The sequence below is a fragment of the Nocardia mexicana NBRC 108244 genome (genome assembly GCF_001613165.1).
Lineage (GTDB): Bacteria > Actinomycetota > Actinomycetes > Mycobacteriales > Mycobacteriaceae > Nocardia > Nocardia mexicana.
In genome coordinates, this window is sequence record NZ_BDBV01000105.1 from 1 (window position 1) to 54,817 (window position 54,817).

Genomic DNA, 54,817 nt, shown 5'->3' on the forward strand with positions numbered 1-54,817 from the left:
AGCCGCCGCCACCATCGTCGGCATGTTCGGCCCCTTCATCCCCGCCGCCGCCGTCGGCTGCCTCGGCGGCATCATCGCCATCGGCGCCCTCGGCACCCTGGCCGGGCAAATCCTGGTCACCGCACCCGTCGCCATCATCGCGGCCGTGCAGTACTTCACCACCATCAACCAGCCGATGCCCCCGGCACCGGCCAAGTAATTCGCGATCTCCGAACAGCGTGGGACCGACTCGACAGGTCCCACGCTGTTCGGCCGTTCAGCCTCGATACCCCATCCGGCGGCTGATGCCCGCCGCGCCGACGGCGACGAGCTGCGCCACCTCCGCGAACCGGTCCGGGCCCAGCCGATAGGACGGGCCCGAAACGCTCAGTGCCGCAACGACCGAACCGGTGTGGTCGCGGACCGGGGCGCCCACCGCGTTCAACCCGATCTCGAGTTCCTCGCGCACGCTCGCCCAGCCGTTCGCGCGGATCTCGTCGAGCTGGGCGGTGAGGTCGGCGACGCTGGCCAGCGTGTTGTCGGTGTAGGTCTCCAGCTTGCCGCCGAATCGCCTGCGCACCTCGGAACTTTCGAGCGCGGCCAGCAGCGCCTTGCCGCTGGAGGTGGCATGCGCCGGGCAACTGCGGCCGACCCAGGTGCGCAGGGCGACCGAGCCGGTGCCCATGGCCTCGACGATATTGATGATCCGATTGCCGTCCAGCACGGCCATGGTGGTCGTCTCGCCGGATTCGGCCGCCAGCATGTTGCAGGTGCCCTGGCTCTGGCCGACGAGGTCGAGCTGTGCGCTGGTGGAGCCGGCCAGCCGGACGATGGAGAAGCCGAGCCGGTACTTCCCGCGGTCGGACAGCTGCTCCACGTATCCGCGCGATTCCAGCACTGTGATCAACCGCGAGACGGTAGATTTGTGCACGCCGAGCTCGGCGGCGATCTCCGTGACACCGGCCTGGCCGAGCTTGGCGATGATCTCCATGACGAGCAGCGCGCGATCGACCGATTGCACCGCAGCAACCCGCCCGCCCTCACCCTCATCCTGTTTTGCCATGACACGGCCATTGTAGTCGGATACGGGCCCGTTGCCTGGGCGCCGCCGACCACGGCGCCGGATCCGGTCGTCCCGCTCGGACCGGAGCGCCTGTCCGGCATGGTTATCACGGAAGTCCGCGCCCGTCACTCCACGTCGCCGACGCGATGACGCACCCATTCGTGGAACTCCGCGATGTGGTGTTCGGCGGGAACGAGCACCCCGCCGCGCCGATAGGCCCGCGACGACATGGCCGGTTGGGTCCGCTCGCAGGCCGCGAAATCCTGCTCGTTCACCCGATGGAACAGCTCGACCGAGCGGGACGTATCGCGCCCCCGCCCCACCACGTCACCGGTGTAGAGCCAATCGCATTCCACGACCGTGCGATCCACCGCCACCGGGTACATGCGGTGCAAGATGATGTGGTCCGGGACCAGGTTGACGAAGACCGTCGGGCGGACGGTGACGGCGAAATACCGGCGGTCCTGCTCGGCGCCGATGCCGGGCAGCCGGTCGAAACCCGGCGAGCCGTCGACGGTGAATCCCGAGATCTCGCTGCCGAATTCGGCGCCGCGCCCGACGAACACCTGCGCGGCCATCCCGTCCGCGAACTCCGGCAGCACCTCGGTGAGCTCGGGGTGGATGGTCGCGCAGTGGTAGCACTCCATGAAGTTCTCCACGATGAGCTTCCAATTCGCGGCGACGTCGTAGACCACCCGGTGGCCCAGCTCGAGACCCTCGATTCCGTAGGCCTCGACGGCGGCCGGATCGCCGAGCCGCTCGGCGACCGCGCCCATCACCTCGTCCTCGAACGAGGGCGGCTCGTCGGCGAGGCACACCCACGCGTACCCGAGCCATTCGCGCAGCGCGACGGGGACCAGGCCGTAGGCGACCCGGTCGATGCCCGCACCGTCGTCGAACGACGACATGTTCGGCGCGGCGACCAGCTTGCCGTCCAGCCCGTAGGTCCAGGCGTGGTACGGGCACTGCAGATTCCGGCGCACCTGCCCCGCGTCCTCGGTGCACAGCATCGCGCCGCGATGGCGGCAGATATTGAGGAATGCGCGCAGCGCGCCGTCGCGGCCGCGCACCACCAGCACGCTCTCCCGGCCTACCTGCACGCGCCGGAACCCGCCCGGCGCGGCCAGATCCGCGGCGCGCACGGCGCAGAACCACAGGCGCTCGAGAATGCGTTCCTGTTCGGCCGCGAAGATCGCGTCCTCGGTGTACCAGCGACCGCCGAGCGTCGCGATCAGCGCCGGTGTGGTCGCGGGCGGCGTATCCATCGTCGTCATGCGGTCACCAATCTCTGCGGGTCGAACAGTGCGATCGGATGCCGGGTCTGCTCGCCGATGGCCAGGTCGGCCAGGATCTCACCGACGACCGGGACGAATTTGAAGCCGTGACCGGAGAACCCGCACGCGATCGTGACGCGAGTGCGGTCGGGATGGCGGGCGACGACGAAATGCTGGTCGGGGGTGTTGGCGTACATGCAGGTCGCGGTGTGCACGGCGGGGCCGTCGAGGCCGGGCAGCAGTTGCGTGACGCGCTCGCGCATCTCCCGGATCTCCCGCGGATGCACGATCCGGTCGATGGTGTCCGGTGTGCACGCGATGCCCTTGCGGAAGAAGGCCGTCTTGACCCCGCCGCTCGGTCCGTCGATGGCCGGGAAGCCGTATATCTGCATACCGGAGTCGTTCTCGGAGATGTAGACGGGTTGATCCTCGAAAGCCGCTGTCCCGCCGGTCGGTTCGAGCCAGTACTGCACCTGGCGCTCGACGGTGATCGGAATGCCGAACTCCGCCAGCAGTTCCGGGGCCCAGGCGCCGGGGCAGACGATCAGCTGTTCGGCCCGGTAGGTGGTACGGGCGGTGGTGACGGCAACACCGGAATCGGTTTCCGCCCAGTCGAGTACCGGTTCGCCGAACGACAGGGTCGCCCCCGAACGCAGTGCCAGCCCGATATGAGCCTGCACTGTCTCCTCGGGCCGGGCGAAGCCGCCGTTGGGCTCGTAGATCGCGATATCGGACGGGGCGGGGGTGAAGTTCGGGAACCGTCGCCGCACCGCGGCCACGTCCAGGAGTTCGTGCGGCAGCGACCATTCGAGCGCGGCACGGACGCTGCCCGCCACGGTCGGGCACTCGGGCGGGCCGAGGTACAGGCCGCCGGTGAGCCGGTAGACCTCCCGCCCGGAGTCGGCCGCCAACTGCTCCCAGAGCTCGTAGCCGCGCAGCAGCAGGGGCACATACGCGGGATCCTCGAAGTAGGACTGCCGGATAATCCGGGAGCCCCCGTGGCTGGATCCCTGCGCGTGGGCGGCCGTGTACTTCTCCAATCCGAGCACCCGCTGTCCGCGGGCGGCCAGATGATAGGCGGCGGCGCTGCCCATGCCGCCGAGCCCTATCACGATGACGTCGTATCCGCTTGCCGCCGTGGCCATCTCGCTACCTCCTGATCCGGGACATCTCGGGATCCACCACCGGTTCGCTGTGCACGATGGCGGACAGGCGCGCGCCGAGGTATTCGGCCTCGACGGTGTCGCCCGGGCCGACGGCCGCGGGCAGCCAGGCGTAGGCGATGCAGCGGCCGACGGTGGCCGAGTAGCCCGCGCTGGTGACGTATCCCGCGCACATCCCGCCCACATAGACCGGCTCCTTACCGAGCACGATCGCCGACGGGCTGTCGAAGACGATGCTGCGCAACAGCTTTGCCGGTGGTCCGGCGGCCTCCAGCGCACTCTTTCCGACGAAGTCACCCTTGCCCATGCGCACCGCGAAGCCGAGACCGGCGGCCTCCGGCGTGTGTTCGGTGGTCATATCGGTGCCCCAGCCGCGATAGCCCTTCTCGATGCGCAGGCTGTTGAACGCGATGCGGCCCGCCGCGATCACCTCGTGCTCGCGCCCCGCCTCCCACAGCAGATCCCAGAGCGCACCGCCGTATTCGGCGCTGGTGTAGATCTCCCAGCCGAGCTCGCCGACGTACGAGACGCGCAGCATCGTGACCGGAAGCGCGCCGAGGTGGGTCCGCAGCGCCCGGAAGAACTTGAACGCACCATGGGAGAGATCGTCGGAACACAAGGGCTGCACCAGGTCTCGCGCTCGAGGCCCCCAGACCCCGATACAGCAGGTGCCGCCGGTGATATCGCGGAGGGTCACCTGCCCGGCGGAATCGAGGCGCCTGGTGAACCAGTCGAAGTCCAGGGGCCCGTTGGCGCCCACCTGGAAGCGCTCCGGGCCCAGCCGGGCGACGGTGAGATCGCTGCGGATACCCCCGTTCTCGTCGAGCAGCAGGGTGTAGGTGACCGAGCCGACGCTCTTGTCCAGGTTGTTCGTGGTCAGCCGCTGCAACAGCGCCAGCGCACCGGGACCGGCGACCTCGTAGCGGGTCAGCGGCGTCATGTCGTACATCGCGACCCGCTGCCTGGTCCAGTACGCCTCCGCGATCGAGATCGGTGACCAGAACCGGCCCGACCAGTCGTCCCGCTCCGGGAACGGCACCCCCTGCTCGCGAAGCCGGTGTGCCAGACCGGCATTGGCGTCGAACCAGGCGGGGCGCTCCCACCCGCCCGCCTCGAAGAAGTAGGCGCCGAGATCGCGCTGGCGGGCATGGAAGGGACTGGTCCGCAGCCCGCGCAGCGCGGTGCGGAACTGATGCGGATGAATGATGTCGTAGACCTCGACGAACGCCTGCGTGCTCGTCTCGCGAATGAAGCGGTCGCTGCGGCCGACATCCTCGAAGCGGTACAGATCGCACTCGTGCATATCGATTCCCGGTGACCCGTGCACGATCCACTCCGCGGTCGCCTTCGCCACCCCCGCCGAGTGGGTCACCCACACGGCCTCGGCGACCCAGAATCCGGCCAGGTCCCGGTGCTCGCCGACGATCGAGAAACCGTCGGGGGTGAACGAGAAGATGCCGTTGAACCCCTCCTCCACCTTCGAATCTCCCAGCGCCGGAAGCAGAGCCGTGGATTCCTGCCAGGCGGGCGCGAAATCGTCGTCGGTGAACGGCAGCATCGACGGCATCGGCGCACCGGCGGTATCCGACGCCAGCGTCGACATGTCCACCGGCATCGGCGTGTGGCCGTAGTAGCCGATGCCGAGCCGGTCGACGTGTTCGCGGAAATACAGGTCCTGGTCCTGATGCCGCAGGATCGGCAACCCGGCCTCGTCGCGCTCGGTATTGCGGCCCGTCAGCGCCGCGAGGGGACCGGTCCGGGCGTACTGATGCGCCATCGGCAGCAGGGGCAGCACCAGACCGACCTGCTTCGCGACGGCCGCGCCCCAGAATCCGGCCGCGCACACGACGATATCCGCCGCGATGACGCCCCCGGTCGTCTCCACACCGACCACGTGACCGCCGTGTGCCACGATGCCGATCACCTCCGTGTGCGCGCGGAACCGCGCCCCGCGGGCCTCCGCGATCCGGGCCTGCGCCTCCGCGGCGCGTAGCGCCTTCGCCAATCCGTCTGCGGGAGTGTGGAATCCGCCGAGGATCCGGTCCGGATCGAGCAGCGGGTGCAGCGCGGCGCAGGCGGCCGGATCGAGCAGCCGGCCCTCGATCCCCCAGGACTGCGCCCACCCCGCCTTGCGGTGCAGATCCCGCCAGCGCTGCGGCGTGGTGGCGACCTCGAGCCCACCGACCGGGTTGAACACCCAGCCGTCCGGATGGTCCAGTGCCCGGAACTTCTCGGTGGTGTAGCGCGCGAACTCGGTCATGGTCTTCGACGGATTCGTCCGGAACACCAAACCCGGTGCGTGCGAAGTGGATCCGCCGGTGGCGAACAGCGGCCCGCGATCGAGCACGGTGACGTCGGTCCAGCCTCGGGCGGTGATCTCGTCGGCCAGCGAGGCGCCGACGATCCCGGCTCCGATGACGATGATTTTCGGATGAGCCACGGCATCCCTCCGATGTTGCTGTTGACGCAACCAAAGCGAACTACGCAACAGATCGTCCCGTTGTCAGAGGGCGCTGTCAACAGGCGAAAATCGGCCTACCACGGCGCGAATTCGGGGTTGACGGCGGCCCTTTCCGGCGGGCAGACTGTTGCGTTAACCGCGCTATGTTGCGTTCTGAGCAACACCTCTGGGAGGGCCGCATGGAAACCTTGGTGGAGCGACCGGAAACATCCGACACCCAGCTGCTCGTCGCACGCCTGGACGACCTGCCCCTCGGCGAGGTCGCGACGGTGCGCACGAGCGGCGGCGTGCCGATCTCGGTATTCCATACCGAGGAGGGACTTTTCGCGATCGATGACACCTGCACCCACCAGGACGCGTCGCTGTCCGACGGCTGGGTGGAGGACTGCACGGTCGAATGTCCGCTGCACGATTCGTGTTTCGATCTCCGCACCGGAAAAGTCTCGGGGCCACCGGCAAAGGTTCCGGTGCGCACCTACGAGGTCCTCGTCGTCGAGGGCGACGTCTTCGTGCTAGTGCCGTAAGCCGAACACGGCGCCCACCCGCCGCACACGCGGGGCCGTCCCCGATTCCCGGGCGCCATCGATGCAACCCAGGCAGGGGCCACCATGAATGACCCGGTAATCGTCGTCGGCGCCGCACTGGCCGGATTCTCGGTCGTGCACGAATTACGCGCACAGGGCCATACCGGGCCCATCACCGTGGTCGGCGAGGAGACTCACCCGCCCTACGACCGGCCGCCGCTGTCCAAGGAGTTCCTGCACGGCGACGTCGACATCGCACTGGGCGAGGGGTCGGACTACACCGACCCGCGCACCCACTGGCTACTCGGGCGGCGCGCCACCGGGATCACCAGGGGCACAACGGGTGTCACCCTGGACGACGGCACCGAACTCACGGGACGATCACTGGTCCTCGCCACCGGCGCACGAGCCCGCCGACTGCCCGGATCCGGGACGCTGCGCGGCGTGCACACCCTGCGCACCGTGGACGACGCCCGCGAGATCCGCGCGACGCTACGCACCGTGTCCACCCTGGTCGTGGTCGGCGCGGGCCTCATCGGCGCCGAGATAGCCGCCACCGCGGCAGGTTTCGGCATCGACGTCACCATCGTCGAGATCACCGCCGAACCGCTCGCGGCGGTGTTCGGCCCCACGATCGGGTCGTTGTGCGCGAACCTGCACGCCGCCAACGGGGTTCGGTTGCGCACGGGGGTCGCGGTCGCGCGGCTGCTGGGCAGCGACCGAGTCCGCGGGGTACGGCTGAGCGACGGCACCGAACTGCCTGCCGACGCCGTGGTGGCCGGGATCGGCGCGGTCCCCAACACCGAGTGGGCCCGCGACTCCGGCCTGCGGATCGACGGCGGCTTCCTCACCGACGCCCGATGCCGGACAACCGTTCCCGGCATCTACGCGATCGGCGACTGCGCCCGGGCCTACGACGAGAGGTCCGGCACCTACCACCGGCACGAGCACTGGGCGGGCGCGACGGTGCAGGCCCGCATCGCGGCCGCGGCCATCCTCGACATCCCGCGGCCCCGGACCCCCGCACCGTACTTCTGGTCCCGGCAATACGGTCGAATGATCCAGTTCGCCGGAGTCCGCAGGCCGACCGACGACGTCCGCTTCGTCGACGGCGACCGATCCACCCCCTCCTGCGCCGCGCTCTACGAACGCGACGGCGCCCCGGTGGCCATATTCGCCATGGACAATCCGCGAATCTTCACGCGCTACCGCAAGCAGATCGACCGCGCGGCGGCCCTCCCGGTGCACTGAGAATCAGGCCGCCGACCGGGCGAGCGTCTACACCTTTAGGGGAATTCCGGGTACCTACTGGCGAGAAACCTTGTTGCCGTGCGGTGTTGAGCCCCCGGTGTGAGTTACTGTTGGCGCGCCCGGGCGCCAGCGGCAACGACAGCCGCTGCGCCGGGCTGACCACGGACGGAGCCCGAAACGACGCTGACCATGGTTGACGCAAGGCATGAGCGCCCCTACGTTGCTTGGTGAACAGTGCTTACCACGCGGCGGTCGCGAAGCCTCGCGTCCCATCGGGCATTGTCGTTGTGCGGTCGCGCGCGCGAAACACAGTGCGCACGGGGGTAGCCGTCCAGCGCGAGAATTCGAGAGCAGACTAGCCACCCGACCGCTAGCGCTGTGGAGAGGAAGGGCTGCCGGAGTGTTCAGCCGTATCGCTATCGTCAACCGCGGAGAGGCCGCGATGCGGCTCATCCACGCCGTCCGGGATCTGGCCGCCCAGACCGGGACACCGATCGAGACCATCGCCCTGCATACCGACGTCGACCGCACCGCGACCTTCGTGCGCGAGGCCGATATCGCCTACGACCTGGGCCCCGCGTCCGCGCGCCCGTACCTCGACCTGAAGGTGCTGAAGCGCGCGCTGATCGAGACCGGCGCCGAGGCCGCGTGGGTCGGCTGGGGTTTCGTCGCGGAGGATCCCGCGTTCGCCGAACTGTGCGAGCAGATCGGGGTGACCTTCATCGGACCGAGCGCGGACGCCATGCGCAAGCTCGGCGACAAGATCGGCGCCAAGCTGCTCGCCGAGGAGGTCGGCGTGCCGGTCGCGCCGTGGAGCCGCGGCGCGGTCGAGACCCTGGACGCCGCGCTGGCCGCGGCCGAGGAGATCGGCTACCCGCTGATGCTGAAGGCGACCGCGGGCGGCGGTGGCCGCGGCATCCGCGTCGTCACCGACGAATCCGAGCTCACCGACGCCTACGAGCGCACCAGCCAGGAGGCCGCGCGCGCCTTCGGCAGCGGCATCGTCTTCCTCGAGCGCCTGGTCACCGGGGCCCGGCACGTAGAGGTCCAGGTCATCGCCGACGGCGAGGGCACCGCGTGGGCGCTCGGCGTCCGCGACTGCTCGGTGCAGCGGCGCAACCAGAAGATCATCGAGGAGTCGGCGTCGCCGGTGCTCGCGCCCGAACAGGCCGCCGAGCTGAAGGCCTCGGCCGAGCGGCTGGCCGTCTCGGTCGGCTACCGCGGCGCGGCCACCGTGGAGTTCCTCTACCACCCCGGCGAAAAGCTCTTCGCCTTCCTCGAGGTCAACACCCGCCTGCAGGTCGAGCACCCGATCACCGAGTCCACCACCGGATTCGACCTGGTCCGGGCGCAGCTGTGGGTCGCCTCCGGCAACCGGCTCGAGGGTGAGCCGCCGGTGGAGCGCGGGCATGCGATCGAGGCCCGGCTCAACGCCGAGGATCCCGACCGCGACTTCGCGCCCGCCCCGGGCCGCATCGCGCGTCTGGACCTGCCCGCCGGACCCGGCATCCGCGTGGACACCGGCGTCAGCGAGGGCGACACCATCCCCGCCGACTTCGATTCGATGATCGCGAAGATCATCGCCCACGGTCGCGACCGCGACGAGGCGCTGGCGCGGCTGCGCCGGGCCATGGCGGAGACCACGGTGATCATCGAGGGCGGCGCCACCAACAAGAGCTTCGTGCTGGACCTGCTCGACCAGCCCGAGGTGATCGACGGCAGCGCCGACACCGGCTGGATCGACCGCGTCCGCGGCGCGGGAAGGCTGGTCTCGCACCGGCATTCCGGGGTCGCGCTGGCGGCGGCCGCGATCGAGGCCTACGAGGAAGAGGAACGCGTCGAGGGGCAGCGCCTGCTGTCGACCGCGTTCGGCGGGCGCCCGCAGGTGCAGCACGAGAGCGGGCGGCCGCTCGACTTCGAACTGCGGGGCCGCAGCTACCGCGTCCGCGTGGCCCGCGTCGGGGCGCATCGGTTCCGGATCGGCATCGACGCGGGCGAGGGCCCGGAGACCGCGGATGTCGAACTCGACCGCTTCGACCGGCACAGCGGGCGGATCGTCGTCAACGGCTCCCGGTACCGCCTGGTCACCGGCACGCACGGCCCGATCCACCTGGTCGAGGTGGACGGCATCACGCATCGGATCAGCCGCGACGAGGGCGGCGTCGTCCGCTCCCCCGCGCCCGCGCTGGTCGTCGCCACGCCGCTCGAGGTCGGCGCCGAGGTCGCCGCCGGCGCACCGGTGCTGGTGCTGGAGAGCATGAAGATGGAGACGGTGCTGCGGGCGCCGTTCGACGCGCGGCTGAAGGAATGCACCGTCTCGGTCGGCAGCCAGGTGGAGACCGGGGCGCCGCTGCTGCGACTGGAGCCGCTGACCGACGAGGCCGAGTCCGAGGACGCCGCGGCCGCCGAACCCGTCGAACTGGATCTGCCCGCGCCCGGGGACATCTCGGCCCCCACCCGCCTCACCCGCGGCCAGGAGGATCTGCGCAGCCTGCTGCTGGGCTTCGACGTCGACCCGCACGACGAGGCTCGCGTCCTCGACGACTACCTCGCCGCCCGCCGCGACGCCGTCGCGGACGGCCGCCGCCCGCTGGCCGCCGAGGTCGAACTCGTCGACGTCTTCGCCGATCTCGCCGAACTCAGCCACAACCGGCCCGCGGGCGAGGACGGCGGCAACGGCTACGTCCAGAGCGCCCGCGAATACTTCCACACCTATCTGCAGAGCCTCGATGTCGAGCGGGCCGGGCTGCCGGAATCGTTCCAGGCCAAGCTGACCACCGCGCTCGGCCACTACGGCATCACCGAGGTGGACCGGAATCCCGAGCTCGAGGCCGCGGTGTTCCGGATCTTCCTCGCCCAGCAGCGCGCGTCCGCCGCCGCGACGGTCGTCACGACCCTGCTGCGGCTGTGGCTGCGCGAACCGCAGCCGGACGAGACGCTGCGCGAACCCACGGGCCTCGCGCTGGAACGGCTCATCGCCGCGACGCAGGTCCGCTTCCCCGTCATCGCCGACCTCGCGCGCGGGCTGGTGTTCGCCTGGTTCGGTCAGCCGCTGCTGCGCCGCACCCGCGCCCGCGTCTACGCCGACGTCCGCCGCCACCTGCGGCACCTGGACGCCCACCCGGACAGCCCGGACCGCGCCGAGCGCATCGCCGAAATGGTGCGCAGCACAGAGCCGCTGGTGCGACTGCTCGGCCAGCGGCTGGCGCGCGAGGGCGCCGACAACGCGATCATGCTGGAGGTGCTCACCCGGCGGTACTACGGCAACAAGGACCTCACCGACGTCCGCACAGCGGAGGCCGCCGGGACCGCCTTCGTCGTCGCCGAGCGCTCGGGCTCCCGGGTGGTCTCCGCCGCCGTGAGTTTCGACGAGCTGGGCGGCGCGCTGCGCGGGCTCGCCGAGTTGGCCGTCGACAAGGACGCCATCGACACCGACATCTACCTGGTGTGGGAGAACCAGCCGGACAGCTCCGACGCGATGGCGGCGGCGCTGCACGAGATCGTGCGCGCGCACCCGCTGCCGGACCGGGTCCGCCGGCTCACCGTCGCCGTCGCGGGCAGCCACGGCGCGGTCATGCACCAGCACTTCACCTTCCGGCCGTCGACCACCGGCATGGCCGAGGAGCGGCTGATCCGCGGGCTGCACCCCTACATCGCGCAGCGGATGCAGATGGAGCGGCTGAGCAAGTTCGACCTCACCCGCCTGCCGTCCTCGGACGAGGAGATCTACCTCTACCGGTGCGTGGCGCGGGAGAACCCGTCCGACGACCGCCTCGTCGCCTTCGCGCAGGTCCGCGACCTGACCGAACTGCGCGAGCACGACGGCCGCCTGGTCGCCCTGCCGACCGCCGAGGATACGATCGCCACCTGCCTCGATTCGATCCGCCGGGCCCAGGCCCAGCGCGCGTCGGCGAAGCGCTTCCACACCAACCGGATCGTGATCTACGTGTGGCCGCCCAGCGATATCACCTACCCGGAGCTGGAGACGATCGCCCAGCGCGTGCTGCCCACGACCGCGGGCGCCGGGCTCGAGGAGATCGAGATGATCGCGCGCCGCCGCGATCCGAAGACCGGTGAGCTGATCAAGATCGCCGTGCGCATCGGCTTCGACGCCACCGGCGGCACCACGCTGACCGTCGGCGAGCCGTCGGACGAGCCGGTGGAGCCGATCGACGACTACCGGCAGAAGGTGCTGCGCGCCAGCGCCCGCAACACCGTGTACCCCTACGAATTGACCGGTCTGCTCGGCGATTTCGTCGAGCACGACCTCGACGAGGACCATGTGCTGGTACCCGTCGACCGGCCGAAGGGGAAGAACCGGGCCGCGATGGTCGCGGGCGTGGTCACCACGCCGACCACCCGCCACCCGGAGGGCATCACCCGCGTCGTGCTGCTCGGCGATCCGACGAAATCCCTCGGCGCCCTGTCGGAGCCGGAATGCCGCCGCGTAATCGCCGCGCTCGACCTGGCCGAGCGGATGCAGGTGCCGCTCGAGTGGTTCGCGCTGTCGTCGGGCGCGCGGATCTCCATGGAGTCGGGCACCGAGAACATGGACTGGGTGGCCGCCGCGCTCAAGCGGATCGTCGAGTTCACCCAGGACGGCGGCGAGATCAACATCGTGGTCTCGGGCATCAACGTCGGCGCGCAGCCGTACTGGAACGCCGAGGCGACCATGCTCATGCACACCAAGGGCATCCTGGTGATGACGCCGGATTCGACGATGGTGCTCACCGGCAAGCAGGCGCTCGACTTCTCCGGCGGCGTCTCGGCCGAGGACAACTTCGGCATCGGCGGCTACGACCGGGTGATGGGCCCGAACGGGCAGGCGCAGTACTGGGCGCCGAACCTCGCGGGCGCGCGGAACGTGCTGATGTCGCACTACGACCACACCTACATCGCGCCCGGCGAATCCGCGCCGCGGCCGACGACCACCACCGACCCCGCCGACCGCGACGTCTCGGTGTTCCCGCACACGGTGGAGGGCAGCGAGTTCAGCACCGTCGGCGAGATCTTCTCCGCCGAGTCCAACCCGGATCGCAAGAAGCCGTTCGACATTCGCACCGTGATGCGGGCGCTGTCCGACCAGGACCACCCCGTGCTGGAACGGTGGGCGGGCATGGCCGACGCGGAGACCGCGGTGGTGCAGGACGCGCACCTCGGCGGCATGCCGGTCTGCCTGCTCGGCATCGAATCGCGGTCGGTGCCGCGGCGCGGATTCCCGCCCACCGACGGGCCCGACACCTACACCGCGGGCACGTTCTTCCCGCGGTCGTCGAAGAAGGCCGCGCGGGCGATCAACGCGGCCAGCGGCAACCGGCCGCTGGTGGTACTGGCGAACCTGTCGGGTTTCGACGGCTCGCCGGAGTCGATGCGCAAGCTGCAGCTGGAGTACGGCGCCGAGATCGGCCGCGCGATCGTGAACTTCCAGGGGCCGATCGTGTTCTGCGTGATCTCGCGGTACCACGGCGGTGCGTTCGTGGTGTTCTCCAAGGCGCTGAACCCGAACATGACCGTGCTCGCGCTGGAGGGCTCGTTCGCCTCGGTGCTCGGTGGCGCCCCCGCCGCCGCGGTGGTATTCACCGGTGATGTCAACGCCCGCACCGCATCCGACGAGCGCGTGCGCGATCTGGAGGCCCGCGCCGCGGCCGCCTCCGGCGCCGACCGCGCCGCGCTGACCGCCGAACTCGACGAGCTGCGCTCCTCGGTCCGCGCGGAGAAGCTCGGCGAGGTCGCCACGGAATTCGATCGCGTGCACAGCATCCAGCGCGCCGTAGAGGTAGGTTCCGTCGACGCCGTGATCAGCGCCGCCCAGATGCGCCCCCGCATCATCGAGGCGATCAAGTGCCCCTGACCCACCGCGCCGCCAGCCCGGCACGCTCGGGCCACCGCGCCCTCGTATTCCCGGCACGCTTTTAGCCGGGATGACCAGACGTGGCTTGAGCCGGGACCGACTCGTGGACATCGCCCACGAGTTCGTCTCGGCACACGGCCTGGACGCGTTGACGATGCGGCGTCTGGCCACGGCCGCGGAGGTGACCTCCGGCGCGCTGTACAAGCACGTGCGGGATCGCCGAGATCTGCAGCGCGCCATGGCCGATGCAATCTTCGGCGCGGTGGACATCGCGGATGTCGACCTCGGCAACCCGACCGCCGATCAGGTGGTCCACTGCTGCGAGCGAATGCGGCACGCCATGCTCGGTTTCCGGGATGGCGGCCGCATCGTCGCGGGCTCCTATTCCCCGTCCGCCGCGACGCTGCGGGTATCGGGCACGCTGCTGAGCCTGCTCGAGGCGGTCACGCTGCCGCAGTACGACGCCGGAGAGATCGCACTGGTATTGCGCTCGTACACAACCGGTTTCGTCATCGAGGAACAGGCCTATCTGGAACTGGTCCAGGCCGACGAATGGGAACCGCTGGTGCGCAGCATCTCGTCGAACGGCCACGGACGAACCGACAAGACCAGCGACCTCATCGCGCTCATGACCAGCGACCGAGGCAAGCGCTTTACCTCAGGCCTGGCATCGATACTCACGGGTCCGGTACTGCCAGCCACCTAGCAGGCAGCAATCCTGTTTCCGGCATGCCCACAACACTCACTTCCGGCATGCCCGCGACACTCATTTCCGGCGTGCCCGCGACACTCATTTCCGGCACGCCCGCGACACTCATTTCCGGCATGCCCACAACACTTATTTCCGGCACGCTTTTGGCCGGAATCCCTCTTCGCCACAGGTAGATTCCGGCCAGAAGCATGCCGGAAATAGGGGCGGGCATGCCGGAGGGCCAGATCAGCTCCAGCTGGGCAACCATAGGTGGTTGTGCCAGGTGCCGACGGTGATGGGCAGTCCCGTAAGGATCGGCCACAGCCAGATGAAGTTGGCCACGACCAGGCCCAGGTACAGGCAGACCGCGAGCAGGTTCAGGTTGCGCCGCTCGGTGGACAGCAGGAATCGGTAGCCGCCCGCGCGGTGGGCGAACGGTGCGGGGCCGAGGATTTCGCCCAGCATCAGCGCGAGACCCATGACCAGGAACGGTGCCATCGGGACCGCGTAGAAGTAGTACATCTGCCGATCCAGATTCAGGAACCAGGGCAGGAATCCGCCGAAATAGCCGACGAGCACGGCGGCATAGCGCCAGTCGCGGCGGGTCGCGCAGCGCCAGATCGCCCAGGCCAGCATCGGTATCGACAGCCACCACAGGGCCGGGGTGCCGATCAGCATCACGGCCTTCACGCACGACGATTCACCACAGCCGCCGACGGCGCTGTCGGAGTAGTGATACAGCATGGGACGCAGGCCCATCGGCCACGACCACGGCTTGGATTCCCAGTCGTGATGGTTGCCCGCCGAATTCGTCAGGCTCTCATGAAAACTCAGCGATTCGCCGTGGTTGTGCCACAGCGAACGCAGCGAGTCGGGAATCCAGGCCCAGAATCCGCCGCTGCCGATCGGATTCTTCCCGGCGCTCTGATTGCCCACCGAATAGCGGTCGTAGCCGTCCTCGCTGGCGAACCACGCCCCGTAACTGCCGAGATAGACCAGCACCGGAATCAGAACGAGAGCATAGAGCGCGGGGACGATATCGCGCACGGCCGTACCCACCCACGGCCGCGGCACACCGTAGGCCCGGCGGGCGGCGAGGTCGAAACACACCGACAGCAGACCGAAGGCGGCGATGAAGTAGAGCCCGGACCATTTCGTGCCGCAGGCCAGGCCGAGCAGCACCCCGGCACCGAACCGCCACCAGCGCACGCCCAGCCGAGGACCGAATTCGCGGAATCCGGCGGTCACGCTGCCGAGTCCGTTCGCGGCTCGGCCGACCGGACCCGTCGCCGGGATGCGCCCCTCGGCGGCGGCGCGGGCGAGCCGGGCCCGCACCTCATCACGGTCGACGATCAGGCAACCGAAGGCGGCGACAGCGAACACCGTCTGAAAGATGTCGAGCATCCCGATCCGCGACGAGACGAAGGTGGTGCCGTCGCAGATCAGCAGCAGACCGGCGACCGCGCCGAGCAGCGTGGACCGAGTCATCCGCCGCGTAATGCGAACCACCAGCAGCACCAGCACGATTCCGAAGACCGCCGCGGAGAACCGCCAGCCCCACGGCGTATAGCCGAAGACCAACTCCCCCAGCGCGATCATCTGCTTGCCCACCGGCGGATGCACCACCACCCCGTACGCCGGATTGTCCTCGACCCCGCCCCCGGTCACCATCTCCCACGCCTGATGCGCGTAGTACTTCTCGTCGAACGACGGCGTGCCACCATCGGTCGGATAGTTCAGATTCAGCAGCCGAGTCACCGCGGCCAGCGCGGTAAGCACGATGGTGACCACCCACCCGCGCACCCGATCGGTGGGCCCGAAATCGGCGGAAGGCCGCAGCGGCGCCGGACGAGACATGGCCCGGCCCACCCCGATCGGCGGCCGCGCGTCGGTCAGCTGGGTCACTTCACGATCGTATGCGGTCCGCGGCGACGCCCATGCAACGCCGCGGATTCGATAGCTTCCGAAGCGACCGCTAGCTGGCCAGCAGATCGAGCAGGGAGCCGAAGATGAACAGCCCCAAGGCGATCCACCGGAGAGGGTGCGCCGGACGTTCGCGATTCATCACCCAGACGATCGATCGGGTCATCGGCACCGGTAGGTAGCAGACGACCACCCAGAGCCACGCCAGAATGGCTCCGGCGCGGCGGCGCTTGCCGGGGTCGGTGACCACGGACGCCAAGACCGCGAGGATCACCACCGCGATCGGAACCGCCACCAGGAGCCCCGGCCGCTCCCATCCGGTCCGCCACTCGACGATGACCAGGGCCAGGCTCCCGAGGACGAGACCACCTAGCAGAATCGAGCCGATCGGCTCGACCCACCGGCTGACGTCCTCGGCATTACGCCAGGCTGTTCTGTCCTTTTCGGACAGTCCGTCGACAAAGGCCGATTCGACCTGACTCTCGAAGATATTCCGGCCGTGCACGCATTCCCATTTGGGGACGGGACGATCCGGGGAAGACACCGGGAGATCATCGACTACCGCGTATTGAGGCATGGCATATCTGCATGAGGCGCACGTGAATTCGCCGTCGAACGCTCCGGCCAGGGAGGCCAGCAGTGACTCGTACTCCGGCGTACCGGGTTCTCGCCGCGTCGCGGTGAGGTCCGACTTCACACGAGACTCCAGTGCGCGCAGACGCTCGAGTAACTGCGCCGCGCCGCGCGTGGCCGTGACCCTGGTTCTCGCCGCCCGGAGGCGTTCCGCATACCGCCGGCCGAAGTCGTCCAACGCGGCCGCACCGAGCAGATCGAACACCACGGGGAGCCCGGCTACGAGCTGAAGCCCCTTCCCGAGGCGCCCCCAGAACAACACCGACCGCCCCAGCAAGAGATCGGCCTCAGGTAACGGCCCCCGCGACCACCGCACCAACAACTCCCACCACCACCCACGAAAAACCACCCCCGCAACCAGCAGCAACGCCCCAACCACCCACCATGCGCGACGGCCAACCCGATGCCGTTCGCCCGCCACGTTCTCTCCACCCATACCCACGACAATCGCCCAATGCCCACACACCCGTCCAGCCGACATCAACTGTTCGGCCGTCATCGGGCCTGCACGAGGGCGCCCGAAAAGAGCCCGGGCCAAGCCGATCGGCGTCCGCACCCTAGGTTCGTGCGGCACCCTCCGGCCACACCACAACCACAGGCAGTCCCCGCCGCTGTGCCGACGCAACCACACTTCCAGTCCCGCTCGGTTGTCCGTCCTGCCCGTCCCACACAGCGACCAGGCGATCGCACCTGCCGAGCACGGCCTCGTTCGCCGCTTCATACGCCGCAGCACCTGCGTCATCGAAGTCCATCACCCGCACAGTTTCGGCGCGGTCGAGAAGGCTGTCGAACAGCTCCGCGTGATCCGGCTTCACCTTCCGTTCGCGGTAGTTCCGCGAAGGAATAACGACCTCCAACCGACCGCCGATATCGAGAACAGCTTGCGCGAACACTGAATCAGCACCCCGGGCAATACAACTCACCCCCACCAGGTCGGCCGCCGCACCGGAGTCGGCCAACCGACGAGTGATCTCGGCGTAGACCAGTGGCACCGTGTCTGCCGCGAGGTTCATATGCCCGGTCACACCGATGCGCACCATCAACAAACTCTCCCTCTATCCCGTCGTGATGACCATCGGCCGGATCGGTCGTCCCGCGAAAGTCGGCTGGTTCCCGATGAATACATGCCGGACCCGTGATCAAACCGGCCGGACCGCATAGAGCGGTGGTCGAAAGTGGCTCGGGCGGAATCGCCTGAGTAGTTCTCGCAACGCCTCGGTCGCCGACGGCTCGATAGCATGAACCATCTCGGCGACGCGGCGCACCGTCAGCGCATCGACGCGGTTCTGCGCTCGGTCGACGTATTGGTCGATGACGTCCAGCACCTCGGCGGTCGGCATCCGGATTTCGGCCTGCTCGCCCGCTGCGCGTCGGCGTTCCACGTCGAGTTCGCTTCGGCCGCTGCGCCGATCCCGGAGCAATTGCTCGGCCTCGTCAAGACTCGTCGTGGACACGAGGGGTGCGGCGAGCGACGCCTCGAACAATCTTTCGGCCTCCAACTCGTAGACGTAAGTGGCTGCGGCGGTGAGAGATACGACAGCGGACCGCTGTGTCTCGACGCGTCCGCGCCACCCATCAGCCGCCGCAGCGAGTAGAGCGTTGGCCTCGGAAGGATGCCACGACCAGATGTCGGCGAGCGGCGCGGCATCACGTGGCGTCAACTCGCTCACCTGGCGCGCTCCGAGCTTGTCCAGCCGAAGATCCAGCTCCGGGCCCGACAGTTCGCCATCCAATCCCATACCTGCCACGATCACCCGGGTGTGCATCCCGGATCGCACTGCCGCAGCGAGCGCGAGCGAGTCCGCCAGTGGTGTCCGCAACGATGCCTCGTGCCCCTCCGCGAGAATGTCGCCGCCCGCATCGACTACTATCACCTGAGTCGCGTCGAATGCGGTTGCGGCACAACGAATAAGCTCGGCGATTCCCACCGCGCCCGCTGCCGCCTCCAGCAAGAGCAGTGGCCTGTCGAGATAACCGGCCAGTCGCGGCAATGTCGATCGGCCCTTCTTCAGCGCGGCCGTTACCGGAATCTCCAGCACGCCGTGGCGGATCCGCAACCCCTCGAAGTCGTCTCGTGTGCGAGGACCAGGCGCCGGATCGATCATGAACCGGTCCCACGAATAGCTCATGACCGCCTTGATATCCAGGTCCGGCATAGCCGTCCCGAGCATCGCGGCAGTAACAGCATCGCCGCCACCACCGGCCGCAATCGCTATCGCAGCCCCCATCGCTGCACCACCGCCAATCTTCTCGATTCGTATAGTGGCCAGTGGCATACGGTAGTTCGCGGAGGTGGAACAGTTGCCCGAGATCGAAGAGGTACTTCCGAAGTACCTGCAAATCGCTGGATATCTGCGCGACCAGATCGTTCGGGGCGATCTACCACCGGGCGCCGAGGTGCCTTCCGAGCGTGAGCTGGCCGCAGCGTGGAACGTTGCCCGTCCGACCGCCACGAAGGCCCTGCAGGCGCTCCGCCAGCAGGGACTGGTCGAGTCTCGGCGCGGATCCGGCACGTATGTGCGTGAGCCCAACGCGGCACCGCGCACCCGCGAACGCATCGAGCGCGCCGCGAAGATGGGCACGATGTACTCCAATGCCGAGCGTGTCGAGTTCCCGTTCGTCGGCATGGTGGATGCACCCGAGCATGTCGCGTCATCGCTCGGAATCGCCAGCGGGAGTCTGGTTGTGCAGCGGCGCCGCATCATCCGGAGCGAGCACACCGGGCCGATCGAGCTGTCCACCTCATGGTTCCCTTCGGCTCTCGCAGATAGCGCGCCGCGCGTGCTCGTGGCCGAGCGCATCCGCGGCGGCACCCTTCCGTATATTGCGGAAGCGGCAGGCAGGCGAGTTGCGTACGCCCGAGATCAGGTGTGCGCTCGGCAGGCCGCAGATGACGAGCGGGCCGCGCTCGATCTTCCTGATCTGTCACCTGTCTTGGTGTATTGGCTGGTGGCCTACGACTCCCGCGACACGCCGATCCAGTTTGACGAAGCGATCTACCCGCCGAAACGCTGGGCGTTCCGCCAGGAGTATCCGATAACTATCTAGATCAAAGCACAGGGCAACCGGAAGATTTCCAGTTTTTCCAAAGTGGCATACTCCACTATCCAAAAAGTGGCATAGTCCACTTGTGGACGAAAACCACCGATGCCGAGCCGGTTCCCATCCCGACTCGAGGCCGCGCCGCCGAACCGGCCCGCCACCCACGGGGCTCGCTAGACGACACGACGGTTCCTCGGCATCGCGGAAACCCTGCCGTACTAGCCACCCGAGGTCCCGATGACGTTCCCGCTCGTCATGATCATCGCCGCACTCGTAATCCTGTCGGCCATCGTCTGGTTCGCACCAGACACCCTGCCGCCGGCACCCACCCTGACCCATCCAGCTCCAGAGGAACCCGCCATGGATACATCGGTGTGGCCTGTCGGATGGCCGCACGAAGCGCCGGACCGTCCGATGTCAGTCAGCGATGCGCGCCATTCGATGCAACGTCATCGTGACTGCTACCGCGAGGATTGCCCCCGCAAACGCGCTGCCTACCAGACCCTGGTCGACGCCGGGCATATCAAGCCGGACTCCGCGAGGGTGTCGTGATCCTGAACAGGCCACTGCCGCAACGCATCCCTACCGAACTGTTGTGGGCTCGGCCCGTCATACTCCCGTCCATCGACGTGATGCTGCGGGTCATCGCCGCGTTCGGTGAAGCGCCGAAAGTACACGACACCATCGCGATCATGCTGATTCGGCACTGGATGCGGGAGATCAGCAAAACAACCAATATCGATCAGGAGTCGCATCCCGATGAGCCCCGTCCCATCAGTCGATGAACTGCTGGCCGCGATGCAAGGAAACTATGACCCTCAGCATCCGCGAGCCGAAATCCTCCGTGCCGCATGGCTCTTGGCCAAGAACAGACACTGGTTCTGTCCAGGATCCGTCGTGGCAGTGCATCCCGTGAGCACGCACGGACCCGGCATTCACGTCGAGAACGGCACCGAAGCCCTCGCGGCCTTGGATGTGGACCTCGCCAACATCGTCGATGACGCGCTGTTGGGCCGGATCGCCGAGTCTGTCGACGGCAACCGGGAATACGCGCTGGCCCTCAGCGAACTTGCCCTGGGCTGGGCAGCTGTCGCCGACGCGCGAATCCAGTTCGGGCAGTGCTGCGACGCCGTCGCTGAGGAACGATTTGCCGAAGCTGCTGCTGACTACGTTCGGATCGCAGGCGGGCCGCCGATAGTGGCGGCCAATTCGCCGACAATGAACTGACCGCAGGGGGCACACATGAAGGTCGGCGTGAATCACTTTGCCAGCGAGTACAAGTCGGCTGCGCAGTACCTCGATGTCGCCGCAAATGACCACGGGGACGAGAAGGGAGTTCTCGTGCATCGTGCACTGCAGCGTGTCAGCAGCGGTATCCCGCACGTCGTCGAGATCGGCCCGGGCGGTGGCGCCGCGGTCCAGTTCCTGGCCACACGGCTGGCCGACGATAACCGGCAGGTCCGGCTGACCCTCCTCGAGGTGCCCGGCGTGACGTCGCAGTCGTTGACTGCGGCGATCGACGATTTCAACGAGGTCGGCTCGTGCGTCCTCGTACACGGGTGGGCACAAGACATCACCAGCCTGCTCGGCGAACCCGTCGACGTGATCTCCGCCTCCGCGCTGCTGCACGAGGTCTATTCCTACGGTGGTGCCTACTCGGGCCTGCACACGATGATGCGGATCCTTCCGACCGTTATCCGTGACTATGGGTACTTCGTGTACCGCGACGTGTACGCGGTCGACGCGCCCAGCCTGCATGAGCGGGTGGTGCAGTCCTACAGCACGCAAGCGTGGCTGCAATTCCTGAGGTTGTTCCTGCCCCACTACCTGCGCGAGGGCATCCACCCGTACCACCATCACGACGACGAGGTGGTAGCCCGGCAGAACTCGCGGATCGTGCCCGTCGCAGACCTCGACACCCGGGTATGCGCGGTCATCGAAGCACCCGTCGGTATCTTCCGGGAGGTGCAGCGTCACTACATCACTTTCCGCGACCATGTGTGGCGTTCCGGTGTTCTCAGGTTCCGACCAGTTCTCGACGGCCCACTGGCCGATGACTGGATCGACTTCCGTTCCGGACACAAGCGCGTGCACTATGCAGTCACCGAGTCGGATTGGATGCCGACCGCGCAGACGTCGAACCTGTTGGCGGTGAGTGAGTCGTTCGGCGACCATATGGTGGTCGACGGCGATATCTTCGATGCCGTCTCCGATGTCGCGCTGATGGCGTTCATGACCGCGGCTGAATACGACACAGACTGCGCGCGCACCTGGGAGAGCTGGCGGGCGCGAGAGGGTCGGGAAACCTACGCATACCTCACCATCGACGAGCTGTTGGCCGCGTTCGCCGTGAATTCGATCGAGGCATCGGCCCACCAGGACACGGTTCTGATGCCGGTCAGCACGGAGGACGTGTTCACCCGAGACCGTCGCTACTACAACCGGTTCCTGTCGAAACGACTACCGAACCCGCTCACCGATGCGAAGCAGTTCGTGTTGTTCCAGAACATCCCGGTCAACGACACCGATATCGTGCAGCGCGCGCTCGACTCGCTGCGACAGTTCTGCTCGAAACCCAGTCTCGCCCGCCTCCACACCGCCATCCACTGGAGAGGATGATCACCGTATGGACCTGATTGAGGTCGAACGCAAACGCGAATTGCCCGACAGCGCATCCCTCCGCCAACGGCTCATCGAACTCGGCTACCGCGATGAGGGGGAAATCGACGAATGCGATGTCTACTACAGCCGCCCTGACGTGAACTTCATGGAAACTGTTGAGTGCCTTCGTATCCGGCAGCGCGACAGGTTCGCTGAGATCACCTACAAGCCGCCGTCCAACACCGACACCCACAGCGCAACCGGCGTGATCGCGAAGCGCGAAACCAACTTGTCCCTGTCCGGCCCCGAACAGGCTGGCGCGGCGATGGCACTCTTCGAGGCGATCGGGATGCTCGAACTCGCGCGGGTTGAGAAGGCCCGCACCGTGTATCGGCACCCAGTCCACGCCGGTGCCGTCGTTGCGATCGACAGCGTAACCAGGGCGGGCGTGTTCGTCGAAACGGAAGTGACGGCCACCGACAGTGACGCCGCCACAATGCATCTCGAACGGATCGAAAAGGAGCTCGATATCGCCGACTATCCGATCGTGCGGCTGCCCTACCGGGACCTGGTGATGAAGGCCGACCGCAACCAGCCGTGAGCGCCGTGGCGCGGACCTGAGCGTCACCGCGCAACGGCGATCGGTGGGCCGCGCGCAGCGGGTCTCGGGCCGGGTTGTGTCGGCGCCGACACACAGTGGGTGTCGGTGGGCGAACAGAACATTAGGGCTCGAATCCGAAGAATTGCCGTCATCGACCACGACATCCCTTCGGAGGAACCCATGTCGAGATTTACCAGAACGCTCAGTACCGTCGCGGTCGCCATCGGTGCCGCTGCGGTGGTGTCTCTGTCCGCCGCGCCCGCTGCTACTGCTGCCCCGGCGGCGCCGGTGCCGGTTTCCGCGCCGGTGCTGGCGAAAACCCAAGGGTGGCTGCAGATTTACAGTGGGCAGGCGCCGCAGGGCGCCAATGCGGTGTCGCTGCGGGTCTTCAACGACCCCACGGTGGGCTACCGCGTGACCAATGCGAACGGCCGCGCGCTCTATCGGTTCGACAAGGACACCGCGCAGCCGTCGCGCTCGAACTGCAACGGCGACTGCGCCGTCACCTGGCCGCCGCTGCTGGTCAACCGCGGCCAGGCGCTCTATGTCGAGGGCATCGATCCCGCCCTGACCGGATTCATCGAGCGCGCCGACGGTTCCTGCCAGATCACCGTCGGCGGCTGGCCGGTGTACTACTTCGCGAAGGACAAGAACCCCGGCGAGCTCCTGGGTCAGGGCGTCGGCGGCGTCTGGTTCGCGGTGTCGCCCACCGGCGGCAAGGCGAAGTAGCGATCAGCCTGCGGCGCGGAGCAGCGCCGCGCGGTCGACCACGGTGATGCGGCCGCGAGTCAGGGCCAGGATGTTGCGCTGCTGCAGATCGCGCAGCACCTTGTTGGCCGTGGCCCGTGTCGTCCCTGCCATCGACGCCAGGTCGTCCTGGTTGAGCCTGATCTCCGCGATCGGGCTCGATCCCCCATAGATGCGGGCCAGGTCGACAAGACGCCGCACCACCCTGGTCTCCACCGGCAGATACAGCGCCTCGAGCACCTGCGCGGAGAGCCTGCGCACCTGCGCCGCCAACGTGCCGATGATGACACGATCGATCGCCGGATAGGTCTCCCGCAACGCCGTCAACTGCGCACGGCTCAGCGTCAGCGTCTCGGCGTTCTCGACGGCCTCGACCGTCGCGGTGCGGCGGGAATTACTGTCCGCCACAGCCAATTCGCCGAACGAGTGGCCCGGGCCGAGCATCGTCAGTGTCGCGGTGTTCCCGAACGGAGTAGCGACCCGGACGATGAGCCTGCCGGACTTCACCAGATGCAGGCAGTCACCGGGATCGCCCTCGTGACAGAGGATTTCCCGGCGCTTGAACCGGCGCGGCGTGCAGGAGGCGAGGATCTCCCGCCGCTCCAGGTCGCTCAGCCCACGCAGTATCTCGAAATCCGTTGTCACCGTAGCCCATCCAGCACATAGCAGGTCACCGGTTCGCTCCGGCCCTTGACGGTCACCGTGCCGCGGCTGCGCACCTGTGCACGCGCACCGAGCTGAGCACGGGTCAGCGAGCCGATGACCACGGTCCCCGGTTCCGCCAGACTCTCCAGGCGCGCAGCGAGATTCGTCGTATCGCCGATCGCGGTGTAGTTACGCATCTGCGGCGCACCGACATTGCCGACCAGCGCCGGACCGGTGTTGACCCCGACCCGGAAGCGCGGCCAGCCGGGATGGGTGTCCGCGGTCTCGGCGACCACCCGCTGCAGTGCGAGACCGGCACCGGCCGCCCGCAGCGCGTGGTCGGGCTGCTGCGCCGGCGCGTTGAACAGCGCCATCACCGCGTCGCCGACGAACTGCACGACGGTCCCGCCGTGGTCCAGGATCACCGGCACGATCGCGCCGTAATACGTATTGAGCATGTGCACCACGGCCTCCGGGGTCGAGGATTCGGAGAACGGCGTGAACCCCGACAGGTCCGCCATCAGCACGGTGACCTCGGCGATCCGGCCGCCGAGCCCCGCCTGGGAGGGATCGGCGAGCAGCGTGGTCGCCACCGCGGGCGACATGTAGGACCGGAACAGCCCGTCGAGCTGCTGATACAGACGTGCGTTCTCCAGCATGACCGAGGTCCGGTCGGCGAACGAACGCAGCAGCGCCAGTTCCGCGTCGCCGAAGGCACCGTCCGCGGGCCGCGCCTCCAGCACCCCGGCGTGGCTGCCCTTCACGACCAGCGGCAGCGCCACCGCCCGCGGATCCATGGGTCCGCCGTCGGGGAAGATCAGCGTTCCGCCTCGAATCAGGCCCAGCCGGAACCGATCCCGCTCGAAGGCCGCCGCGACCAGGCGCAGCACCTCGTCGAGCAACTCCTCTTCGCGGCGGATCACGTTGGAGCGATCCCCGATCGCCGCCAGCGCGCCCAGCCTGCGGACCTGTTCCCGCTCGCTGCCCAGCGCGTGCGCGCCCTGCTGCAGCACCGCGACCTGACGTTCGGTGAGCCCGAATCGCTTGGCCAGCCGGACCCCGACGGCGCCCAGCGGCTCGATCGAGGCCACGCCGCCCTCGGCGCGCTCGCGCAAGGCCTCGACCATCTCGTTCAGCGCGTGCGCGTAGTCACGCTCCAGCCCGGCCATGGTCCGCTGCAACGTGACCCCGTCGAACAGCCCGAGAGCCGAACCCTCGCGACGGAATTGCAGATGCGCGCTGGCGGAGATGAGCACGAACGCGGCCAGCATCAGCACATGCCATTCCCACCACGAGGTGTGCCAGCTGCGACCGAATCCCACCGCGAACAGCGCCTCGGCCAGCAGCACGAAGGCGGTCAGCACGCTGAGCAGTACCACGCCGCGCCGTCGCAGGAACTGCCCCGCATAGCCCAGTGCCGCAACGAAATAGCACGCCGAGCCGAGGAAGGCCACCACGATCAGCGAGCCGCGGGCCTCGGCCGGATCGGGGACGTGATCCAGCGGCGGCAGCCCCGCCAGCGATACCAGCGCCCAGACCGCGAGCAGGACCGTCGGCAGTGCGGAGAGCACCCACGCGAACCGGTGCAGCCGGGCGGCCGCGGCCGGCCCGAACTCCACCGCCGACGCCAGCGCCGCGACACCGCCGAGCGCCAGCCCGACGGGGACGGCATACACGAAACCGGCGTTCGGCTTCTGCAGAATCACGCCGGGCGTCGCCAGCGCGTGCACGCCGAGGAACCCCGCGCTGAACTGGAACACCAGCGACACCAGGATCAGCCGGGCGTCGCGCCGCACCCGCGCGGCCCGGAACAGCATGACGCCCAAGGCCATAGCCACGGCGGCGGTGGCGAGCACCAGCCAGAAATGCATCCCGTGATGCTCGTAGTCCACATCGAGCGAGGGCCGGGAAACCAGCAGCCACAGCCCCCACGCCGGTAGGGAGACGTGCCCCAGCCAGAGCAGAACCTTGACCCTCGACACGATCCGAACGCTACCGCGCTACTCGGCCGGGTGAGAGGCGAACGCGAGCTCACAGTGCGGCTCACACCGTCTGGAACGGTGCCGGTTGTAACGCGTTGCGGCGATGCGTGATCGCCACCGTCGTCGAGCCGCGCAAGCGTCGCGAGCGACGCGTCGCCGCCGAGGAATGGCCGACGTGGGGCCATCGCAAGATCGCCGCATTGATGCGTGCCGACGGCCACGAGGTCTCCACCTCTACGGCCGTGGCTTGGCCTCAGACCTGGGCGAAGCCGCCGTCCACGGCGAGTTCGGAACCGTTGACGTAGCTGGATGCGTCGGAGGCGAGGAAGACAGCCGCCGCGGCGATTTCCTCTGGTTCGGCCAATCGGCCGAGCGGAATTGCCGCCGCGGCCGCGGTGAGCTCGTCGGCCGGGACCAGATCCTGCAAACCCTGCGTGCGGGTACCGCCAGGGGAAAGCATGTTGATCCGGTACCGACGCTCCCCGGCGTCGTGGGCGAACCCGCGCACCAGGTTACGGAGCGCGGCCTTGGTCGCCCCGTACACGGGCAGATACGGCTCGGGCCGCGAGGCCGCCGTCGATCCGGTGAGGATGATCGAGGCCCCCGGCGACAGCAGCGGCAGCGCCTTCTGCACGGTGAACAGCGAACCCTTGACGTTGGTGGTGAACATGGCGTCGAACTGCTCCTCGGTGATCTCACCCAACGGCGCCACGATCCCGATCCCGGCGTTGGCGACCAGGACATCGATCCGGCCCGCCTGCTCGGCGACGGCCGAGTAGAGCCGGTCGAGGTCTTCGAGCCGGCCCACGTCGCCGCGAATCCCGGTGACCTCGGGGCCGAGTTCGGCCTCGACCTCATCGAGCTGCGCCTGGCGACGACCGGCGACGAACACTCGCGCCCCCTCGGCGCGGTAGGCCCGCGCGATCGCCAGCCCGATACCCGCGTTCGCCCCGGTCACGACCGCGACCTTGCCCTCCAGCATCTTCATGACAGCTCCTGTACATATTATTGACTGTTCAGTCCATAACTCTCCCGTATATGGACCGTGCAGTCAATAACCCGAGTGGCGCTGTGCCGTACACCACTGCGGCAGGAATGCTCAGGACGCAGGCAGCAGGCCGTCGAGCAGACCCTCGGCCATGGCCGACAACGCGGCCGGATCCTGACCGACTCGACCGAGCACGACCAGCCCGAGCTGACCGGCCAGCACCGCGCGGGCGGTGACGTCCGCGTCGAGACGGGCCGCGACATCACCCTCGCGCTGCGCTCGTCGTACCGCGTCGGCCAGTACGGCAGTCGTCGAGGCGTAGCTGCGCCGCGCCTCCGCGGCCACTTCGGCGGCGTTCACCGACAGCTCCATCGCGGTGTTGGCGAGCAGGCAACCCCGACGAGCCTGCACGCCGCTGGGATCACGCACGGGCCCGGTCACGAAATCCCGGATGACATCGATGCCGCGCTCGGCTTGCTCGAGCCGGCTGCGCAGCATTTGATCATTGGCCTCGTCATACATACGCAGCACGCGCAGGAACAGGCTCTTCTTATCTCCGAATGCTCCATACAAGCTCCCCTTGCCGAGCCCACTGGCCATCAGGAGATCTTCGAGCGATGTGCCCGCGTACCCGTTGTCCCAGAACACCGCCTGCACAGCCGACAGCACGCGCTCTTCATCGAACTGTCGTGGACGTGGCATGGGTCTATGCTATCCATGCTGGACCGATCGGTCCAGTATGGGTGCGGGGCGGCGACGTATCCACGGCCCGGCAACCGTCGGCTATCGGACCGAGGTCGAGGCATGCATGTCCGTCACGGCGCAGGGCTGAGGTGCCCACGTCCACTGCAGTGTGATCCGAGAACCACCGGAATGCGTGCGTAGCCACGGAGATTGACCAGTTCCCGGCGCTGCGGTTCGCCTCCGATCCGCAGTTCCGGGAAGCGCTCGTGCAGCGAGCGGAGGGCGATCGCGCCCTCCGTCCGGGCGAGGGTGGCGCCCAGGCACGAGTGCACGCCGCTGGAGAACGACACGTGGTCTCGGGAATTGGGCCGCGTCACATCGAAGGCGTTCGGGTTCGCGAAGACCTCGGGGTCCCGGTTCGCGCCACCGACCAGCATCGTGATCATTTCACCCCGCGCAATCACATGACCGTCGATCTCCATGTCGCGCAGCGCCTTTCGTGCGGTCAGCTGCACCGGACTGTCGAATCGGAGAATCTCCTCGACGGCGTCGGCCCACAGCCCGGGCCGCGCCCGCAACAGTTCCAGCTGTTCGGGATTGCGGTGCAGCGCGACGACGCCGTTGCCGATGAGATTGACGGTGGTCTCGAATCCGGCACCGGCGATCAGCGCCGCCGAATACATGAGCTCCTGCCTCGTCAGCTGCCCGCCGGTGACCAGCGCGCTGAGTATGTTCTCGCCCGGCTCGGCGCGCAACCGGTCGAGATGTTCTTCCAGGAAGTCGCGGCTGTCGCGCAGCCCCTCCTGTGCGCGGCGGTAGGCCCGCCAGGAGATGCCGACGTCGAGCAGGGCGGCACCGGCCTCGCCCGCGGCGAGCATCCGGGCCCGCACATCGGCTGGGACACCGAGCATTTCGGAGATGATGGCCGCGGGCAGCTCCGCCGCGAAATCCGCGATGAGGTCGGCGGAGTTCCGGGCTGCCAGCGCGTCGAGCAGTTCACCGGTGACCTCGTCGATCCGGTCGGTCAGGCGCCGCACCGCACGCGGCGTGAACTCCCGCGCGACCAGCTTGCGGTAACGCGTGTGGTGCGGCGGGTCGACCGCGATCATCGCCGGCGGCTCGATCGGGTTGGGCAGCTGCGGATCAGTGGCCCGGATGGCGGCGAGCAGCGGCCGCGGCAAATCCATATCCGCGGGCCCGGCCACACCGAAGTCGTTGGAGCGCAGCGTGTTCCGGACGATATCGTGGTCGGCGGTCACCCAGGTGAAGGGTGTGTGCACCAGGCGGCCCCGCGCCCGGATGCGGTCGGCGAGCAGGTACGGGTTCGCCCGAGTGCGCGGGTCGGCGAGGATCCGCGCGAGCGGCTCACCCCGGCGGGCCTGCACCTTCAGGAAGGCCCGCGGCAGACCGTGCATCGCCGCCCAGCGGATCCTGGTCTTCATCGTCGGACATTAACGCCGCGAGCACGTCCGGCGCATCGTGCCGGGGTGTGAAAACCGCGTCCTACCGTGGTCCGATACACCTTGCCGAAGCCTGCTTCTGCACCGATCCCGACGGCAACGGCTGGGTGGTGCAGGAGGCCCCTGCACCACTCGCCGAGCGTTGACGGCTACGGCGTGATGGTCGCGAGGACCGCCGCCGTGTCCTTGTAGAAGGGGCGACCCTCCACGATCAGGCCGTCCTGCACCTTGATGCGCGCGAAGACCTCGGTGACCAGTTCGCGCCCGGTCTTCCGGGAGACGAACCGGACGCGCTCCCACACCGCGGCGGTATCGCCGTCCTCGACGGAGTTGACCTCCAAAGCCTCGATCTCCGACCAGGTTTCGCGCACTGTGGCCAGCGTCCGCTCCAACTCGGCATAGCCGCGATGCTCACCGCCGTAGGGCAACGCATCGGCCTGGTACACCACGGCGTCGGGTGCGAAAACCCGGCGCACCGGTTCGAAGTTGCCGGTGGCCAGGTATTCCACCTCGGCCGCGTTGTACCGCTCCAGCGCTTCCTGCACCTGCTCGACACTCATTTCGAGTTACCCATCTCTCTGCAAATCGCTTCGCTCTCAGGAACGTTCACGAAACTACCGAGCGGCGAGGGTGGTGAGGAGGGCCGGAGACGACAGCAACCGGACCCGACGCGTCAGGCTCGGGAGTCCGACGACCTGGCCCGGGCGAGTTCGGTGATGGCGCTGGTCGCGTGCCGGTCGAACCGGGCCCGGGTGATGTCGAGGGCGCCGTCGAGCCAGGGGCGGTAGAGGAAGGCCATGGCGCCGAAGATGGCGTGGGCGTTGAGCCGAATATCGGTGTCGTCGGCGGGATTTCGCTTGCGCTCGGCCCCGGCGATGCTCAGTGCGATGGGCGCGGTGAATTCGACGACGAGTTCGTTGCCGCGCTCCCCCAGCGCCCGCGTCGCCTGCGATTCCACGAACATGATGCGGCCCCGCCGCGGATCCTCGTCCATGTAGTCGGTGAAGCGCGCGACCACGTGCGCGAAGATGCGCTCCGGCTCCGGCGGGGCGGCGGTCAGCGCGGCGAGCAGGCGGTCGCGGGCGCCGAGCACCACCTCGTCGAGGACGGCCAGCTGCAGCGCGTCCAGGTTCGGGAAGCTCTCGTAGAAGTACCGCTCGGTCAGGCCCGCTTCGCGGCACACCGCGCGCATCGACATCCCGGCCGCGCCGACCGTGCCGAGCAGTTCCAGTCCCGCGTCGAGCAGCTGTCTTCGGCGGGTGGCCGTGCGGTCCGCGGGTTCGACGCCCCGCCAACGCCGCGACTCGCCCTTGGGCTCCTCGGCGGTCGTCGGCATGCCCGCATCCTCTCACAGCGGAGGCTTCCCAGTGTTGACATCGCCTGCTGTTGACATCATGTGATGTCGATAACTATCTTCGGGAAGTCCCCGCACGATCCGAGCGATTTATCGCTCCTCGTACACCTTGCGGCAGATCAAGCGTTTCGAGGAGAACGCATGAAGTTCGGGCATGCAGCACAAGCGTTGGTGCTGAACATCCTCCGCCCCGGCGGGCTGCTGTCGGCGGCCCAGATCCAGCGGCAAGCCCAGCTGACCGGCTGGAGCACCCGTACCGCACTGACGCGGTTGCAGGCCCGCGGCCTGATCGTCGCCGTCGGGTACAAGGAGTGCTGGCAGATCAGCGAGCGCGGCCGCGCGAGCGCCGGAGCCCGGGACGACTCATGACAGCCCTGCGGCCGCTGATGCTCGGTTACCTCTGCGACGAACTGGTGGACGACCCCATCCGGTGGGAGTCCCACCTCGCCGAGGTGGCGGCCGCCGCGGGTTTCGACCTGGGCGAGGTCTTCCACGAGCCGAAAATGGATTCCGGCCTGCTGCCGCCCCAGTTCCTCGCGCTGCTCGACGCCCTGCGCCGCGCCGACGCCCACGTCGTCGCGATACCGGCGGGCCACCTCAGTGGCCACGCCGTACCGCAGCAGTGCCTGCTGGATCGCCTGAAAGACGGTGCGGGCGCGAGCATCCACGAGGTGCTCCCCATCCCGATCATGGGGTGACCCACCGCGGCCGCCGGGCACGTCTCACGGCGCGATGATCGATTCCGAGGATCCGGTTCGCATGACGTAGTCGATATGTATCTGGCGGGCGATGAACCGGCCGTTCTCGACATTGGCGCCGATGGCCGCCGTGGCGAGCGAATTCCCGTCCGGCAGTCCGGCGTAATACAGGCCGGGAATTGCGCCCAGGATTCCCTTCTGCTGGATCGGCACCCCGCGATCGTCGAGCGCCCGGTCCGGCAGGATCCGATAGTCCGGGCCGAATCCGGTGCACCAGATGATCGTCGTGATGCCGTGCCGCTCCAGGTCGAGGAATTCCCCGAAATCGGCGATGCCCGCGAGGTTCACGCCGGGGGCCGGGTACTGCTCGGGCGCGACGAATCCGCGCCGGCGCAGGCCCGTATCTATCTTGTCGAGTATTTCGCGGAAGGACGCGGCCGATTCCTCCGCTACCGCCACGACATTGTCCGAAAGGCGGAGCACACCGCCCTGCGCCCCGCGCACCGAGCCGACGAGCACCACTCCCTTGTCGGCCAGCGTCCCGAGATTCAGTTCCGCGCCGCCGTCCTTCACGCCGGATACCGGCAATCCGGGCAGTCGCCGCAGGTCGTCACCGGCGCTCACCGTCACGAAATCCTCGTACAGGGAGAAGATGTACATCCATTCGTGGATGCTGCGGCCGCGATAGTGGCGGGGGTAGGCGCGATGCCGCCCGACCGACACGTAGACGCGACGCCCGGCATCCGCGAGTTCGTCGGCGATCTGCTGACCGCTGATTCCCGCGCCGACAACGAGAACGGCCCCGTCCGGCAGGGATTCGGGATTGCGGTAGTACCGCGAGTGCAACTGCTCGACCGACGCGTCGATATCGGACACCAGTTCCGGCATTCGGGGCATGGCATAGCCGCCCACCGCCGCGACGATATTGCGGGACTCGACGACGCCACCGGTCGACAGGTGCGTCCGGAACCGCGCCTCGTCGCCGTCGGCGGCATCCGGGATGCATTCGACCGCCCGGACGGGAGTCCGCTGCCATACCCGGAGATTGCGCTCCTCCACATATCGACGCAAATGCCGCGCCAACTCTCGCCCCGGCATACAACCGTCCGGATCGTCGCCGTCGTAGTCCCAGCCCGGGAATCGAACCGATCGGTTCCCGCTGCCCACGAGCAGACTGTCCCAGCGCTCGTGCGCCCACGCCTGACCGATCTCGGCCTTCTCCAGGACGATCGCCTCGCGGCCCAGGTCCTGCAGCGCCGCGGCCACGCCGCAGCCCTGCTGGCCTGCGCCGATCACGACCGTCTCCGAGTATTCGCGTGCCATCGGAATCAACCTCTCTGCCATCGTTCTCCGTTAGGGTTGCCTAACAACAGCATGTGAAGTCGGCTTCAGATCAAGACCACGGCAACGGGAACGGCTGGTGACATGGGCAACACTCCGGCGGCGGACACGGGAACACGCGACGGCGACGACCTGATCGGAATCGGCGCTGCCGCACGCCGTTTCGGCCTCGCCGATTCGGCACTGCGCTACTGGGAGCAGCGCGGACTGCTCCGCCCGGCACAGCGCCGATCCCGGTGGCGCCTGTACGGCCCGGACGAACTGCACCGGATCGGACTGATCCAGATGTGGCGGGAAACCGGCCTGATGAACCTCGACGAGATCGCCACGATACTCACCGCGCACAGCCATGATTGGCGCCGCGCGGTCCTCGCGCGGATCGACGCGATCGAGCAGCAGCAAAAGCGCCTCGCGGCCGCGAAGGCGCACCTGGAACACCTGCTGAACTGCCCCGACACCAGCCCCGCGGACGAGTGCCCCTACCTGCGCGAGATGACCGCCACCCGCATGGCGGACGGCGACCGGAAAGCAGCACCTTGAAGGCTGTCCCAGACAGTCGTATGCTGGACTGACGTCCGCAGCAAAGGATTTCGACGATGAACTCCACCAACGGCTCCCGCCTCGCCCCGCAGTACGAGGTCGTGATCATCGGCGCCGGACTCGGCGGTATCGGCGCGGGCGTGGCCCTGCGCAAGGTCGGCGTCGAGGACTTCCTGATCATCGACAAGTGGGGCAAGGTCGGCGGGACCTGGTTCGCCAACACCTATCCGGGTGTCGCCGTCGACGTCCCCTCCCCCGTCTACAACTTCTCCTTCCAGCAGCGGTCGAACTGGTCGCGGTTCTTCGCCCCGGGTCACGAAATCCAGCGCTACGCCGAGGAAGTCGTCGACAAGCAGGGGCTGCGCGACAAGCTGCGGCTCGACTGCGGCTGCGAGAAGGGCGTTTTCGACGAGCGCAACGACATGTGGCGGATCACCACGGAATACGGCGACGAGATCACCGCCCGGTTCGTGATCGGCGCGGTCGGCGGCCTGGAGTCGCCGCAGAATCCGGATATCGACGGCATCGACGACTACACCGGCAAGATCGTGCACAGCGCCCGCTGGGACCACGACTACGACTACCGGGGTCAGCGGATCGCCGTAATCGGCACGGGCGCAACAGGTTTGCAACTCATCCCCGAACTGGCCAAGAAGGCGGCACAGCTGACGGTGTATCAGCGGCGGGCGATCTGGATCGGGCCCAAGCCGGACTTTCGGATGGGCCCGGGGCTCAACGCGGTGCTCAACTTCCCGCCGCTGCAGAGCACGGTCCGGCTGGTCGGCAATATCGGCGTGAACGCGGGACTCGGTGCGGGACTGGCGTTGTCGAACTATCCGCGGTTGACCTCGGCCGCCATCTCGGTCGGCGAGGCCGCCCTCAAGGGCTATCTGTTCAGCCAGGTGCGCGACCCGGGCCTGCGCCGCAAGCTGACCCCCGACTATCGGCTCGGCTGTAAGCGGCCGTCGGTGTCCAACAACTACTTCCAGGCCTTCACCCGGCCCAACGTGGACCTGAACACCACGCCGATCGAGCGCTTCACCCCGCACGGCATCGTCACCGCCGACGGCGCGGAACGGCGGTTCGACATGGTGGTGTGCGCCACCGGATTCAAGGTGATGGAGAAGGGCGCCACGCCGCCGTACCCCGTGATCGGCCGCGGCGGACGAGAACTCGGCGAGTTCTGGGACCGCAACCGCTACCAGGCGTACCAGGGCGTCTCGGTGCCGGGATTCCCGAATTCGTTCCTCATCATCGGCCCGTACGCCTACGCGCCGGGCTCCTACATACCGCTGATCGAGTCGACCACCGCGCATGCGGCGCGGGTGATCGCCGAGGCCCGCCGCCGCGGCGCGACCTGCGTGGAGGTGCGGCAGGAGCCGCACGACCGGTACTTCGCGCGCATGGACCGCCGCGCCAAGAACACGCACCTGTTCTCCCAGGGCTGCGCCGCCTCCAACACGTACTACATCAACTACCAGGGCGACGGCGCCGCCTTCCGGCCGTCGACACAGCTGGAAATGTATTGGGAGAACCGGCATTTCCCGCTCGATGACTACCGGTACTCGACCTCGGTGGCGTCCGAGGAGGAAGCCGCCTACTCGACCAGCTTCTCGCTCTTCAGCCAGTCGTAGGCGACATCGGCCGGATCCTCGCCGTCGATGTCGACCCGGCCGTTGAGATCCTGCATCAGCCCGTCGGTGAGGTGTTCGGAGATCGTTCCGATCAGCGGCCGCAGCTCCGGATACCGGTCGAGGACCGCGCCGCGCACCACGGCCGTGCCGCTGTAGGGCAGGAAGAACTTCTTGTCGTCATCGAGGACAACGAGATTCAGGTTCTTGACCCGCCCGTCGGTGGTGTAGATCATGCCGAAATTGCACGGCGCGCCCTTGGCCGTCGCGGTGTAGACGACACCGGCATCCATCCGCGTGACGTTGCCCGCCGGGACGCCGTTCGGATCGTTGTACGGGATACCGTATTTCTGCAGCATCGGAATGAAACCGTCGGAGCGGCTGAAGAATTCGTCGTCGACGCAGAAGGTCCGGTCGTGCACCGGGAGCGCGGCCACCTCCGACAGCGATTTCACCCGCAGGCGTTCGGCGGTCGGTGTCGAGGCGCCGAAGGCGTAGGTGTCGTTGAAATTGGCGGGCGGCAACCATTCCAGGTTGTAGTCGCGCTTCTCCAGGTCGTGGACGCGCTGCCAGAGTTCGTTCGGGTCCGAGATCGTCTCGGTCTGGTTGTGGTAGTTGACCCATCCGGTGCCGGTGTACTCCCAGAGCACATCGGCGTCGCCGTTCAGCTGGGCCTGCCGCGACGACGCGGAACCCGGCGCCCCGGTCATATCCCGGACATCGGCGCCCGCCGCGGCCAGATACGTCGCGGTGATCTTACCCAGCAGCACCCCCTCGGTGAAGCTCTTCGAGGTGACGACCAGCTTCGCGCCGGCCAGCGGCTGCTCGCCGCCCGGCAGGCTCGCGTCGTGGAATTTTCCCGACGAGCTGACCAGGCCGCACCCGGCGAGCATCGAAACCGTCACGGCGAGAACCGAAATCACGGTGGCCGGTCGCGCCCTCATGAGACACCTCGCGGAGTCGCGGCCAGTTCGACCAACCGGCCGAGCCAGTCGATGGTCAGCGCCAGCAGCCCGACCAGGATCGCGCCGGAGACCAGCAGCTTCGGCAGGAACAGCGTGACGCCGGTCGTGATCAGCGTGCCGAGGCTGGTCGCGCCGATGAACGTGCTCAGCGTCGCGGTCCCGACGAGAATGACCAGCGCCGTGCGCACGCCGTTGAGGATCACCGGCACCGCGAGCGGCAGCTCGACCTGGAACAGCGTGCGCGCGCCCGAGAACCCGATGCCGCGCGACGCCTCGATCGTGCGCTGGTCCACCTGCCGCAGGCCGATGATCGTGTTCTGCAGGATCGGCAGGATCGCGTACACGACGAGACCGACTATCGCCGTGCGGAATCCGGTGCCGAGCCAGAAGGTGAACAGCACGAGCAGTCCGACCGCGGGCGCGGCCTGGCCGATATTGGCGATATTGACGGCGAGGGGTTCCAGCCGTTTCAGCGCGGGGCGGGTCAGCAGAATGCCCAGCGGTATCGCGACGACGACCACGATCAGCGTGGCCACCACAGTCAGCTTGATGTGCTCGAGGATCGTGGTCCGCAGATTGTCCCAGCCGAGGGAGGCCTGCTCGGTCGCGGTCAGCGTCGTCGAGCGATACCAGAGGATGTATCCGATCCCGATCACGACGATGATCAGCGGCTCGAACCACACGTCCATCGGTATGCGCCGTAGGCGATTCATGACTTCCCGCCCGATTCGGGTTGCCCGCCGGTGGTGCCTTCTTCGGCCCCGTCATCGACGCCCGTGTTCACTGCTCCGTCGCCCGAGTTCTCCTGCGCGCCTTCGTCTCCGGTTGCCCCGTGTGCGCCTGTGTTGCCGGTGATCTCATGCGCGCCGTCGTCTCCGATGGCCACGTGAGCGCCTTCGTCTCCGGTGGCCTGCGGCGCACCTTCGCTTCCGGTCGCCTCCTGTACGGCTGCGTCTCCGTTGGCCTCCCGCACACCTTCGGCGTCATCGGCCGCCACGATCGGCGTCGGCGCGGGATCGGTGCCGTCGACGTAGGTTTCGTAGGAGGTGTCCTCGGCCTCGGAGCGCACCTCGGCGAGCTTGGTCCGGATCGTCTCCGTCACCGAGTCGATGCTGAGCGAGCCGACGACCGCGCCGCGCCCGTCGGTGACGAGCGTCGCGCCCTGGCTGGCGGCGAGCATGGCGTCGAGCGCGTCGTTGAGAGTGGAGGATCGTGCGACCACGGGCAGCCGCCGATCGAGATAGTCGGAGACCTCCGGCTTACTCGCCACCTCCGCCAGGGTGGGCCACGAGCGCGGCCGCCCGGCCTCGTCGACGACCACGATCCAGCTGTGCCCGCTGGCCTTCGCGCGGGCGATCACCGGCTGCGCGGGCTCGCCGATCCGGGCGGTGACCACCTCGTCGCAGTCGACGTCGCGCACCCGCTGCACGGTGAGATACGCCAGCTTCGCACCCGATCCGACGAACTCCTCCACGAACGGCGTGGCCGGATCGGTCAGGATCTCCTCCGGGCTCCCGTACTGCTCGACGTGCCCGCCCTCGGACAGGATGAGCACCTTGTCGCCGAGCTTGGTGGCCTCCTCGAAATCGTGGGTCACGATCACGATGGTCTTGCCGAGTTCGTGCTGGATCCCGATCAGGCTGTCCTGCAGGCGAACCCGCGTGATCGGGTCGACCGCGCCGAACGGCTCGTCCATGAGCAGCACGGGCGGATCGGCCGCCAGCGCGCGGGCGACGCCGACCCGCTGCTGCTGGCCGCCGGACATATCCTTGGGCAGCCGGTCGGCGAAGGTGCCCGGATCGAGCCCGACCAGATCGAGCAGATACTCGGTGCGCTCGGCGATCCGCTTCTTGTCCCACCCGAGCACCCGCGGGATCGCGCCGACGTTCTTGGCGACCGACCAGTGCGGAAACAGCCCGCCGGACTGGATCACGTACCCGATCGACTGCCGCAGCGTATCCGGATCCTCCCGGGTGACGTCGCGGCCGCCGATGAAGATCCGGCCCTCGGTCGGCTCGATCAACCGGTTGATCATCTTGAGCGTGGTCGTCTTGCCGCAGCCGGACGGCCCGACGAACGCGACGATCTTGCCCGCCTCGATCTCCAGGTCGAGGCGCTCCACCGCGGGCTTGTCCTGCCCCCGGTACCGCTTCACGACCGAGTCCAGGTGAATGGAGGCGCCGGTTACCTTGCGCTCCGGCGTTTCCGGAGCCGGCGGGCTGGCCACATCGGTCATGAGAGTCCCTTTGCGATCGTGAGGCGTCCGAGCAGGACGAGGAGCGCGTCGAACACCAACGCGATGATGACGATGAGGATGGTGCCGGTCAGCGCCATCTCGAGGGCATTGGCGCCGCCGAGCCGGGACAGGCCGTTGAAGATCAGCGATCCCAGGCCCGGTCCGAGGACGTAGGCGACGATGGCGGCGACGCCGACGATCATCTGCGTGGACACCCGGATCCCGGTCAGGATCACCGGCCAGGCGATCGGCAGTTCGACGGTCAGCAGGATGCGCCAGCGCGAGAAGCCGATGCCCTGCGCGGATTCGATGACCGTGGCGGGCACCGACCGCAGGCCCACGATCGCGTTGCCGATCACCGGCAGCGCCGCGAAGAACGCCAGCATGACGAACGACGGGACCACGCCCAGCCCGAACGGGACCAGCAGCAGCGCCAGCAGCGCCAGCGACGGAATGGTCAGCATCACCCGGCTCGTGGTCAGCGACAGGGCCGACACCAGCGGCAGCCGATAGACCGCGACCGCGATCAGGACGGCGACGACCGTCCCGACCAAGACCGTCTGCAGCGCCAGGGAGGCGTGCTGATACGTCAGGAACGTCAGCAGCTCTCCCCGTCCCCGGACGTAGTTCCATAGATTCACGGGATTCCCCTCGTCGGCCGCGGTCCGCACGTCGTCACCGAACGCGCGAGCCGTCAAAGGGTAATGGATATGGCGCGTTCGGCAATGGATGGCGCGCGGCGAGCGATCGCATGAATCGCCGGAATCGCGCGCATTTTCCGGCCGCTACCGGCGCTGGGGGCCATTCGTCACGAACCGATCCACAATTTCGCTCACGCCGAGTTCAAATACGGAAACCAAACCCGTTGCGGCGCAATCCTCCCAAGCATTTCCGGCACACTTTTGGCCGGAATCCAGCGGGGGATTCCGGCCAAAAGCGTGCCGGAAATGACGTCGGTGGTCAGCTCACATCGTCACCGGACCGCCGGTCCACGCTCGACCGCGGGTGCACTCGCTCGAGATTGGTCCAACCGGTCCAGCCGCGATCCCTCAGCAGTTCGATCAATCGGCGGGCGGGCGGCGCGGAGTCGAAGGCCAGCGTATCCAACAGCTGGGCGAAGGTCGGCTCGATGCCGGTATCGCCGAGGTAGTCCTCGCCCCGCTCCTCGGCGATCCGTGTGAGATAGGCGGCCAGTTCGTCGGCCAGGCCGACCAGCTCCGGGTCGTCGCCGTCGCCGTCGCGGTCGAGGGCCCGGCCCAGGGTGAGATAGAAGCCGAGGAGCTGCGGGTCGGCCAGCTGTTCCCGCTTGCGTGCCACCCACTCCGCGACCCGCTCGGGCGAGTGCGCGGCCAAAGGGACCCAGCCGTCGCGTTCGACCCGGACGATCCGCTCGTCGACCCCGAGCGCGCGCAGCCGGTCCAGGAACTCCACCACCTCCGGCGGCAGCACCAGGTGGTCGCCGACGGCGAGCCGGGCGATCCGCTCGCGATGCCGCTGCCGCTCCCGGATCTCGGACCGCAGTCGCGCATCGATCTCCGCGACCGCGGCGGCGAACTCCTCGGGACCGGCCCGCAGCAGCTCCCGCACCCGCGACAGCGGGACACCGGCCTCGGCGAGGGTCCGGATCTTGATCAGTTCCACCGCGGCGCCGCCGTCATATCGCCGATAGCCCGAGTGGTCCCGTTCCGGCTCCGGCAGCAGCCCTTTGGCGTGATAGTGCCGCACCGCGCGCACCGTCACTCCGGCATAGGACGCCAGCTCACCGATGGTCAACATGGGCCCAGTCTCCTACAGCAGGTCGCCGCGGATGATCCCGGCGATCTCCGCGGCGTGGGTGCGAACGAGCCGGTGATCGGCGTCGATCCAGGAGGCGGTGACGTGCGACCGCTCCCGGAGGAGCCGCTCGATCCCGTTGCGCCAGTTCCGATTCCAGCGCCGCGTCCGCGCGTCGTCGCCGCCGCCCGCCATCGAGTTCGACATGATCATGCGGATCGGGCGATCGATCCTCCGGTAGCGATCGAGGATTTCCGACCGCACCGCGTCGATCTCGAGATTCAGGTCGAGAATTTCCTGCCCCGTGAGCAGCACCTGGCGTGGAGTACCCCGCGCGGCCTCGTGCTGCCTCGCCGAGTCGTCCCACAGGGCGCGGAACTCCGGCAGATCGTCCGCGGTGAGGAACGGTTCGGGCACCGGATTCGCGCCGTCGATGAGGACGAGTTCGGTTGCGGCGCCGGGATGTTCGGCCACATGGTGCACGGCCAGGTCCGCACCCAGCGAGTAGCCGACCAGCACGGGCGGTGCGGGCAGGTCGAGCGTCGACAACACGGCCGCGAGGTCGCCGAGGAACGCCTCGAAGGTGTACCGATCCGCGCCCGAGCTGCGCCCGTGCCCCCGCAGGTCGAAGGTCACGACGTCGTGGTCCCGCCGCAGCAGTTCGACCAGCTCGTGCAGATCGGCCTCCGTCGACAACAGCCCGGGACACAGGACCAACGGCCGCCCCCGCCCGCCCCGGGACACCGAAATCGCAACGCCGTCATGCTGAATCGTGTACCGCCGCAGCGCGGTGTCGGACCGCCGCCCGCCGCTCGGCATCGCCGTGTTGTTCGCAGTCATACCGATCATGCTGAAACGTTGACCCTGGGTAAGGGTCAAGCGCCCGGACCCGTCCATGACCAACGCTCCGGCCTGCGCTGACGGAAACCTGCGCTGTTGTCCCGACCGGCACTTCGAATCCGGCCTCCGCATCCACTATTCGGCCCAGGACGGCAGATGGTGCCGCGGAGAGGCGAAAAGTGAACGCGGAGGCCGGTTCGCACAAGCGAGCGGGACCTTCTCAGTCCTCGGCGACCACGACCTGGACATCGATATTGCCGCGCGTCGCGTTCGAGTAGGGGCACACCTGGTGGGCGCTGTCGGCCAGGGCCTGCGCCTCGTCGCGGGACAGGTGCGGCAGCGACACCTCGAGGGTGACCGCGAGCTGGAAGCCGCCGGACTCGTTGGGGCCGATGCCGACCTTCGCGCCGACCGCCGAATCGTCGATATTCGCCTGGGCCTGCTTGCCGACCAGCCGCAGCGCCGAATGGAAGCACGCGGCGTAGCCCGCCGCGAACAGCTGCTCCGGGTTGGTGCCTTCGCCGTTGCCGCCCATCTCCTTCGGAACCGACAGCGCCACATCGACCTTGCCGTCGGTGGTGCGGGCGTTTCCGTTGCGGCCGTCGCCGGTGGCCAGGGCCTCCGCGGTGTACAGGACCTTCATGTCAGTTCTCCTTCGATCCGGTGTGGGCGAGCAGTGCCCCGGTCATGCGCCGCAGCGTTTCCCGCAGCGCACCGAGTTCTTCCAGTGACAGACCGGTGGCCGCGGCCATCGCCTCGGGGATATCGCACGCTTGCTCGCGCAGTGCGCGTCCCCGGCCGGTGAGCCGAATTTCGACGCGGCGCTCGTCGTCGGCCGAGCGGCTCCGCTCGATCAGCCCGGCGGCCTCCAATCGCTTCAGCAGCGGCGACAGCGTTCCCGAGTCCAAGGCGAGCGCCGCGGACAATTCCCCGACGCCTAGCCCGTCCTCCTCCCACAGCACCAGCATCACCAGATACTGCGGATACGTCAGCCCCAGCGCCTCGAGCTTCGGCCGATAGACCGCCGTCATAGCCCGCGACGCCGCATACAGCGGAAAGCACACTTGCTGGTCGAGCGCCAATTGATCGGTCACACCAACCAAGCTAGCCCACAACTAAATTGTGCACAACATAATTGCGCATGACCTACATCACCGGATCAAGCCCACCGGTCGGTCAGCGCGCAAGAGCCCACCGGCCCGCGGTCACCCGCATGAGCCCACCGGCCCCCGGTCACCCAGCACGAGCCCACGGGCCCTTGTCATTCCGGCGCGCTTGTGGCCGGAATCCACCAACGGCAGCGACAGGCTCTACCCCGACGACTCCCCCGCCGCGCGACGCCGGTCATCCTCGGCCCGCTGTATCTCCTGCCGCTTCGCCTCGCGGCGCTGCTGTTCCGCGCGTTCCCGCAGACCGCGCAGGAATTCCTCGTCGGCGGCCGGATCCTCCGGCACATAGCGGCCGGGGCGGTCGTACTCCGGATATGCGCCCGAGCCCGGCCGGAGAGTTGTCCGCACCGGACGTCCCAGCGCCAGCCACAGGAGCGCCCCGATCGTCGGCAGCACGAGGACGACCACCAGCCACAGACCCTTCGGCAGCTGCCGGATCTCCCCCTCCGGCGCCATGATCACATCGACCAGGCAATACACCCACAGCACCAGGGTTATCGCCCCCACCACGGCATACGGCATCGGACAGCTCTCCTCGCCTATTCCCCACCCGGCATGTCAGGCCGCAATTCTCGGCCCCACCCACCCGAACCGCAAGTGCCGGAGCCCATCTTGTTGCGAGTCACGAAGGCTGGAGGGAGCCGGTGAGGTGGTCGTAGGCGACGTAGGCGTGGAGGCGGACGCCGGTGACCAAGGTGTCGTCGTCGGCGTAGAAGTGCGGGTTGTGGTTGATGTACAGGCCGCGGCCGCCCGGGGTCGGGCGTGGCATGCCGTTGTCGTCGAGTTCGGCGTCCTGGACGCCGAGCGTCACGTACAGCCCGCCGTACTTGTTGACGAATTCGGAGACGTCGTCGTAGCCCAGCGTCGCCGCGGTCTCGACCACCTTGTCCGCGCCCACCACCTTGCGGAAGGTCGGCAGGCCCGCCTCCATCCACTGCGGCAGGTTGTGCACGGCGGGCACGTCCTGCAGGTATTCGACTGTGGCCGAACAGTTGTAGGCCTGCGCGGTGTGCGTGGCCAGCGTCTCGAGCCGCTGCTGCACGTCGGACATGTCCGTCTCGATCGCGCAGCGGATGGTGCCCCACAGCGTCACGTGCTGTCCGATGATGTTGAACCGGCCCACATCCTCCACGTGCCCGATGGTCACCGTGACCGGATCGAAGGCATTGAGCTGCCGGTACAGCTGCCCGATCCCGGTCAGCACCGCACCGGCCGCCGGCATCGGGTCGGTGCCCATCCAGGGCGTCGACCCGTGCACCTGCCGACCGGTGATGACGATCTTGGTCAGGCAGGAGGCGCCGAACTGGTTGCCGACGCGATATCCGATGTAGCCCTTGGGATACGGCGTGACGTGGAATCCGAACGCCATCGTCGGCTCGGGGTCCGCGCAGGCGCCCTGGGCGACCATCTCCCGCGCGCCGCCCGCCTCGTCCACCGGCGGCCCCTCCTCCGCGGGCTGGAATACGAAAAGTACTGTGCCCGGCAGCTTTTCACGCATACCCGCGAGCACGGTGGCCGCGCCCATGAGCATCGAGGTGTGGCAGTCGTGGCCGCACGCGTGGGACACCGGGAACGGGCCGCCCGGATAGTCCTCGTCCACCGCGTGCGAGGCGAACGGCACCCCGCACAGGTCCGGCACCGGCAGCGCATCGATATCGGCACGCAGGGCGATCACCCGGTCGCCGGGCAACCCGCCCTTCAGCACACCGACGACCCCGTGCCCGGCGATGCCGGTGCGCACCTCGTCGAGCCGCAGCGACCGCAGATGATCGGCGATCAGCGCGGCGGTATCGGTCTCCCGGTTCGACAGTTCGGGATGCTGGTGCAGGTGCTGGCGCCACCGCACCACCTGATCGGAGACCGCCGCCGCGGCCCGGTCGAACCCCTCGTAGATCGCGTTGTCGGTCATCAGGACTCCCGATCGGTCGGTCCGGTACGGCCGGACTCCGGTTACCGAATACCCTGTGGCGCTTCGATATTCCGCCCCGGCGTCGGCAGCGTGGCCGGGAGCGGCACGCCGTCGACGACGGTCCCGGTGACGTCCGCGCCGAGATCGTAATCGCTGCCGCGGAACGGATCTCCGCGGTGCAGGGCCCAGTGCACGGCCACGGCGGGATCGTGGCCCCAGCGGCGCCGGGCATCGGTGAGGACGTGCTCGACCAGCCCGCCCAGATCCTCCGCGGTCCGCTCGCAGCGCAGCTTCCCGTCCAGCATCCCCCACTCGGCGCTCCAGCCGAGCTCGTCGGGGTCGACGTCGCGGAACAGCGCGATCTCGACGATCCCGGGCAGCTCCTCCTCGGTCATGGCACCCGATCCTGCCTGATCCCCGCGGAAGTTCCGGGGACATCCGGCGGCGGGTTTCGAGCGTGTCCGCCCGGGGCGCGCCGCGAATCACGGCGTGTTGCCGGATGGTTGCGGTCGGCCGTGTTCTCATTTTGAGATGACCAGGTCATCCGGAGGAATGAGCCGCCGCGGCATGCTCGGGCTGGCCGTCGGTGTTCCGATGAGCCTGACGCTGGGGCGTAGCGCGCAAGCCCTCCCCGCGCCGGGCCCGCGGTACACGGTCACCGGCTTCACCAACAGCAGCGAATCCGACCTGTTCGTCTACGAATCGGCCGATGCGACCAGGTTCTCGCTGCTGCGCGCCCGTGCCTACACACCGCCGACCGGACTGATGCGGGACCCGTGCCTGTTCCGCCACACCGACGGCGCCTACTACATCACCTACACCACGGCGTGGGAGGGCGACACGATCGGATTCGCCCGCAGCACCGACCGGATCGACTGGACGCACCTGTACGACTTCACCGTCCCGATCCCCGGGGTGACCTCGACGTGGGCGCCGGAATGGTTCGTCGACCCGCACGGCAACGTCAACCTGATCGTGTCGCTGTCGGACGGTCGGCGCTTCACCCCCTACCTGATGACGGCCACCGATGCGGCACTGCGCTCGTGGACCGCGCTCACGCCGCTGGCGGGCCTGGCGCCCGCGCCCGACGATCCCGACGCGTTCGGCTACATCGACACCACGATCGTGCAGGTGGGCCGCCGATTCGCCGCGTTCACGAAGAACGAGACCACCAAGTACATCGAACTCGCGGTCGCCGACGCGGTGACCGGTCCGTACACATTCGTCGCGACCGGCGACTGGGCGGGCTGGGGTACGCCGCGCGAGGGGCAGTCGGTCACCGCGCTCCCCGGCGGCGGCTGGCGGATCTTCTTCGACGCCTACGACGACGGCAAGTACTTCTACAGCGACAGCCTCGACGGTTTCCGAACCTGGAGTCCGCCAACGGAATTGCCCGGTCTGTCCGGGACCGTCCGGCATATCACCGTCTTCCGCGAGGACGTCGCGCCGGTGGCGCCGGAGTCGGCGGGCACCATTCGCTGACTTGCCGCCCGGTCGGTAGTTTGACCGGCATGCGTGTGCTGTTTGCCAGCCTGGCGTCGGTCGGTCACTGTTATCCGCTGATACCGCTCGCGGTCGCCGCGCGGAATGCGGGCCACGAGGTCCATTTCGCCGCCGGTGAGGCCGTGCACGCCCCGCTGGCCGCCAACGGCCTGCGCCCGTTCCGTCCCGCGGACGCGTTCTCCGAGATCTATCCCGAGGATCTCGAACCGGATCTGCAACGCCTGCAACCGGATCTCGTCGTCCACGAGTGGGGGCTGCCGGGTGTGGCCGTGGCCGCCCGCCGCGCCGGGATTCCCGGAATCTGGCACGGATTCGGCCGCATGATCCCCGACGGCATCGGATTCGAACTGCCTACGCGCAACACCGAGGCGCCCGGCCTGCCGCATATCGATATCTGCCCACCGTCCCTGCAGGACAAGGACTTTCTGGCCGGGGAACACCGCATCCCGTTGCGGCCCGTCCCCTATTCCGAACCGGCCGCGCCGCGGGCCCGCGACACCGTCCGCAATTCCCGCCCGCTGGTCTACCTCACGCTGGGTACCGTCTTCGGGACTCCGGAACTGTTCGGCACCCTCCTGACCGGGCTGGGACGGTTGGACGCACAGGTCGTCGCCGCCACCGGCCGGGTGCGGCCGGACGACCTCTCCCCCGTCCCCGGCAACACCGTTCTCTACGACTGGGTATCCCAGGCCGATCTGCTACCGCACGCCGACGTCGTGGTCCATCACGGCGGCAGCGGCACCATGCTGGCCGCCCTGACTTTCGGTGTGCCCCAACTGATCCTGCCGCAGGGCGCCGACCAGTTCGCCAACGCCGAAGCCCTCACGAAATCCGGCGCCGCCCTCCACCTGCTCCCCCACGAGATCACCCCGGAAGCCCTCGCCGACACCACCGACCGACTCCTCCCACGCCACGGCTCCCCCTACCGCGACGCCGCCCGCGCCCTGGCCCACGAGATCACCCGCATGCCCACCCCCGACGAGGTCGCCCACCACCTGCACGGATACGTCCGCTAGCGGTTCTCCCCCGTCGTTCCGGCGGAACCGGCGCCCACGGATACAGTGAACCCCGTGGCAGAACGGCTGGTAGTCATCGGGGGAGACGCGGCGGGGATGTCCGCGGCCTCCCAGGCCCGTAGATTACGGGACCTCAGTGAGCTGGAGATCGTCGTCCTCGAGCGGGGCGGCTTCACCTCCTACTCCGCCTGCGGAATCCCCTACTGGGTCGGCGGCGACGTCCGGAACCGGGACGCTCTCATCGCCCGCACCCCGCAGGAGCACCGCGAGCGCGATATCGACCTGCGGATGCGCACGGAGGCGCTCGAGATCGATATCGCCGCGGGCCGGGTCCGGGCACTCGACCGCGAATCCGGTACCGAATCATCGCTGGACTACGACAAACTCGTGATCGCGACCGGCGCCCGGCCGACCAGGCCCCCGCTGCCCGGTATCGATGCGCCGAACGTGCACGGCGTGCAGACCCTCGACGACGGCCAGGCCCTCATCGACACCCTCGAAACCACCTCCGGCACCCGCGCCGTCGTGGTCGGCGCGGGTTATATCGGTGTCGAGATGGCGGAGGCGCTGCTGCAACGCGGCTACGACGTCACGGTGATCGACCGCGGCGTCGAACCGATGTCGACCCTGGACCCGGATATGGGCGGCATCATCCGGGAAGCGATGCGCGGCATGGGAATTCAGGTCGAAAGCAAGACCGAGGTCACCGAGATCCGCACCGCGCCGGACGGCCGCGCCACCGCGGTGATCACCGAGACCGCCGAGTACCCGGCCGATGTGGTGGTGCTCGGCATCGGCGTCAGCCCGGAGACCGGCCTCGCCCGCGCCGCCGGATTGCCGCTGGGCGAATTCGGCGGCCTGCTCACCGATGCCGCGATGCGGGTGCGCGGCCACGAGAACATCTGGGCGGGCGGGGATTGCGTCGAGGTGCTGGACCTGGTTTCGGGGCGGCAGCGGCATATTCCGCTGGGCACCCACGCCAATAAGCAGGGGCAGGTCATCGGTTCGGGTGTCGGCGGCGGGTACGCCACCTTCCCCGGCGTCGTCGGCACCGCGGTCAGCAAGGTCTGCGATCTGGAGGTGGCGCGAACGGGCCTGCGCGAGAAGGACGCTCGGGCCGCGGGCCTGCAGTACGTCGCGGTCACCATCGAATCCACCAGCCGCTCGGGCTATTACCCCGGCAGCGCGCCGATGACGGTGAAGATGCTGGCCGAACGCTACACCGGACGCCTGCTCGGCGTGCAGATCGTCGGCCGCGAGGGTGCGGGCAAGCGGGTCGACATCGCCGCCGTCGCCCTCACGGCCCGGATGACCGTCGAGCAGGTGACGCAGCTGGATCTCGGCTACGCGCCCCCGTTCTCCCCGGTCTGGGATCCTATCCAGGTCGCCGCCCGCAAGGCCGTCACCGCAGTCCGAACCCGCCACTAACCCCCCACCGCCTCCCGGACATTCGATCACTGGGAAAATCCCGTGGCATCACCGCAGGAAGAGGTCACGGAAACTTCCCACTATGTGAGGGGCAGATCGTCGGCTATCCCGCCAGCAGCTGTTCCACCCACTTCAGGTGGGCCTCGGTTCCGGAGACGACGTACATCAGGTCGACGAACGCGTCGGGGTAGCCGCTGTCGGCGAGCGTCCGGATGGTCTCGCACACCTGCTCGATCTCGACGCCCGCCGCGACATTGATGCGCACATAGGAGTGGATGGTGTCGGGATCGCGCCCGGCGTCCCGGGCCGCGGCGTCGATGACGGCGCGCTGCCGCCGCAGCCCGTCGACGTGATGCAGGCGGCCGGGCACCTGCACCACCGGCAGCCAGCCGTCGGCCCGCTCCCCGACCCGCCGCAGCCCCGGAGAGGTGAACGCCCCCAGGTAGATCGGCGGATGCGGCCGCTGCACGGGCGCCAGGTCGACCCACGACGGCGGGACCGACCAGCGCTCCCCCTGATGCTCGACCGGGCCCGGGGTCCACCACGCCCCCAGGATGTCGAGCAGTTCGTCGAGCTGGGCGCCGCGGCGGCGGAACGGCGCCCCGGCGGCCTGGAACTCCTCCGGCGACCAGCCGATGCCGAGCCCGGGCAGCAGCCGCCCGCCGCTGACCACGTCGATGCTGGTCAGCTGCCGGGCCAGCTGGACGGGTGGATACCACGGCGCGACAAGCACATTGCTGCCGAGCCGCGCGGTACGGGTTGCCGTCGCGGCCACCGTCAATGCGACGAACGGATCCAGGACGGTGCGGAATTCCTCCGGGACCGTGTCCGTCCCCGCGTATCCCACACTCGGATGCATCGGCGCGAGCAGCCGATCACCGACCCAGAAGCTGCCCGCCCCGAGTTGCTCGGCGGTCGAGGCGAAGCGGGCCACGTCATCGTAGGCGGCCCGACCGAACTGTGGCAGTGCGAATCCCAGCATGACGGACACGTTAGCGTGCACCAACCGAATAGTTCAATAATCAAAACCAGCCGGTTCAACTATCGTGGTGCCTGCACTCCTCACCGACCCCGGCGACACCACCTGCCCCGCCGCCCACACCGACCCCGGTGACGACCCTGCCCCGCCGTCCACACCGACCCCGGGTGGCGACAGCACCTGCCCCGCCGTCACGTCCTAGGCGAGCAGCACGGTGGCGACGGCGGGGCCGATCGCTCCGCCGAGCTGATAGGCGAGGGTGTACAGACCGAGCGCGGTCCGCTGCTGATCCGGCGGGACGGCCTCGGTGATACGGGTTGCGTACCAAGCCATTCCGGCGCTGGAGGCGAAGACCGCGAGCGCCGTCGACCAGGCATATACGGCGGGCGTCGCGGTGGCGATCGGCAGGAGGGCGGCGATCGCCGCGGCGACGGGCAGGCCGATGCCGACCGCGGCGGCGGGCAGCCGGTGGACGCACCGCGTGAACAGCAGCGCCGTGACCGCGCCGCAGGCGAGGGTGAGCAGGGTGGTGAGACCGATCCGATTCGGCGCCCACTCGGCCCGCAGCAGGTGCGGAACGATATACAGCAGAACGAAATACACCGTCGACAGCGTGCACGCCGCGAGCGCGCCGACGACCCACCGCGGGGAGCGGACGACGGCCCGCGGGACGAACCCGTCGGCGCGACGAGCGATATGGGCGACCAGGGCGATCCCGAGGACGGCCGTCGCGCCGAGCGCCGCCGACGGCGTGCGCGGGATGAGCACGACCGCGGTGACGATCCCGAGCACGAGAGCGATACCGAGGGGATCGCGCGGTGTCACCTCCTCCCGTCGCACGGCGCGCGGCAAGCGCCGCAGCAGCGCCGGAACGGCCGCCGTCGCCACCGCCGCCAGCAGCAGCGGAAGCCGCCACGACAGTCCCGACAGCGCGGTGCCCGCCAGCGGCCCGAACGCGCCGACGAGGCCGACGCTCGCGGTGATCGCCCCCGTCCGCCGCGCCGTACCGGCGACCCCGATCGCGATCGTCACCAGCCCGCCGCTACCCGCGGCGCCGATCGCCCGCCCGGCCAGCAGGAGCGGCAGCGCCGGGGCGACGGCGACCAGCGCGGCACCCAGCAGAACGAGCGCGGCATTGATCGCGACGACCACGCGCAGCCCGCGGGTCCGCAGCAGCGACGTGGTCAGGGGTGTGCCGATGACGACTCCCCACCCGAAGGCCGTGCCGACCCAGGTGGCGGCCGACACGCTCACACCCAGGTCATCGGCCAGGGCGGCGGTCACGGTGGTGGCGCTGTTGGCGCTGAGCGCGGTCGGCGTGGCGAGCAGGACGAGCAACAGGATCGGCGGCGGAGCGGTCCGCCGGAGCACGGTGGTGGTCACTCGGGCAATGTAAACCAATGAGTGCATTCTTTGCACTAGTTGGTTTACATTGGCGGTACGGACCGTCGCTCCGGCACACCGCGCCGACGCTCCTAAAATGCGACGACGAGTACGACGGAAGGGTGTGCATGAGCGAGCTCCGACCGCAGCGTCGCGGGAGGCCCGACAAGCGGCAAGCCATCCTGCGAGCGGCCCGGAAAGTGTTCGGCAGCGACGGTTACTCGCGGGCCGGGATGGAGGCGATCGCCGCGGAGGCAGGGGTCTCCAAGCGCACCATCTACAACCACTTCACCGACAAGGAGGAACTGTTCCTCGACGTCGCCCTCGAGGGCGCCGACGACGTCACCGCGACCATCGCGCGCATCATGGACCGCCACCTGCGCAAGATCGTCGACCTGGAACAGGACCTCGTCGACTTCTCCCTCGACCGGATCGCGGCGGTCACCGAATTTCCCGACCACTTCGCGCTGGTCCGCGTCATCGAGGCCGAGGCCAACCGCATCCCGCCGCCGATCCTGCGCGCCTGGATCGATGCCGGCCCGCAGACCGCGCACCTGCGCCTCGCCCCGTACCTGCGCCGCATCGCCGACCGCGGGCTGCTGCGCATCGACGACGCCGACACCGCGGCCGCTCACCTGACGCTGCTGACCATCACCGACATCAACAACCAAACCTTCTACGGCGCGAAGCCCCTGGGCGACGACACGGTCCGGGAGATCGTCACCGCCGGTGTACGAGCGTTTCTTCGCGCTTACCAACCGCACCCGAGTCGGCCGCAGAATTAGGCTTGCCTTCCCTGCTTTGCTACGGTGCTGGTCCGGCCGGGTGAGGAGAGTGGCGGATGACCGAAGCAGGCGTGCGACTGGTGGCACGTGGCCTCGATGTCGGCCACGGCAACCGAACGGTGCTGCGCGATATCGATGTGACCCTGCGGGCCGGCGCCGTGACCGTGCTGGTCGGGCCCAACGGCTGCGGCAAATCCACCCTCCTCCGCACGGTCGCCGGGTTACTGCCCCCGCTGTCCGGCTCGGTACAGGTCGACGACACACCGCTGCGCTCGCTGTCACGGCGCGCACTGGCGCAGCGGCTCGCGTTCCTGCCGCAGGCCCCGCTGGTGCCCGCCGGTGTGACCGTCCGCGAGCTGGTGCGGCACGGCCGGTACGCGCATCGGGGAGCGTTCGGCCGGCACACCGACGCCGATCGGGAAGCCGTCGAATGGGCCCTCGACGTCAGCGACGCGGCCGCGCTGGCCGAGTCGCGGCTCGACGAACTCTCCGGTGGCGAACGGCAGAGAGCCTGGCTGGCAACGGTTCTCGCGCAACGCTCCGGAATCGTGCTGCTGGACGAGCCCACCACCTACCTGGATCTGCGGCACCAGTTCGAGGTGCTCGATGTCGTCCGGCGCCTCGCCCGCGAGCACGAGATCGCCTGCGGTGTGGTGCTGCACGACCTCATGCAGGCGGCGGCCTACGGCGACGAGATCGTGGTGCTCGCCGACGGCGGCATCGCCGCGGCCGGACCGCCGGACGAGGTGCTCACGCCCGACACCATCGGCCGGGCCTTCGGCCTGGAGGTCACCGTGCTGCGGGATCCGGATTCCGGACAGCTCGCATGCTTCCCGAGGCGGCCCGATCCTGCCGCCTCATCCTGATTTCCCTGCACAGTTGGAGAGAATATGCGTCGTCTACTGCGCGTCTGCGCGGCCTCGGTACTGCTGCTCGGCCTCGCCGGATGCGGATCCGGCACCGTGAGCGACCCCGGCGGATCGCATTCGGGTGCGGCCTCCTCCGGTCCGATCACCGTGGACACCGCCCGCGGTCCGGTCTCCCTTCCCGCCCCGGCGACCAGGGTCGTCTCGCTGGAATGGACCTACACCGAGGAATTGATCGCGCTGGGTGTCACGCCCGTCGGCAACGCCGACAGCGCGACCTACGCCTCGTGGGTCACGGCCCCGGGTGCGGCGCTGCCCGCGTCGGTGACCGATGTGGGCAAACGCAACGAGCCGAGCATCGAGCAGATCACCGCGCTGAAGCCGGATCTCATCGTGGCCAGCGAGGACCGCGTCGGGGCCGGATACGAGCAGCTCGCGAAGATCGCCCCGGTGCTGTCGTTCGACTACACCGCGAAACCGCAGCTGGAGACGATGAAGAAGAACTTCACGGCGCTGGCCGCCGCGGTCGGCGCGCAGGACCGGGCCACCGAGGTGCTCGGCCGCATCGATACCGCCGCAGCGGATCTCGCGGGCCGACTGACGAAGGCGGGCCGGTCGGGGCAGGAATACGCGCTGGCGCAAGGCTATTCGGTGAACGGCGTCCCGGCGATCCGCATGCTGACCGACGACGCGTTCTCCCCGCAGGTGCTCGGCCGCGCGGGACTGCGCAACGGATGGCGGGGCAAGCCCGACGACTGGGGCATGACCACGGTCGGCGTCGAGGGCCTGACCCAGGTCCCGGGGTCGGTGACATTCCTGTCGGTGGCCGCCGACAACGACAACCCGTTCACCGGCGCGCTGGCGGGCAATCCGGTCTGGCGCGGCCTCGCCTTCGTCGGCGAGGGCCGCGCGAAATCACTGGATCCCGGAACCTGGCTCTTCGGCGGCCCGCTGTCGGCACTGCACCTGATCGACCAGACGGCGAAAGCCCTCGGCGTGTGAATTCCACCCGGACACTGCGGATTTCGCTGGTCGGCGGCACACTCGTACTGGCCCTGGGCGCGATTGCCGTCGTGCACCTCGGGCTCGGCGCCGCCGGTACCGGGCCGGGTGCGCTGCTCGACCTGATCACCGGCCACGCCTCCGCGGAGACCCACGCCGTGCTGGTCGGCAGCAGGCTCCCGCGCACCCTGGCCGGTCTGGCCACCGGGATCGCGCTCGGTGTCGCGGGCTGCCTGATTCAGGGCGCCACCCGCAATCCCCTGGCCGCGCCCGACACGCTCGGCGTCAATGCGGGCGCCTATCTCGCGGTGGCGGTGCTGGCGTATTTCGGCTGGGACAGTGGCATTCTCGGCTCGGGGATCGCCGCATTCGCCGGGGGGCTGCTCGCCATCGCGGTCGTCTATCTGCTCGCGGGTCGCGGGGTGCTCACGCCCGGACGCGTGCTGCTGGCGGGCGCGGTGGTAGCCCTGGCCGGAACGGCCGCCGCGGAGTTCTTGCACCTGCTCGACGAGCAGGCCACGAGCGGATTGTTCTTCTGGGGCAACGGAACTCTGCTGCAGACCGGGCTGCAGCGACCGCTCGTGCTCGGGGCGGTGATCATCGCCGGGGCCCTGCTCGCGGGCCTGCTCGTGCGGCCCCTCGATCTGCTCGCGCTCGGCGACGAGGCGGCCGAGGCGCTGGGCGTACGGGTGGGCCGGATCCGGCCCGCCGCATGGCTGCTCGCGGTGGTGCTGTCCGCGGCGGCGGTCACCCTGGCCGGGCCGATCGGCTTCGCCGGACTCATCGCGCCCGTCGTGGTTCGGCTGCTCGGCATCCGACAGCACGCCGCGCTCGTGCCGCTGTCCGGATTGTTCGGGGCGACACTGATTCTCGCCGCCGACTCCGCCGCCCAGCTGGTGTTCCCGCCCTCGGCGGGCTTCGGCGAACTTCCGGTCGGCGTGGTCACCGCGCTGATCGGCGGGCCGGTGTTCGTCCTGCTCGCCCGCCGCGCGACGACCGGCGACGCCGACACCGGCGCCGCCGTATCGGTGGCGCGACCCAGGCGCGCAACGGGTTACGCGGTCATATTCGCCGTGGGACTGGTCGCGTTGCTCGTGGCCGCGGCGATCGGGCTGCGCGTCGGCGACGTCGACCTCGGCTGGGACCAGCTCGCGTCGGCGCTGGCGGGTACCGGTGACGATCTGACGACCGCCGTACTGTCGCTGCGGCTGCCCCGGATCCTGGTCGCCGCCGTCGCCGGCGCCTGCCTCGCCGCGGCGGGGGTCGCGGTGCAGTCCGTGGTGCGCAACCCGCTCGCCGAACCCGGCCTGGTCGGCATCACCGCCGGGGCGTCGGCGGGTGCGGTGCTGATGATCAGCGTGCTCCCCGCCGCCCCGGCGGTGCTGCTGCCCGTGGCCGCGGGGATCGGCGGCGTCGCCGCACTGGCGGTGGTGATCGGCATCGCCCGCGATCCCGGCGGGCTCGATCCCACCCGGGTGATCCTGGTCGGTCTCGGTGTCACCGCCACCGCCACCGCGGCCGTCAACGCCATGGTGGTCCACTCGCAGATGAACATCGCCTCCGCCCTCACCTGGCTGTCCGGCAGCACCTACGCCCGCGGACTCACCGCCCTCGGCTGGCTGGCCGTCCCGGCGCTCGCCGCCGTCCTGCTCACCGTCGCCACGCGGCCGGTGAACCTGCTCGCCCTCGGGGAGGATCTCCCCCGCACCCTCGGACTCGCGCTCGGCCGGGCCCGCATACTCGTCCTCGGCGCCGCGGCCGTGCTGGCGGCCGGCACCGCCGCGGCCGTCGGCACCATCGGCTTCGTCGGCCTCGTCGCGCCGCATCTGGCCCGCC

The 54,817-nt window shown here is 68.7% G+C and carries 51 protein-coding genes and 2 pseudogenes; 23 read left to right on the top strand and 30 right to left on the bottom strand.

All coding sequences use genetic code 11. The features are described from left to right. A pseudogene (locus NM1_RS43190) lies at positions 1–199 on the top strand (hypothetical protein); the annotation flags it as partial. A gap of 57 nt (positions 200–256) precedes the next feature. Here the strand turns inward: NM1_RS43190 and NM1_RS33940 are convergent. From NM1_RS33940 to NM1_RS33955, 4 genes are all read right to left on the bottom strand, one after another. After that, positions 257–1,042 carry an IclR family transcriptional regulator gene (locus NM1_RS33940; RefSeq protein ID WP_068029700.1) on the bottom strand — a complete coding sequence of 262 codons (786 nt, stop codon included), beginning with the start codon at positions 1,040–1,042 and terminating at the stop codon, positions 257–259. A gap of 125 nt (positions 1,043–1,167) precedes the next feature. After that, positions 1,168–2,316 (bottom strand): aromatic ring-hydroxylating oxygenase subunit alpha, encoded by a 1,149-nt coding sequence (locus NM1_RS33945; protein ID WP_068029702.1) that lies wholly within the window; start codon positions 2,314–2,316, stop codon positions 1,168–1,170. Further along, the gene (gene solA / locus NM1_RS33950; protein ID WP_068029705.1) at positions 2,313–3,461 is read right to left on the bottom strand and encodes an N-methyl-L-tryptophan oxidase; all 1,149 of its coding nucleotides are present in this window, start codon (positions 3,459–3,461) and stop codon (positions 2,313–2,315) included. The genes NM1_RS33945 and solA overlap by 4 nt, the downstream gene beginning before the upstream one ends. Before the next feature lie 4 nt (positions 3,462–3,465). Continuing rightward, positions 3,466–5,919 carry a GcvT family protein gene (locus tag NM1_RS33955; RefSeq protein ID WP_068029708.1) on the bottom strand — a complete coding sequence of 818 codons (2,454 nt, stop codon included), beginning with the start codon at positions 5,917–5,919 and terminating at the stop codon, positions 3,466–3,468. 200 nt (positions 5,920–6,119) lie between these two features. Here NM1_RS33955 and NM1_RS33960 point away from each other — a divergent pair, with 200 nt between their 5' ends. From NM1_RS33960 to NM1_RS33975, 4 genes are all read left to right on the top strand, one after another. After that, positions 6,120–6,464 (top strand): bifunctional 3-phenylpropionate/cinnamic acid dioxygenase ferredoxin subunit, encoded by a 345-nt coding sequence (locus NM1_RS33960; RefSeq protein ID WP_068029711.1) that lies wholly within the window; start codon positions 6,120–6,122, stop codon positions 6,462–6,464. Positions 6,465–6,548: 84 nt separating this feature from the next. Further along, complete coding sequence (locus NM1_RS33965) at positions 6,549–7,715, top strand: NAD(P)/FAD-dependent oxidoreductase (RefSeq protein WP_068029714.1); 1,167 nt, start codon at positions 6,549–6,551, stop codon at positions 7,713–7,715. 400 nt (positions 7,716–8,115) lie between these two features. Beyond that, entirely contained in the window at positions 8,116–13,566 is a 5,451-nt protein-coding gene (locus NM1_RS33970; RefSeq protein ID WP_068029717.1) for an ATP-binding protein, read from the top strand. A 70-nt stretch (positions 13,567–13,636) separates the two neighbouring features. Then, positions 13,637–14,272 (top strand): TetR/AcrR family transcriptional regulator C-terminal domain-containing protein, encoded by a 636-nt coding sequence (locus tag NM1_RS33975; RefSeq protein WP_084520301.1) that lies wholly within the window; start codon positions 13,637–13,639, stop codon positions 14,270–14,272. Here NM1_RS33975 and NM1_RS42720 read toward each other — a convergent pair. The 5 genes from NM1_RS42720 to NM1_RS33995 form a co-directional block, all read right to left on the bottom strand. Then, the gene (locus tag NM1_RS42720; protein WP_147288830.1) at positions 14,244–14,525 is read right to left on the bottom strand and encodes a hypothetical protein; all 282 of its coding nucleotides are present in this window, start codon (positions 14,523–14,525) and stop codon (positions 14,244–14,246) included. The two genes, NM1_RS33975 and NM1_RS42720, sit on opposite strands and share 29 nt — an antisense overlap. After that, the gene (locus tag NM1_RS33980) at positions 14,504–16,162 is read right to left on the bottom strand and encodes a dolichyl-phosphate-mannose--protein mannosyltransferase (RefSeq protein WP_084520302.1); all 1,659 of its coding nucleotides are present in this window, start codon (positions 16,160–16,162) and stop codon (positions 14,504–14,506) included. Before NM1_RS33980 ends, NM1_RS42720 begins: the two co-directional genes overlap by 22 nt. A gap of 70 nt (positions 16,163–16,232) precedes the next feature. Beyond that, positions 16,233–17,369 carry a hypothetical protein gene (locus NM1_RS33985; RefSeq protein ID WP_147288831.1) on the bottom strand — a complete coding sequence of 379 codons (1,137 nt, stop codon included), beginning with the start codon at positions 17,367–17,369 and terminating at the stop codon, positions 16,233–16,235. A 1-nt stretch (position 17,370) separates the two neighbouring features. Next, the gene (locus tag NM1_RS33990; RefSeq protein WP_068029725.1) at positions 17,371–17,853 is read right to left on the bottom strand and encodes a hypothetical protein; all 483 of its coding nucleotides are present in this window, start codon (positions 17,851–17,853) and stop codon (positions 17,371–17,373) included. Between the two features lie 99 nt (positions 17,854–17,952). Beyond that, a complete protein-coding gene (locus NM1_RS33995; RefSeq protein ID WP_084520303.1) occupies positions 17,953–19,089 on the bottom strand; it encodes a DUF1152 domain-containing protein in 1,137 nt (378 codons plus the stop codon). Positions 19,090–19,114: 25 nt separating this feature from the next. Between NM1_RS33995 and NM1_RS34000 the strand changes: the two genes are divergently transcribed. The 7 genes from NM1_RS34000 (at position 19,115) to NM1_RS34025 (ending at position 23,786) form a co-directional block, all read left to right on the top strand. Continuing rightward, on the top strand, positions 19,115–19,861 hold the full coding sequence (locus NM1_RS34000) for a GntR family transcriptional regulator (RefSeq protein ID WP_068029833.1): 747 nt from the start codon (positions 19,115–19,117) through the stop codon (positions 19,859–19,861). A 231-nt stretch (positions 19,862–20,092) separates the two neighbouring features. Beyond that, entirely contained in the window at positions 20,093–20,407 is a 315-nt protein-coding gene (locus NM1_RS34005) for a hypothetical protein (RefSeq protein ID WP_068029731.1), read from the top strand. Further along, the gene (locus tag NM1_RS42725; protein WP_147288832.1) at positions 20,404–20,640 is read left to right on the top strand and encodes a hypothetical protein; all 237 of its coding nucleotides are present in this window, start codon (positions 20,404–20,406) and stop codon (positions 20,638–20,640) included. The genes NM1_RS34005 and NM1_RS42725 overlap by 4 nt, the downstream gene beginning before the upstream one ends. 112 nt (positions 20,641–20,752) lie before the next feature. Beyond that, the gene (locus NM1_RS34010; protein ID WP_147288833.1) at positions 20,753–21,082 is read left to right on the top strand and encodes a hypothetical protein; all 330 of its coding nucleotides are present in this window, start codon (positions 20,753–20,755) and stop codon (positions 21,080–21,082) included. 114 nt (positions 21,083–21,196) lie between these two features. Next, complete coding sequence (locus NM1_RS34015; RefSeq protein WP_246010790.1) at positions 21,197–22,474, top strand: hypothetical protein; 1,278 nt, start codon at positions 21,197–21,199, stop codon at positions 22,472–22,474. Positions 22,475–22,481: 7 nt separating this feature from the next. Beyond that, positions 22,482–23,057: a class IV adenylate cyclase gene (cyaB, locus tag NM1_RS34020; protein ID WP_068029739.1), complete on the top strand. Its 576-nt coding sequence runs from the start codon at positions 22,482–22,484 to the stop codon at positions 23,055–23,057. Between the two features lie 180 nt (positions 23,058–23,237). Further along, a complete protein-coding gene (locus NM1_RS34025) occupies positions 23,238–23,786 on the top strand; it encodes a hypothetical protein (protein ID WP_068029743.1) in 549 nt (182 codons plus the stop codon). 3 nt (positions 23,787–23,789) lie between these two features. Here NM1_RS34025 and NM1_RS34030 read toward each other — a convergent pair whose 3' ends face one another. From NM1_RS34030 to NM1_RS34060, 7 genes are all read right to left on the bottom strand, one after another. Then, positions 23,790–24,449, bottom strand: a complete 660-nt coding sequence (locus NM1_RS34030; protein WP_068029745.1) for a Crp/Fnr family transcriptional regulator — start codon at positions 24,447–24,449, stop codon at positions 23,790–23,792. After that, the gene (locus tag NM1_RS43640) at positions 24,446–26,431 is read right to left on the bottom strand and encodes an adenylate/guanylate cyclase domain-containing protein (RefSeq protein ID WP_068029748.1); all 1,986 of its coding nucleotides are present in this window, start codon (positions 26,429–26,431) and stop codon (positions 24,446–24,448) included. Before NM1_RS43640 ends, NM1_RS34030 begins: the two co-directional genes overlap by 4 nt. Positions 26,432–26,684: 253 nt before the next feature. Further along, positions 26,685–27,419 (bottom strand): SDR family NAD(P)-dependent oxidoreductase, encoded by a 735-nt coding sequence (locus tag NM1_RS34040; RefSeq protein ID WP_068029753.1) that lies wholly within the window; start codon positions 27,417–27,419, stop codon positions 26,685–26,687. A gap of 111 nt (positions 27,420–27,530) precedes the next feature. Continuing rightward, positions 27,531–28,088: a TetR/AcrR family transcriptional regulator gene (locus tag NM1_RS34045; RefSeq protein WP_246010791.1), complete on the bottom strand. Its 558-nt coding sequence runs from the start codon at positions 28,086–28,088 to the stop codon at positions 27,531–27,533. A 146-nt stretch (positions 28,089–28,234) separates the two neighbouring features. Further along, complete coding sequence (locus tag NM1_RS34050) at positions 28,235–29,545, bottom strand: cytochrome P450 (RefSeq protein ID WP_068029759.1); 1,311 nt, start codon at positions 29,543–29,545, stop codon at positions 28,235–28,237. 167 nt (positions 29,546–29,712) lie between these two features. Beyond that, the gene (locus NM1_RS34055; protein ID WP_068029762.1) at positions 29,713–30,123 is read right to left on the bottom strand and encodes a nuclear transport factor 2 family protein; all 411 of its coding nucleotides are present in this window, start codon (positions 30,121–30,123) and stop codon (positions 29,713–29,715) included. 113 nt (positions 30,124–30,236) lie between these two features. After that, positions 30,237–30,899, bottom strand: coding sequence for a TetR/AcrR family transcriptional regulator (locus NM1_RS34060; RefSeq protein ID WP_068029764.1), 663 nt, complete (start codon positions 30,897–30,899; stop codon positions 30,237–30,239). Positions 30,900–31,058: 159 nt separating this feature from the next. On the opposite strand from NM1_RS34060, the gene NM1_RS34065 reads away from it, so the two are divergent. Both NM1_RS34065 and NM1_RS34070 read left to right on the top strand, forming a co-directional pair. Further along, positions 31,059–31,286 (top strand): hypothetical protein, encoded by a 228-nt coding sequence (locus tag NM1_RS34065; protein ID WP_068029767.1) that lies wholly within the window; start codon positions 31,059–31,061, stop codon positions 31,284–31,286. Continuing rightward, positions 31,283–31,615: a hypothetical protein gene (locus NM1_RS34070; protein WP_068029770.1), complete on the top strand. Its 333-nt coding sequence runs from the start codon at positions 31,283–31,285 to the stop codon at positions 31,613–31,615. Before NM1_RS34065 ends, NM1_RS34070 begins: the two co-directional genes overlap by 4 nt. A 24-nt stretch (positions 31,616–31,639) precedes the next feature. Here the strand turns inward: NM1_RS34070 and NM1_RS34075 are convergent, their stop codons facing one another. Next, the gene (locus tag NM1_RS34075) at positions 31,640–32,938 is read right to left on the bottom strand and encodes a flavin-containing monooxygenase (protein ID WP_068029773.1); all 1,299 of its coding nucleotides are present in this window, start codon (positions 32,936–32,938) and stop codon (positions 31,640–31,642) included. 102 nt (positions 32,939–33,040) lie between these two features. Between NM1_RS34075 and NM1_RS34080 the strand changes: the two genes are divergently transcribed. Continuing rightward, entirely contained in the window at positions 33,041–33,496 is a 456-nt protein-coding gene (locus tag NM1_RS34080) for a MerR family transcriptional regulator (RefSeq protein ID WP_068029775.1), read from the top strand. A 56-nt stretch (positions 33,497–33,552) separates the two neighbouring features. Then, entirely contained in the window at positions 33,553–35,130 is a 1,578-nt protein-coding gene (locus tag NM1_RS34085; protein WP_068029779.1) for a flavin-containing monooxygenase, read from the top strand. On the opposite strand, the gene NM1_RS34090 is transcribed toward NM1_RS34085, so the two are convergent. The 11 genes and pseudogenes from NM1_RS34090 to NM1_RS34140 form a co-directional block, all read right to left on the bottom strand. Next, positions 35,094–36,071 carry a glycine betaine ABC transporter substrate-binding protein gene (locus NM1_RS34090; protein WP_068029782.1) on the bottom strand — a complete coding sequence of 326 codons (978 nt, stop codon included), beginning with the start codon at positions 36,069–36,071 and terminating at the stop codon, positions 35,094–35,096. The two genes, NM1_RS34085 and NM1_RS34090, sit on opposite strands and share 37 nt — an antisense overlap. Next, complete coding sequence (locus tag NM1_RS34095) at positions 36,068–36,805, bottom strand: ABC transporter permease (protein WP_114699420.1); 738 nt, start codon at positions 36,803–36,805, stop codon at positions 36,068–36,070. The genes NM1_RS34090 and NM1_RS34095 overlap by 4 nt, the downstream gene beginning before the upstream one ends. 251 nt (positions 36,806–37,056) lie before the next feature. Further along, positions 37,057–38,328: pseudogene (locus NM1_RS34100) on the bottom strand (ATP-binding cassette domain-containing protein); the annotation flags it as partial. Further along, positions 38,325–38,969, bottom strand: a complete 645-nt coding sequence (locus NM1_RS34105) for an ABC transporter permease (RefSeq protein WP_068029835.1) — start codon at positions 38,967–38,969, stop codon at positions 38,325–38,327. The pseudogene NM1_RS34100 and the gene NM1_RS34105, both read right to left, overlap by 4 nt. Positions 38,970–39,288: 319 nt before the next feature. Further along, positions 39,289–40,104 (bottom strand): MerR family DNA-binding transcriptional regulator, encoded by an 816-nt coding sequence (locus tag NM1_RS34110; RefSeq protein WP_068029787.1) that lies wholly within the window; start codon positions 40,102–40,104, stop codon positions 39,289–39,291. A gap of 12 nt (positions 40,105–40,116) precedes the next feature. Continuing rightward, on the bottom strand, positions 40,117–40,941 hold the full coding sequence (locus NM1_RS34115; RefSeq protein WP_246010792.1) for an alpha/beta fold hydrolase: 825 nt from the start codon (positions 40,939–40,941) through the stop codon (positions 40,117–40,119). A gap of 220 nt (positions 40,942–41,161) precedes the next feature. Continuing rightward, positions 41,162–41,584, bottom strand: coding sequence for an organic hydroperoxide resistance protein (locus NM1_RS34120; RefSeq protein ID WP_068029789.1), 423 nt, complete (start codon positions 41,582–41,584; stop codon positions 41,162–41,164). A 1-nt stretch (position 41,585) separates the two neighbouring features. Beyond that, on the bottom strand, positions 41,586–42,035 hold the full coding sequence (locus NM1_RS34125) for a MarR family winged helix-turn-helix transcriptional regulator (RefSeq protein WP_068029793.1): 450 nt from the start codon (positions 42,033–42,035) through the stop codon (positions 41,586–41,588). Between the two features lie 216 nt (positions 42,036–42,251). Continuing rightward, the gene (locus NM1_RS34130) at positions 42,252–42,632 is read right to left on the bottom strand and encodes a PLDc N-terminal domain-containing protein (protein WP_068029795.1); all 381 of its coding nucleotides are present in this window, start codon (positions 42,630–42,632) and stop codon (positions 42,252–42,254) included. A gap of 100 nt (positions 42,633–42,732) precedes the next feature. Further along, the gene (locus NM1_RS34135) at positions 42,733–44,019 is read right to left on the bottom strand and encodes an amidohydrolase (RefSeq protein ID WP_068029798.1); all 1,287 of its coding nucleotides are present in this window, start codon (positions 44,017–44,019) and stop codon (positions 42,733–42,735) included. A 41-nt stretch (positions 44,020–44,060) separates the two neighbouring features. After that, positions 44,061–44,414 carry a hypothetical protein gene (locus NM1_RS34140; protein WP_068029802.1) on the bottom strand — a complete coding sequence of 118 codons (354 nt, stop codon included), beginning with the start codon at positions 44,412–44,414 and terminating at the stop codon, positions 44,061–44,063. A gap of 136 nt (positions 44,415–44,550) precedes the next feature. On the opposite strand from NM1_RS34140, the gene NM1_RS34145 reads away from it, so the two are divergent. From NM1_RS34145 to NM1_RS34155, 3 genes are read left to right on the top strand one after another with little or no spacing between them, the layout of a single operon-like run. Beyond that, entirely contained in the window at positions 44,551–45,501 is a 951-nt protein-coding gene (locus tag NM1_RS34145) for a glycoside hydrolase family 43 protein (protein ID WP_246010793.1), read from the top strand. A 29-nt stretch (positions 45,502–45,530) separates the two neighbouring features. Then, the gene (locus NM1_RS34150) at positions 45,531–46,538 is read left to right on the top strand and encodes a glycosyltransferase (RefSeq protein ID WP_068029809.1); all 1,008 of its coding nucleotides are present in this window, start codon (positions 45,531–45,533) and stop codon (positions 46,536–46,538) included. Between the two features lie 54 nt (positions 46,539–46,592). After that, the gene (locus tag NM1_RS34155) at positions 46,593–47,966 is read left to right on the top strand and encodes an FAD-dependent oxidoreductase (RefSeq protein ID WP_068029841.1); all 1,374 of its coding nucleotides are present in this window, start codon (positions 46,593–46,595) and stop codon (positions 47,964–47,966) included. 103 nt (positions 47,967–48,069) lie between these two features. On the opposite strand, the gene NM1_RS34160 is transcribed toward NM1_RS34155, so the two are convergent. Beyond that, the gene (locus NM1_RS34160; RefSeq protein ID WP_068029814.1) at positions 48,070–48,948 is read right to left on the bottom strand and encodes a TIGR03619 family F420-dependent LLM class oxidoreductase; all 879 of its coding nucleotides are present in this window, start codon (positions 48,946–48,948) and stop codon (positions 48,070–48,072) included. Positions 48,949–49,143: 195 nt separating this feature from the next. Beyond that, complete coding sequence (locus NM1_RS34165; protein WP_169814368.1) at positions 49,144–50,328, bottom strand: MFS transporter; 1,185 nt, start codon at positions 50,326–50,328, stop codon at positions 49,144–49,146. A 128-nt stretch (positions 50,329–50,456) separates the two neighbouring features. Here NM1_RS34165 and NM1_RS34170 point away from each other — a divergent pair, with 128 nt between their 5' ends. From NM1_RS34170 to NM1_RS34185, 4 genes are all read left to right on the top strand, one after another. Beyond that, positions 50,457–51,113: a TetR/AcrR family transcriptional regulator gene (locus NM1_RS34170; RefSeq protein ID WP_068029819.1), complete on the top strand. Its 657-nt coding sequence runs from the start codon at positions 50,457–50,459 to the stop codon at positions 51,111–51,113. Between the two features lie 56 nt (positions 51,114–51,169). After that, on the top strand, positions 51,170–51,979 hold the full coding sequence (locus NM1_RS34175; protein ID WP_068029822.1) for an ABC transporter ATP-binding protein: 810 nt from the start codon (positions 51,170–51,172) through the stop codon (positions 51,977–51,979). Between the two features lie 24 nt (positions 51,980–52,003). Beyond that, positions 52,004–52,981, top strand: coding sequence for an ABC transporter substrate-binding protein (locus NM1_RS34180; protein WP_068029824.1), 978 nt, complete (start codon positions 52,004–52,006; stop codon positions 52,979–52,981). Next, on the top strand, positions 52,978–54,817 hold a 1,840-nt coding region (locus tag NM1_RS34185), incomplete at its 3' end, for an iron ABC transporter permease (RefSeq protein WP_068029826.1). The genes NM1_RS34180 and NM1_RS34185, both read left to right, overlap by 4 nt.

What these genes read in the sequence shown, in the direction of transcription:
- NM1_RS33940 (WP_068029700.1), bottom strand. Translation starts at nt 1,042, where the DNA reads ATGGCAAAACAGGATGAGGGTGAGGGCGGGCGGGTTGCTGCGGTGCAA.
- NM1_RS33945 (WP_068029702.1), bottom strand. Translation starts at nt 2,316, where the DNA reads ATGACGACGATGGATACGCCGCCCGCGACCACACCGGCGCTGATCGCG.
- solA (WP_068029705.1), bottom strand. Translation starts at nt 3,461, where the DNA reads ATGGCCACGGCGGCAAGCGGATACGACGTCATCGTGATAGGGCTCGGC.
- NM1_RS33960 (WP_068029711.1), top strand. Translation starts at nt 6,120, where the DNA reads ATGGAAACCTTGGTGGAGCGACCGGAAACATCCGACACCCAGCTGCTC.
- NM1_RS33965 (WP_068029714.1), top strand. Translation starts at nt 6,549, where the DNA reads ATGAATGACCCGGTAATCGTCGTCGGCGCCGCACTGGCCGGATTCTCG.
- NM1_RS33975 (WP_084520301.1), top strand. Translation starts at nt 13,637, where the DNA reads ATGACCAGACGTGGCTTGAGCCGGGACCGACTCGTGGACATCGCCCAC.
- NM1_RS42720 (WP_147288830.1), bottom strand. Translation starts at nt 14,525, where the DNA reads ATGGTTGCCCAGCTGGAGCTGATCTGGCCCTCCGGCATGCCCGCCCCT.
- NM1_RS33990 (WP_068029725.1), bottom strand. Translation starts at nt 17,853, where the DNA reads ATGGTGCGCATCGGTGTGACCGGGCATATGAACCTCGCGGCAGACACG.
- NM1_RS33995 (WP_084520303.1), bottom strand. Translation starts at nt 19,089, where the DNA reads ATGCCACTGGCCACTATACGAATCGAGAAGATTGGCGGTGGTGCAGCG.
- NM1_RS34005 (WP_068029731.1), top strand. Translation starts at nt 20,093, where the DNA reads ATGACGTTCCCGCTCGTCATGATCATCGCCGCACTCGTAATCCTGTCG.
- cyaB (WP_068029739.1), top strand. Translation starts at nt 22,482, where the DNA reads ATGGACCTGATTGAGGTCGAACGCAAACGCGAATTGCCCGACAGCGCA.
- NM1_RS34025 (WP_068029743.1), top strand. Translation starts at nt 23,238, where the DNA reads ATGTCGAGATTTACCAGAACGCTCAGTACCGTCGCGGTCGCCATCGGT.
- NM1_RS34040 (WP_068029753.1), bottom strand. Translation starts at nt 27,419, where the DNA reads ATGAAGATGCTGGAGGGCAAGGTCGCGGTCGTGACCGGGGCGAACGCG.
- NM1_RS34050 (WP_068029759.1), bottom strand. Translation starts at nt 29,545, where the DNA reads ATGAAGACCAGGATCCGCTGGGCGGCGATGCACGGTCTGCCGCGGGCC.
- NM1_RS34055 (WP_068029762.1), bottom strand. Translation starts at nt 30,123, where the DNA reads ATGAGTGTCGAGCAGGTGCAGGAAGCGCTGGAGCGGTACAACGCGGCC.
- NM1_RS34060 (WP_068029764.1), bottom strand. Translation starts at nt 30,899, where the DNA reads ATGCCGACGACCGCCGAGGAGCCCAAGGGCGAGTCGCGGCGTTGGCGG.
- NM1_RS34065 (WP_068029767.1), top strand. Translation starts at nt 31,059, where the DNA reads ATGAAGTTCGGGCATGCAGCACAAGCGTTGGTGCTGAACATCCTCCGC.
- NM1_RS34070 (WP_068029770.1), top strand. Translation starts at nt 31,283, where the DNA reads ATGACAGCCCTGCGGCCGCTGATGCTCGGTTACCTCTGCGACGAACTG.
- NM1_RS34075 (WP_068029773.1), bottom strand. Translation starts at nt 32,938, where the DNA reads ATGGCACGCGAATACTCGGAGACGGTCGTGATCGGCGCAGGCCAGCAG.
- NM1_RS34080 (WP_068029775.1), top strand. Translation starts at nt 33,041, where the DNA reads ATGGGCAACACTCCGGCGGCGGACACGGGAACACGCGACGGCGACGAC.
- NM1_RS34085 (WP_068029779.1), top strand. Translation starts at nt 33,553, where the DNA reads ATGAACTCCACCAACGGCTCCCGCCTCGCCCCGCAGTACGAGGTCGTG.
- NM1_RS34090 (WP_068029782.1), bottom strand. Translation starts at nt 36,071, where the DNA reads ATGAGGGCGCGACCGGCCACCGTGATTTCGGTTCTCGCCGTGACGGTT.
- NM1_RS34095 (WP_114699420.1), bottom strand. Translation starts at nt 36,805, where the DNA reads ATGAATCGCCTACGGCGCATACCGATGGACGTGTGGTTCGAGCCGCTG.
- NM1_RS34110 (WP_068029787.1), bottom strand. Translation starts at nt 40,104, where the DNA reads ATGTTGACCATCGGTGAGCTGGCGTCCTATGCCGGAGTGACGGTGCGC.
- NM1_RS34115 (WP_246010792.1), bottom strand. Translation starts at nt 40,941, where the DNA reads ATGACTGCGAACAACACGGCGATGCCGAGCGGCGGGCGGCGGTCCGAC.
- NM1_RS34120 (WP_068029789.1), bottom strand. Translation starts at nt 41,584, where the DNA reads ATGAAGGTCCTGTACACCGCGGAGGCCCTGGCCACCGGCGACGGCCGC.
- NM1_RS34130 (WP_068029795.1), bottom strand. Translation starts at nt 42,632, where the DNA reads ATGCCGTATGCCGTGGTGGGGGCGATAACCCTGGTGCTGTGGGTGTAT.
- NM1_RS34135 (WP_068029798.1), bottom strand. Translation starts at nt 44,019, where the DNA reads ATGACCGACAACGCGATCTACGAGGGGTTCGACCGGGCCGCGGCGGCG.
- NM1_RS34140 (WP_068029802.1), bottom strand. Translation starts at nt 44,414, where the DNA reads ATGACCGAGGAGGAGCTGCCCGGGATCGTCGAGATCGCGCTGTTCCGC.
- NM1_RS34145 (WP_246010793.1), top strand. Translation starts at nt 44,551, where the DNA reads ATGACCAGGTCATCCGGAGGAATGAGCCGCCGCGGCATGCTCGGGCTG.
- NM1_RS34150 (WP_068029809.1), top strand. Translation starts at nt 45,531, where the DNA reads ATGCGTGTGCTGTTTGCCAGCCTGGCGTCGGTCGGTCACTGTTATCCG.
- NM1_RS34160 (WP_068029814.1), bottom strand. Translation starts at nt 48,948, where the DNA reads ATGCTGGGATTCGCACTGCCACAGTTCGGTCGGGCCGCCTACGATGAC.
- NM1_RS34170 (WP_068029819.1), top strand. Translation starts at nt 50,457, where the DNA reads ATGAGCGAGCTCCGACCGCAGCGTCGCGGGAGGCCCGACAAGCGGCAA.
- NM1_RS34175 (WP_068029822.1), top strand. Translation starts at nt 51,170, where the DNA reads ATGACCGAAGCAGGCGTGCGACTGGTGGCACGTGGCCTCGATGTCGGC.
- NM1_RS34180 (WP_068029824.1), top strand. Translation starts at nt 52,004, where the DNA reads ATGCGTCGTCTACTGCGCGTCTGCGCGGCCTCGGTACTGCTGCTCGGC.